The following is a 41,121-nucleotide window of genomic DNA, read 5'->3' on the forward strand; positions in this document are numbered from 1 at the left end:
GGAAAAAATGGGCTTTTCCAGCAATGCGGAAATCGTCCGCTACGCCGTGAGCGAGCAACTTATCCAATAACAGCGCCCGCTTATTTCCAATACTGTGCCACCAGGCGGGCGTCCAGCCTTACAACTTATTCCTTTGTACTCAGTTTGTCCGATGCTCAGGCTGGGGGCAAAACTCGCGACAGTTCATGCGAAGTACAAACTTACGAATATTTCATACGGTTGGAGCCAGTTAAATGGGGCCACGTATCGCCGTGTCCGACAGGACATGACGCTCAGTGGTCTCGGCCCGCCCATGAACATGATTGTTTTTGCGGTGAGTAAGGGGGGGGCTTACCCCGTTCACCTCAATGCCTACTTCAAAAGCAGGCTAACCCGATAGTTGAACATTGTACCGGGTCTGCATCATGGGTGATGTCATTTAGCCTCGTCTCTTTCGATTCGAGGCCAGCCGCATGCCAGAGTCAATAGTCCCACTGCATGATCTCAGCACTCAGCGTTGGAATGCATCATGTTGCCCACCCACGTGGGGCGACCGATCCATCATGCATATTGGTCTTGAAAGTAGTTAGTCGATCAAGAGAGTGATGCAATGAAAAGTTTAACCGTGGCGATGAAACTGGGTTTAGGTTTTGCGTCGGTCATAGTGATTACGCTTATTATCGCGTTGGTCGGGCTGTCAGGTAGCAACACCATCAATACCATGTTGAATGATATTTACACCAACAATCTGACGCCGATCAAGGATGTGGCGAACGCTAACATACAGGCCGTTTATCACAACCGTGGCGTTTACGATTACTTGACTTCTGATCAGGGCGAGCGGGCCAAGATCGCTGATGGCATGGAAATGAACAAGGTCAATCTCAAAGCGTTGCTCGACAAATACGGTAAAACCTCCCTGAGCGAGCGCGAAAAGGATTTGCTGAAGAAATTCGAGGCCGCATGGCCTCTCTATGAAGCATCCGCCAAAAAAGTCCTGGCCCTATCGGATGTCGATAATCGTCAGGCCACCGAGCTCTTCAACAGTGAAACTCCGCAACTGTTCCAGGTCGTCGACGACGTCTTATCGGATATCGTCGATGTCAATGATCAGCTGAGTAAGGATGCGTATGAGGAAAGTGATGTAGTCGCCAGCAAGGCGCAGCAGATCCTCATCGGTTTGTTGATTGTCGCGGTGTTGATTTCCGCATTGATCGGTTTTGTTATCACGCGTGGCTTGATCAGGCAGTTGGGTGGCGAGCCGGCGTATGCGGCTGAGATGCTGTCCAAAGTCGCGGGTGGGGATCTGGGGGTAGCGATATCATTACGCCCTAACGACAGCGCGAGTATGCTCGCCGCCATGAAGGGCATGGTCGAGAAGCTGGCGCAGATCATCGACGAAGTGCGCGGCTCGGCGAACGCCCTGTCCAGCGCCTCGGAGGAGGTCTCGGCGACAGCTCAGTCGATCAGCCAGGCCTCCAGCGAACAGGCCGCTAGTGTCGAAGAGACCTCCGCTTCGGTCGAACAGATGTCCGCTTCCATCGAGCAAAACACCGAGAACGCCCGGGCCACCGACGCCATGGCCGGCAGTGCCGCCAAACAGGCTCGCGAAGGCGGTGGGGCTGTCAAGGATACGGTTGCCGCGATGAAGAGCATTGCCGACAAGATCGGCATCATTGACGACATCGCCTACCAGACCAACCTGCTGGCCCTCAATGCCGCCATCGAGGCCGCCCGTGCCGGCGAGCATGGCAAGGGGTTCGCCGTGGTTGCGGCCGAGGTGCGTAAGTTGGCGGAACGCAGCCAGGTTGCCGCCCAGGAAATCGGTGAGGTGGCTAAGGGCTCGGTAGCCTTGGCTGAGCGCGCCGGGGGGCTGCTCGACGAGATCGTTCCCGGGATCGCCAAGACCAGCGACCTGGTCCAGGAGATTGCCGCCGCTTCCGAGGAGCAGTCCTCGGGTGTTGCTCAGATCAATACGGCAATGAACCAGCTCAACCAGATTACCCAGCAGAACGCCTCGGCCTCCGAGGAGCTGGCTGCTACCGCCGAGGAAATGAGCGGCCAGGCGGAGCAATTGCAACAACTGATGAGGTTCTTCACGCTCGCCAGCAATAGCGAAAACGAACACAACCCTTCCGGCCCCCGGACCCTGCGGACCGCGGGCCTGCCCGCAACCATCCCTGGCAAGACGGCCAGCCATTCTCGTGAATTGGCTGTACCGACTGGCTTCGTGCGTTTCCAGGAGTGAAGCCCATGCACGCGTCGACAAAAGAGGTCAATCACGGTCGTGCGACAGAGGCCCGGCAATACCTGACCTTCACGCTCGGTGGTGAACAGTTCGCGGTGGGTACGCTCACCGTCAAGGAGATCATTGAGTACGGCCAGCTCACAGGCGTGCCGATGATGCCGCCAAGCATCCGTGGTGTGATCAATTTGCGTGGAGCGGTCGTGCCGGTGATTGATCTCGGCGCGCGCTTTGGTAGCCGACACACAGAGGTTGGCCGACGGACCTGCATCGTCATCCTCGAGGTGGAGCATGCCGACGAGCAGCAGGTGATCGGCGTGCTGGTCGATGCGGTGAACGAGGTATTGGAAATCAGTCCGGCGGAAATCGAACCGTCGCCAACCTTCGGTGCCCACATCCGCACTGACTTCATCCTGGGCATGGGAAAGGTTGGTAACCGCGTTGTCATTCTCCTGGACATCGGCCGGGTGCTTTCGGTTGATGAACTCGCCGCGATGACGCAGGTCCTTGGGACCGACGAATAATACCTCTGACTGAAGTTCGCGGGCATCGGCCCGCGAGCGCTCTCGGCACCTTTGCGAGGGGCTCCAAGCCTATCGCCACGCGCGACAACCTGGCGCCCGTGCGCTCCAACTTCCCCATGAGCGCGAAGGTCTGGTTCGCTCCGCAGGTAAGGGAATGCCTACCTGTCCCATCCTGATGCCTACTCCAAAAGCAGCATAACCCGATGGCCGAGCGTTGCGCCTGACCTGCATCATCAGCTGATGTCATTTTGCTTCTATTTTTTCTGTACCGGGCGATTCGCAATGGCACCTGCCAGGCGGATCATCCGATGTCGGATGGAGAAACTATATTGAGCGTAACAATTACTCCTCCAAGTCCGCCTTCAGCGGGAGCACCCGTGGCGCTCCTGGTCCTGGCGGCGCTGGGTGCCATTTGCGTTCTGGTTGTAGGGGAGATGGGCCTTCAGCCCGCAGGGCTTGCGGTTGTTCTGCTGGCATCTGGCACGGCAACCGCGCTCTACTTTCATTCACGTAACCGTACCTTCAAGCGTATCGGACAATCAGCCGCCGAATCTCTGCGGATGCTCGATGAGCGGGATCGTCAGATGACGTGTAGCTGCGGGCTGGAGCCGGTGTGTCGCGGCGTATTACCGATCTGGGCGGGCCAGATCGAGGTCGCCCGCAGCCATACCGAAGAAGCCATAACGGCGCTTGCCATGCGATTTGCCGAGATATCCCAGCGGGTTGAGCGAGCCGTCTCGACCACCCCGGACGGTAATGCCGGGGATGACGGACTGGTTGCGTTGCTGGGCACCAGCCAGCATGAACTGGATGCCATTGTCGCCTCGTTGCGCGGAGCCCTGGCGACCAAAGAGCTGTTGCTGCACGAGGTGGTCAAGCTCGCCAACCTGACCGAGCAGTTGCAGGCGATGGCTCAGGATGTCGGCAATATTGCGAAACAGACCAACCTGGTTGCGCTCAACGCCGCCATCGAGGCTGCCCGCGCCGGCGAGATAGGTCGCGGCTTCGCCGTTGTCGCGGATGAAATTCGCAAACTGTCCAGCCTCTCTGGAGAAACCGGCAGGCGCATCGGTGAGACCGTGGACACGGTGAATGCGGCCATCGCCAGCACGCTGGCGATCTCTCGCGAATATGCCGAGCAGGATGAGGCCACGGTGACTCACTCCGGCCAAGTGATCGAGCAGGTCATCCGGCGCTTTCGAGGTGCCACCAACACGCTTCTCGATTCCTCCCATGAGTTGCGCAAGGAAAGCCAGTGCGTCGGCCAGGAAATCTCCGCGGTGCTGGTCGGCCTGCAATTCCAGGATCGGGTCAGCCAGGTACTGGGGCTGGTGCGCAATGACTTGGAGAAGCTGCATCAGAGTCTTGCCCAGGGGGCACAGGACAGCGTCGACGGTCGTACCGCGCCCATTCTCGATGCCGATGCCTGGCTTGAGCAACTGGCCCACACCTACACCATGCCCGAATTGCATGACATACATCGAGGCAGCGGCAAAGGCGCCTCCAGCAACGAATCCGAAATCACTTTCTTCTAGGAGCTTTCCCTATGGCCAAAACCATCATGATCGTCGACGACTCCGCCTCGCTGCGCCAGGTCGTCAGCATCGCCTTGAAAAGCGCTGGCTATGAGACTGTCGAAGCCTGTGATGGCAAGGATGCCTTGAACAAGCTCGATGGCCGCAAGCTCCATCTGATCATCAGCGACGTCAATATGCCGAACATGGATGGCCTTTCCTTTGTCCGCGCGGCCAAGCAATTGCCGGCCTACAAGTTCACCCCGGTGATCATGCTCACAACCGAGGTCAGCGATGCAAAGAAGCAGGAAGGCCAGGCGGCCGGGGCCAAGGCATGGGTGGTCAAACCCTTCCAGCCGGCACAAATGCTGACGGCGGTTTCCAAACTCGTCCTGCCATGAGCATTGGCCGACAGGCCGAATGCCGCAGCCCTACATATCGACTGGATAGAAGCCAATGAACACCGACGCTCATCAACGTATTGCCATCGAGGGCGAGTTGAGCATCTACACCGCAGCCGAATGGAAAAGTCGCTTGGTTGATTTGATAGGCCGTGACGGATGCCTTGAATTGGACCTGAGCGCGGTACAGGAATTGGATACGGCCGGATTGCAGCTGCTGATCATGGCCAAGAAAGAAGCGATTGCCCACGGCCAAGAGTTGCGGCTGAGCAACCACAGCCAGGCGGTGCTGGAGGTGTTCGAGTTGTGCGATATCGCCAGTTTTTTCGGCGACCCCACCGCGTTGCAACCGAACTATTCGTGAAAAGGCCATGACCATGAACCTGGATGATGCACAACAGACTTTCATCGTCGAAAGCCTAGAATTATTGCAGCAGATGGAAGATGCCCTGCTGCATATCGAGATGGCCCCGGACGACGACGAGACGATCAACGCGATTTTCCGTGCCGCCCACACCATCAAGGGTTCGGCGGGCCTGTTTGGCCTGGACGACATCGTTGCTTTCACCCATGTGGCCGAAAGCGTGCTGGACCGTGTCCGTGACAAGCATTTACGTTTTGACGAAGAACTGACCGCACTGTTCCTGCAAGTGTGTGACCACATTGGCGTGCTGGTGAATCTGGCGGCCGACCATCAGCAGGCGGACACATCCGTGCAGGGCAAAGGCGCTCATCTGCTCGACTTGCTGCGCCGATCATTGGGTGGAACGCCTGAGTCGATCCAGGAAGACGCCACCGCGCGGCAACAGGCGTTGCCTGTCGGGCATCAACCCGGCGGCAACACGTTGCAGACCGATCACTGGCACATCTCCTTGCGCCTGGGCCCTGATCTGTTGCGCAACGGCATGGACCCTCTGGCGTTTATTCGCTACTTGTCCACCCTGGGTCACATTTGCAATATCGTGACCCTCAGCGACAGCCTGCCACCAGGGGCCCAGATGGACCCTGAAAGTTGCTACCTGGGCTTCGAGATCGGTTTTCACAGCTGTGCCGACAAAGCCACCATCGAGGGCGTTTTCGAGTTCATACGTGAAGACAGCCAAGTGCATATTCTTGGGCCGCACAACAAGACCGATGAATATCAGGGCCTGGTTCAAGCGTTGCCACAAGAGAGCCAGCGCATGGGTGAAATATTCCTCATACGTTGCGGCATTCATGCACCGCAGGAACTGGACGACGCACCGCAGGGCTCCTGGCAGCAAACACCTGACGCGTTGGTGCCGGTCGAACAACAGATCGTCTCCGTACCGGAAAACACCGACGCCCAAAAAAAACAGCCGGTCAAAGACAACCGCAGTGTCGAGAACAGCCTGATCCGCGTCGACGCGGGCAAGCTTGACGAGCTGATCAATCTGATCGGCGAACTGATCATTGCCGGCGCGGGGGCCAATCTCGCTGCCCGGAACGCCGGAGCCAGTGAGCTGGTGGAGGCGACGGCGGTTCTCGCGCGCCTGGTCGAGGAGGTTCGTGATTCGGCCCTGACCCTGCGGATGGTGCAGATTGGCTCGACGTTCAGCCGCTTCCAACGGGTGGTTCGCGACGTCGCCAAGGAGTTGGGCAAGGACATCCGCCTGGAAATCAGCGGCGGTGAGACCGAGTTGGACAAAACCGTGGTGGAGCGCATTGGTGATCCGCTCACGCACCTTGTGCGCAACGCCATGGACCATGGCATCGAATCCGCCGACGTACGCCTGGCCCAGGGCAAGCCGGCCCAGGGGCTGCTGCGGCTCAACGCCTTTCACGACGCGGGCAACATTGTCATTGAAGTGGCCGACGACGGCGGCGGCTTGAACAAGGCGCGGATCCTGCGCAAGGCCACCGAGCGAGGCCTGGTCAGCGAAGGGCAAAGTCTCAGTGACCAGGACATCTTCCACCTGATTTTCGAACCGGGTTTCTCAACCGCCGAGCAGGTCAGCAATCTCTCCGGCCGTGGTGTCGGCATGGACGTGGTCAAGCGCAACATCACAGCGCTGCGCGGCAGCGTCGAATTGAACAGCGTCGAAGGGCAGGGGACCACCCTGCGCATTCGCCTGCCGCTGACGCTGGCGATCATTGACGGCTTCATGGTCGGTGTCGGCAACGCCAGCTACGTGATCCCGCAGGACGCGGTGGTGGAGTGCATCGAACTGCCCCCCAACGAAGATCGGGACTATCTCAATCTGCGCGGCGAGGTGCTGCCATTTATCCGTCTGCGCAAGCAGTTCGACATTGGAGGGACCCCACCACGCCGGGAAAACGTGGTGGTCGTGCAGTTCGCTGGGCAGCGCGCGGGCCTTGTGGTGGACCGCCTGCTCGGTGAATTCCAGACCGTGATCAAACCGATGGGCAAGGTTTTCGGCCAGATAGACGGAGTAGGAGGCTTCACCATCCTGGGCAGCGGCGAAGTGGCCTTGATTCTGGATGTCTCCGGGCTGATCAAGCAGGTCATCGGTGCCAGGCACCAAGCTGTTACCGACAATTGAATGCAGCCTTCGCTTTCAATTGAATTGGCTCATAACTATTTGATATTCACAGAAGATTATAAAAATGAATACGTTTTCCAACATGAAGGTCGGCACCAAGATAGGAGCAGGGTACGTGCTCGTGCTTCTGCTGATGCTTGCCCTGGTGATCATGAGCATGAATGGTCTTTCAAACGTGCACACGATCGTGAGCGATATCACCGATAACGCTTATCCGAAAGTTCAGGTCAGCAACGATCTCGGCGCTGGCCTGAGTGCTACCAATCTCCTGATTCGCGACCTGATCCTCAAGACCGACGAGCAGCAATTGAAACAAACTCAAAACCAGCTGACCGAGACTCGCCAAGCCCAGGCTTCGCGAATGGATGCCTTGGAAAAGCTGCTGAACGAGCCAGACGAAATTAGCCTGTTCAAACGCCTGAAGGAAGTGCGCGACAACTATGGCGTGGTGGTTGATCGCGCTGTCGATCTGGGCGCGGCGAACCAGACAGACCAGGCTATCCAACTGCTCTACGGTGAGGTGGAGCAACAGCAGCAGGAGTACGCCAAGCGGCTCAATGACATGATCGAAATGCAGGAAGCCTCCTTCGCGGAAAACGACCGACAGGAGCAGGCTGAGTACGATCGGATTCGTCTGCTGTCGTTCATCTTGCTGGGGGTTGCCGTCCTGTTGGGAGGGCTGTGTGGATTGCTCATTACCCGCTCGATTACCCGTCCATTGAACGAGTCGGTCCAGGTCGCCAATCGGCTGGCGGCAGGTGACCTGAGCGTGAGCATCGATGTCGACAGCCGTGACGAGATAGGCCAGTTGAAAGAAGCCCTCCAAAACATGGTGGCGAAGCTGGCGCAAATCATCGGCGAAGTGCGCGGTTCGGCCAATGCACTGAGCAGCGCCTCGGAGGAAGTGTCGTCCACGGCGCAATCGATGAGCCAGGCGGCCGGCGAACAGGCTGCCAGCGTTGAGCAAACCAGCGCCTCGATCGAGCAGATGTCTGCGTCTGTCGAACAAAATACCGAGAATGCCCGCGTGACCGAAGGCATGGCCGGCAACGCCGCAAAACAGGCGGTTGAAGGGGGAGAAGCGGTCAAGGACACGGTTTCGGCGATGAAGAGTATCGCCGATAAAATCGGCATCATCGACGATATTGCCTATCAGACCAACCTGCTGGCCCTCAACGCCGCCATCGAGGCCGCCCGTGCCGGTGAGCATGGCAAGGGCTTCGCCGTGGTCGCCGCCGAGGTGCGCAAATTGGCTGAACGCAGCCAGATTGCCGCCCAGGAGATCGGTGAAGTGGCCAAGGGTAGTGTGGCCCTGGCCGAGCGTGCCGGCGGCCTGCTCGACGAGATCGTCCCGGGTATCGCCAAGACCAGCGATCTGATCCAGGAAATTGCCGCCGCCTCCGAGGAGCAGTCTTCCGGCGTCGCTCAGATCAACACGGCAATGAATCAGCTCAACCAGATCACTCAGCAAAATGCGTCGGCCTCCGAAGAGCTGGCGGCTACGTCCGAGGAAATGAGCGGTCAGGCCGAACAACTGCAGCAACTGATGCAGTTCTTCGTCCTCTCCAGCAATGGCCCGAATGAACGCGGCACGACAGCCCCTCGTGTCGTGAAGACGGCCGGCCTCTCGACAGCCGTTTCCGGCAAGGTAACCAGCAGATCTCGCGAGCTCAGCCTACCGGCTGGCTTCGTGCGCTTCCAGGAGTGATGCCATGCAGTCTTCGCTCAAAGTGGAACATCCCGATAGCCTGTCTGAACCTCGGCAATACCTGACCTTCTCGCTCGCGGGTGAACAGTTCGCGGTGGGCACGCTCACCGTCAAGGAAATTATCGAGTACGGCCAGGTCACCAGTGTGCCGATGATGGGCCCCAGCATCCGTGGCGTGATCAACCTGCGTGGCGCGGTGGTGCCGGTGATCGATCTGAGCGCCCGCTTCGGCGGGCGGCAAACCGAGGTCGGTCGACGCACCTGCATTGTCATCCTGGAAGTGGACCACGTTGACGAACAACAGGTGATTGGCGTGCTGGTGGATGCGGTGAACGAGGTGTTGGAAATCGCACCGGCGGATATCGAACCGGCGCCGGCATTCGGCGCGCATATCCGCACCGACTTTATCCTGGGCATGGGCAAGGTCGAGGGCCGTTTCGTCATCCTCCTGGACATCGGCAAGGTGCTTTCGGTAGACGAACTCGCCGCATTGACCCAGATCACCGAGACAGCGCCCGGCGAGTAAGCCGAAACCACGCAATGCCGGCATCACGTTGTGGCCGAGCAGTGCCTTGCGAACGTTCCCTGTACCTCAAAAGTGGAAATACCATGTTCAAAAATATGCGTGTCGGGGTCCGCCTGACTTTCGGCTTTGCCACGGTGTTAGTTCTTACCGCCGCGATCGCCTATATGGGCATCGAACGTTTGCAGGGCATCAAGGCAGATCTCGACGAGGTCTCCAGCTTGCGCATGACCCGCGTGGTGCAGGTCGCCAACCTGCGTGACCAGATGAACATCATCGCGCGCACCAGCCGCAATATTCTGTTGACCAGCGATGCCCAGCGGACCCGGAACGAGCTCGAGCGCCTCCAGGTCGCTCGAGCAGCCTTCGACAAACTGCTTGGCGAGCTGCAGCGTGGTGTGACCAGGGATGAGGCGACGCAGATCGCCGCGGATATTCGCGCTCGCTTCCAGAGTGTTGTGCCGCTGGTGGACAAGGCCCTGATGCTGGCCGCCGAGCAACACAGCGCCGAAGCCGCCGAGGTATTGATGGGGGACGCGGCACGGGTTCAGGATGATCTGTTCGCCGGTCTCGACGCGATGATGGCTTATCAACTACGGCAAGTCGACGAAGCTGTCAGCCAGGCTGGCCATAACTACAGCGTCGGCATGCAAATGATGCTGGGGCTATTGGGTGTGGGCATAATGCTGGGTGCGCTGATCGCCTTGTGCATTACCCGATCGATCACCCGTCCCCTGCGCGACGTTATCAGCGTGACCCATCGCCTCGCCGCCGGGGATCTGAGCGCGACGATCACGACGGTGCGCGGTGATGAAACCGGCACGCTCAATACCGCGCTTCAAGGCGTGTCAACGGGCCTGCAGACGCTAATCAACGAAATGAACCGCATGTCTGTCGAACACGACAAGGGCGATATCGACGTGATGGTCGATACCACCAAGTTCCAGGGCGCCTACAAAACCATGGCTGAAGGTGTCAATGCGATGGTGCAGGGCCATATCGCGGCCAAGAAAAAAGCGATGCAGTGTATCAAGGCACTAGGCGACGGCGATCTGGACGTTCCGATGGAGCCGCTGCCCGGCAAGAAAGCCTTTATCAATGAGGTCATCGAAAAGACGCGCCAGCAGTTGAAGGACGCGACTGCGGCCGCCGCCATTGCCACCACGCTTAAAACCACGCTGGATAATGCTTCGGTCAACGTGATGATGGCGGATAACGACGGCATTATCCGTTACATGAACCGGGCTACCGAAGCGCTGATGCGTCGGTCCGAGGGCAACATGCGCAAGGTGTTGCCGCAGTTCAGCGCGGACAAAATCATCGGCGCGAACTTTGATGTTTTCCATAAGAACCCCAGCCACCAACGCAATCTGCTGAGCAGTTTGCGTGGCACCCATGTGGCTCAGGTGCCGGTCGGCGACATGATCTTCCGGCTCAGCGCCAGCCCTATCTACAATCCCGATGGCGAACGCCTTGGCACCGTGCTGGAATGGATCGATCGCACCCTGGAAGTGGTCGCCGAGGAGGGGATCGTCAAGGTGGTTGCGGCCGCGGCGGCGGGGGACTTCTCCGGGCGAATCGCGAGCGAAGGCAAGGAGGGTTTCTACAAACTGGTTGCCGATGGCATGAACCAAATCGTAGGCACCGCGGACAATGCCCTGGAAGATGTATTGCGTGTACTCAGCGGCTTGGAGCAGGGTGACCTGGCACAAAACCTGGACAAGCAATACCAGGGAACTTTTGAAGCGCTGAAGAACGCTATCAATAACACCATTGCCAGAATCTCCAGCATCATCGGCCAAGTCAACAACGCCACCGGCAACATCGCTTCCGCCAGTGAGGAGGTCAGTTCCACAGCGCTCTCCATGAGCCAGGCTGCCAGCGAACAGGCCGCCAGCGTCGAGCAGACCAGCGCCTCGGTCGAGCAGATGTCCGCCTCCATCGAACAGAACAGCGAAAACGCCCGGGTGACCGACGGCATGGCCGGCAGCGCGGCCAAGCAAGCCGTCGAAGGCGGCACGGCGGTGAGGGACACGGTTACCGCGATGAAGAGCATCGCCGACAAGATCGGCATCATCGACGACATCGCCTACCAGACCAACCTGCTTGCCCTGAATGCGGCCATCGAGGCGGCCCGTGCCGGCGAACATGGCAAAGGGTTTGCCGTGGTCGCGGCGGAAGTGCGCAAGCTGGCCGAACGCAGCCAGGTGGCCGCCCAGGAAATCAGCGAAGTAGCCAAGAACAGCGTGGCCCTGGCCGAGCGCGCTGGGGGGTTGCTCGACGAGATCGTTCCCGGTATCGCCAAGACCAGCGATCTGGTCCAGGAAATCGCCGCTGCCTCCGAGGAGCAGTCCTCCGGTGTGGGGCAGATCAACATGGCGATGAATCAGCTCAATCAGATCACCCAGCAGAACGCTTCATCGTCCGAGGAGCTGGCCGCCACCGCCGAGCAAATGAGCACCCAGGCTGAGCAGCTGCAACAGTTGATGAGATTCTTCACTCTCAACCCGCACTTGAACGAACACGCCAGCACTCCCTCCGAGCCTTTCCCTGCAACCAGCAGCCAGCCACCCGCGGCCCGCGGCGTACGCGGCAATCTCGCGGACAAGGCCACGCCGGTCGGTTTCGTGCGGTTCCAGGAGTGATTTTCATGGGCCAACTGATTGATATCTCGAATCTAGGCGGCTGGCTGTTATTGGCCCTGGCCCCCGGCACCGGCATGCTTGTCTGGTTATTGCTGGCTGGCTTGCGCCGAAACGCTGTCATGTCAGGCAAGGCTGTTGAACCATTGGACGAAATTGCCCCCGCCAGACTGGAGGCGTTCGCCCTTCAAATCGAGCAGCTCAACGGTGCTGTTTCTGCGCTTGGCCAGGCGCTTGGGAATCACCATGCGACATCCGCGGAACCCGTTGAGCCGGGCCTTTTACCGGTGCGTACAGGTGATACCTCGGATCGCGCGGGCTTCCTCCGACTGGCCGACAAACTGAGCGAGTTGGCCGAGCTGTCTTCGCGCATGGTTGAAGGACGTCACTTGCTCGCGAAAACCGCCAGTGAGCCGGGTTTACCTGATGACAACGCAAGGCCATACCGTCCCTACCTGTCGTTCAAGCTCGGCGACGATCGGTTCGCCATCAGCACATCGAACATCTACGCCATCGTCGAGGCCAGCCAACTGATCACCAAACCCGCATCGACGTCGAAGCTGCGCAGGGCCATCAGGTTGCGCAATACGCTGGTACCGGTCATCGACCTGGGTCATCAGCTCACAGGGCGAACCGTGGAGTTGGGATGGAGCACCTCTGTCGTCATCCTTGAAATGGGTACCGGGGAGCGGATGCAAAGGGTCGGCGTCGTGGTCGATGGGGTCGGCAGGATAGTGGATATCTGTGCAGAACAGATCGAACGACCGCTGAGTTGTGACAGCAGGATGGGCAACGATTTCATCCTCGGGACGACCTCTGTCAACGACATCACACTGACAGTGTTGGACATCGAACGAGGATTCTCGGCGAACGAATGTCTCCTGCCGCGCCCGGTTGGCCAGTCGCTGGCTCAAGCGAGCGTGCCGACATGAACAAGACCAACAGGCGGCTGCGCCATGAGCGCGCGCAAGGACGCTGCACACTTTGAATACTCCAGTGCTCTCCGACAAGGAGTTTCAGCAGTATCGCGCCATGATTTTCGAGATTGCCGGGATCAGCATGTCCGACGCAAAGAAACCGCTGGTCAGTGGTCGTCTGGCCAAGCGCGTCCGCCATCATGAGCTGTCCAGCTACGGCGAATACTTTCGTCTACTGGCTCGTGATCGCACGGAGCAGCAGGTGGCGGTGGATCTGTTGACCACCAACGAAACCTACTTTTTCCGCGAGCCCAAGCACTTTGGCTTCCTGCGCGAGCGGATTGTGCCCGAGCTGGCCAACCGTTCAACGCTTCGGGTCTGGAGCGGTGCCTGTTCGTCTGGTGAGGAACCCTACAGCATCGCCATGACCTTGGCCGAGGCCCGGGGCAATCGACCTTGGGAGCTGCTTGCGTCCGACCTCAGTACACGGGTGCTGGATAAGGCCCGAACCGGCTTGTACCCCATTGCCGATGCCCAAGATATTCCGCAGCCGCTGTTGATCAAGTATTGCCTCAAGGGCGTCGGCGAGCACACCGGGACGCTGTTGGTCGACCCGGCCCTGCGCAGTCGCATGAGTTTCCGGCAGATCAACCTGAACGCCGCACTACCGGGGTTGGGTGAATTTGATGTGATCTTCTTGCGGAACGTCATGATTTATTTCGATCTCGAGACCAAGCGTCAAGTGGTGCAGCGCATGCTGCCGCTGTTGAAACCAGGCGGCTATTTCATCGTCAGTCATTCGGAAAGCCTTAACGGCGTCTGCGATGAGCTCCAAGTCGTTGTTCCGTCCATTTACCGGAAGCCTCATGCGTAGACCCAACGGCACTATCGAGATTTTCCTGCAGCCGGGGGAGCTGTATTTCGGCGATCGCTATACGCGCATCCGAACCCTGCTGGGCTCTTGCGTGTCGCTGGTGGCGTGGCATCCGACATTGCTGATCGGCGGCATGTGCCACTTCATGCTGCCGACCCGCCCCCAGCGGTCTTCCCCTGGACTGGATGGACGTTATGGGGACGAAGCCATTGAACTGATGCTCCGCCAAACCCGTCTCCACGGGGTTTCGGCCGCGGAGTTTCGTATTCAACTGTTTGGTGGCGGCGACATGTTCCCGGCAATGGGCAAGCGAAAGACTCACTATGTGGGCAAGAAAAATGTCGATGCCGCCAGACAACTGCTCCAGGCCCATGGCCTGGCCTGCCAAGGCGCCCACGTCGAGGGAAATGGCCATCGCAACCTGATCTTCGACATCTGGAACGGACAGGTTTCGATCAAGCACATTCCATCTGCCGTGGGCGTGGACCAGGGGCGTGTTGCATGAGGCCAATCAAAGTCATGATCGTCGACGACTCGGCGGTGGTTCGCCAGGTCCTTTCGGCCTCGCTCGCCGGGCATCCAGGGATCGAAGTGATCGGGGTTGCCGTCGACCCGCTGTTCGCCCTGGAAAAAATGCAGCGCCAGTGGCCGGACGTGTTGGTACTGGATGTGGAAATGCCGCGCATGGACGGCATCACCTTCCTGAAAAAGCTGATGGCTGAACGACCCACTCCCGTGGTGATTTGCTCCACGCTTACCGCAACCGGTGCCCAAACCACCCTGCAGGCGCTGGCGGAAGGGGCGGTTTGCGTTATTGGCAAGCCCAAACTGGGGCTCAAGCAGTTCCTCCATGATGCCTCCGACGAACTGGTCCAGGCGATCCAGAGCGCCGCGCGGGCCAACCTGCGCCGCCTGGTGCCTGCAAAGACCACCAAGCTGTCCGCAGACGTTATCCTGCCGGCCCCCAGCCAGGCCATGACGCTCACCACCGAGACATTGGTCGCTATCGGCACTTCCACCGGCGGCACTCAGGCGCTGGAGGCGATTCTGACGCGCCTGCCACGGATTTGCCCCGGCCTGCTGATTGTCCAGCATATGCCGGAGCGCTTTACCGCAGCCTTCGCCGCACGGCTGAATCAGTTATGCCAGATCGAGGTGCTCGAAGCGCGCAACGGCGACCGGGTCATGCCTGGGCGGGCGCTCATTGCGCCGGGTGGGCGACACATGTTGCTTACGCGCAGTGGCGCCCAGTACCAGGTGGAAATCCGTGATGGCCCGCCGGTCAGCCGGCATCGTCCATCAGTCGATGTGTTATTCCGCTCTACCGCCCGGGTGGCCGGTGGCAATGCCTTGGGCATCATCATGACCGGCATGGGCGACGATGGTGCGCGGGGCCTGAAGGAAATGCGCGAGGCGGGTGCACGGACCCTGGCCCAGGACGAAGACAGCTGTGTGGTTTTCGGCATGCCCAAGGAAGCGTTCAAACTGGGTGGGGTGGAACGCGTATTACCTCTCTGTGAAATCCCTGCGGCGATCCTCGCCAGCACAACCGGAAGGGCTTGAGCCATGCCCCTTTCCGTATGCCCGTTATGCCCCCATGAGTCTTGGCGCACCCATCACGCGGCGCGCTGCGCAAAAAGGACGACACGCAATGACTCATTCACCGATTTGACAAGGTGACGAGTATGAATAAAAAAACACCTCCTCAAGGCTTGCTAGACCGGGCAACCTGCGCTGGGCGTGAGCCTGCGCATTGCGAAAGCAGTTCCGACAGCCTGGCGTTTCGTACGCTGGCAGAGAACACGCCGGATACCATTGCCCGTTATGATCGCCAGGGCCAGCGTACCTACGCCAACCCGGCCTTTGCCCGCATGGTCGGTCTCCCCGCGCAATTGCTGCTCGGCAAAAGACCGAGCGACAGTTGCGCTATCCCTCAGTTGCTTGCCTACGAGGCTGTCTTACAGGAAGTGGTGCGCAGCGGTCAGCCTGACGAACACGAATTATCCTGGACGGGGGGCAACGGCGATCTGATCACCAGTCATATTCGTCTTGTCCCAGAGCGAGGGAGCGATGGCGAGGTCATCAGCGTGCTGGCTGTGGGGCGCGATATTACTCAGCTGCGGCGCGCCGAGCAGGAGCTTCGGGTCAGGGAGCAAGAGTTCCGTACCCTCGTGGAAAACTCGCCGGATGTCATTATTCGCTATGACCGGGACGGTCGGCGTGCCTACATCAACCCCGCCTACGAGCGGCTCTATGATATTGCGATCAGTGAGGTGATCGGCACCCCGATCACCTACAAAAGCCCTCTGCCTGCCGAGGTCGCGACGCGCTATCACCAGGGCATCCTGGACATTTTGCAAAATGGTCGGCCCGACGCGGCGGAAGCCACGTGGATCAAGTCCTCGGGTGAGCAAATTGTCCAGCATGTTCAGGCAGTACCGGAGTTCGACCAGCACGGACAGGTCACCAGCGTGCTCACCATTGCCCGCGACATCTCGGCGCTCAAGGCAACAGAGCGGCGCCTGGAGCAGTCCGAGGCCATGGCTCGGCTCGGTCACTGGCAGTTGGATTATCGCCTTGGCACCTTACGACTGTCGGCGGAGCTGTGTCGCATGCTTGACCAACCACGCGGTTGGTCGCCGATCCTGAAGGAGGTGCTTGATCTTTTGGTGCCTGAGGATCGTGGGCAAGTTCTGGCAAGCATCCGCCAGGCCTTTTGCGAGCTCAGCACGTCCCTGACGCTGGAGTACTGCATCGCGGTAGGACATCAGCGCCTGCATCTGCACTCGTGCCTGAATATCGAATACTGCCCCGACGGCAAGCCGGTGCAAATGCTGGGTACTGCCCAGGACATCAGTGAGCTCAAGGCCTATCAACAGCGGCTGCATACACTGGCTTTCTATGACGCCCTGACTGGACTGCCCAACCGCGAGTTGTTCAAGGAGCATCTGCAGCACGCCTTGCATGAGAGCGAACGGGGCGGTCGACAAGTGGCCGTGGCGATATTGGACCTCGACAATTTCAAAGTGATTAACGACACGCTGGGTCACGGGGCGGGTGATGAACTATTACGCCAGGTCGCCCGCCGTTTACAGGATTTTGCGCGTGGCAAGGACACGGTGGCTCGCTTGGGTGGTGATGAGTTCGCCCTGTTCCTCAAGCGTCTTGCCCCACCCATTGACCTGGACAGCCTGGGTAGACAAATCCTGCAGAGCATAACGGGGATCTATCAGGTCGAGGGCAGGGAAGTCTTCGTCTCCGGAAATTTGGGTATTGCCCATGGCCCTATGGACGCCGATAACATTTACCAGCTCTTGCAGTACGCAGATTCGGCCATGTATCACGCCAAATCCAAGGGGCGGAACAACGTGCAGCGCTACTCGCCGCACCTGATCCAGCAGGCCTCGGAGCGTTTGGCCTTGGCGACCAGCTTGCGTCATGCGCAACACAACGGCGAACTGGCGCTGCACTATCAACCGCAGATTGATCTGGTCAGCGGACGCCTGATCGGCGCTGAGGCGTTGTTGCGCTGGAATCATCCGCAACACGGACAGGTGCCACCGGACAAATTCATCCCGATCGCCGAGGAAACCGGGCTGATCGTGGGCATCGGCGAATGGGTTCTGAAGCAGGCTTGTCGATTCGCCGCCGCCCGGAACCGTGGTAGGCGCGGTACGCCGCTGAAAATAGCGGTCAACCTGTCGCCGCGGCAATTCCAGATGAACGACCTGCTCGCGTCAATCAAGACCATCCTCCAGGACACCGGGTGCGAACCGGGTTGGCTGGAACTGGAAATCACCGAAGGGTTGCTGTTGGACAACAACACCGCCGTGCGCGAAACCCTTGAACGCCTGAGCGAGATGGGCCTTTCGATTGCCATTGACGATTTCGGCACCGGTTATTCGGCGCTTGGTTATCTGAGTCGCTTTCCCATCACAATCCTGAAGATAGACCGCTCCTTCATTCACAACATCGAGCATGACCGCGACAGCGCCGAGCTGGTCAAGGCGATCATCGCCATGGGCAACAGCCTGCGTTTGACATTGGTGGCCGAAGGCGTCGAAGAGCCCTCTCAGCAAGCGTTTTTGCAGCGTTATGGCTGCCATAGCGCTCAGGGCTGGCTGTATGGCAGGGCCATGGCGCCGCAAGATTTCGAAAAGTTGCCGGACCAATGGCCCGTGACGTGTCGCAGTGGTGAAGCGTTATGCGGCGGATAACCTGGCCCCGTGCGCGGGCCTATGACATGACCACCTTCCACAAGAGTCGCCCCAAATGAAAAGCCTTCGCAATATGCCCGTCAGTCGCCGACTGTGGATTGTCCTGTTTCTTGCCATGACGATGCTCGTTGCCCTCGCCCTGTTTTCCTGCGCCAGATCTATGTGGAGGAGTACCAGTCCAAGGCCAACGAGAGTCGCAGGGTTGTAGAGGTCGCCGAGGGCATCCTCAAGCATTACCACGCCTTGGAAACAACCGGCGCGCTGAGCCTTGAGGATGCTCAGAAACAAGCGCTGGCCCTGGTCGGCGAGATTCGGTACGACGGGGACAATTACCTGTGGATCAACGATCTGGGGCCGAAAATGGTCATTCATCCGACCAACCCCAAGCTCAATGGCCAGGACCTTTCCGCTGTCAGGGATCCGGATGGCAGGGCCTTGTTTCTTGAAATGGTGGCCATTGCAAAGAACCAGGGCAAGGGGGTGGTGGGCTACCGTTGGCCCAAGCCGGGCGCTAGCGAACCGGTGGATAAAGTGTCTTTTGTCCAGCTCTATCAGCCCTGGGGCTGGATACTCGGTTCGGGTGTCTATATCGACGATCTGCAGGCAGCATTCCAGACGCAGTTAATGAGAGCCGCGGGCGTGCTCCTGGGCATCTGTGCGCTGATGTGCCTTTTGGTTATCTTCATGGGCAGAAGTATTACTCAACCGCTGAACGAAGCGGTGCAAGCCATGGCTGATATAGCCAGTGGCGAAGGAGACCTCACTCGCAAGCTGGACGTTACGGGCCATGACGAAATGGCTGCGCTGGCGGGCCACTTCAATGGTTTTACCGAGAAGCTACGAGGTGTGATCAGTCAATCGCTGCGGGCGGCCAAGGCACTGGATCAGGCATCGGCTTCCCTTGACAGCGTCGCCAACGAAGGCCAGGGGTACAGTCAACAGCAGTCGCAGCAAATGGACCTGGTGGCTACAGCCATCAACGAGGTTACCTACGGTGTGCAAGATGTGGCGAGGAACGCCGAACAGGCCGCCAGCGAAGTGCGTGACGCCGATACGCGGGCCCAACAGGGACAAAGCAACATCGGCAGCTGTTCGCGGCAGGTCGAGCACCTGTCGGGCACCATCGAACAAGCGGTGGGCGTCATTCAGGCCCTGGCGCAGGAAAGCACACGCATCGGCAGTGTCATCGAAGTGATTCGCGCCATCGCCGAGCAGACCAATCTGCTAGCCCTCAATGCGGCCATTGAAGCGGCGCGGGCCGGAGAGCAGGGGCGCGGTTTTGCCGTGGTGGCGGATGAAGTGCGGATGTTGGCCCAGCGTACCCAACAGTCAACCACCGAAATCCAGGGCATGATCGAGACGTTGCAGCGCAACTCTGAAGCCGCCGTCAAGGTGATCGACGAAAGCAGCCAGGGCTCTCGGCTCACCATCGAACAGGCCAGGCTGGCCAGCGTGAGTCTGGATCAAATCAGCCAGTCGCTGCGCAACCTGACAACCCTCAATGCCTCCATCGCCAGCGCTACCTTGCAACAAACCCATGTCGTGGAGGACATCAATCGAAATGTCACCCAGGCCGCCGGTCTCGCACAGGACAACACCCAGGCTTGTGAGCGAACCAGTGCAGCCAATGAACATTTGCGCCAGTTGGCAGATCAGTTGAGTCGACTGTTAAGTCAATTCCGGGTTTAAGCCTTGGCGCTATCTTTCCCTTACCTTTGACAGCTTCATGTCGCTGATGCAGCAACTGACCTGATTCAAAGATCAAGTCGCTCCCGCGCTCATGAAGAAGCCGCACGCCTAGTCTCATAAACGGAGGACTTTGGGCGTGCGTCTTTTCTTTCGTCAGGCCAGATGCATTCAGAACCGCCTGCTCGGTTTTCCTCTGTCGATGCCATCGTCGCTGTAGGTATCCCCCTACACCGCCTCGAAACCCCTTACTCGAATATAAGCCGGTGCTGATGGTATTGCGCCTAGAGTGGTGGCATTTTGAAATCGTTCTTTCCGAAGCAACCACTTTCTTAGTGGCGGGGCTTGTAGGGAGAAAGTGCACCCAATCAAAACAAAAAAAGCAGGGTCAACTCACATCGAGCTCCCAAAAACAGATCGATTCATGTGCAGTGGCAATGCCGAGAGGGTTATACGCAGATCATGTCATGCTCCCCCATCGTGCCGCCGCCACGATACACCCTGAACATCTGTCGGTGCCTCTTCGCGTCGGGTTTGTGGTTGCTATCACGCGCGGTAGCCGCCCAGGATCTGACCAGCCTTCCTTTCGAGCAGTTACTCAAAACCGAGGTTGTCGGCGCGTCTCAGATTTCTCAGCAACTCACCGATGCGCCATCCGCGGTTTCAGTGGTCACCGCCGAGCAGATGCGTCGCTTCGGCTACAGGACCCTCGCTGAGATCCTCAATAGCATGCGAGGCCTGAACATCGGTTTCGACAGCGCCTATTACTTCCCTGGTGGGCGTGGTTACGGTTTGCCCGGTGACTACGCAGGACGAATCATGCTGCGTATTGACGGTCAGCCGGTCGCTGATAACGTCTTCAACCAGATATACCTCGGTGAAGAAGGGCTGCTCGACACCGAGTTGATCGAGCGTGTCGAGTATGCACCCGGCCCGGGAACCGCGTTGTACGGCAACAATGCCTTCCTCGGCGTGATCAACGTCGTCACCTTCCGGGGCCGCGATTTGAACGGTGGCCAGGTTGCCATGACCACCGGCTCGCACCAGGACCGCAAGGCGCGCGTCAGTTGGGGAACGCGCCTGGACAATGGTGCTGAATGGCTGGTCTCGGCTTCGGCATCCCAGGCTGATCTTCCCGACGTGCAGGTTTCCGATGACGTCATGCACGATAACTTTGATTCAAAGCGATTTTTCTTTAAGGGTTCGCAGGGCGCCTGGAGCATTGAGGGGGCTTTTGCCGAGCGTAAGCAACAAGAGTTGACGATTCCCCTCGGCGCCAGATGGGACTTCTCCGATCAAAACACCTTTCTAAAGCTCGGCAACGATATCGACCACGGTGACTACCGCACCTCCGTCCGGCTTTCCCATGGCAGCTATTTGTATCGCGACCGCTATTACGAACCGATCGATGATTTCATCGAAAACACCAGCGCCGACGGACGATGGTGGGATCTGGAGGGGACGATCAGCAGCGTGGCTTTTACAGGCCACCGTCTGGTGTTGGGTAGTGAGTACCGTAACGACTACCTGCAGGACTTGCAGACGAAAACGTACTTCCCTCAGACCGACGAACACGAACAGATTCACGGCTGGGACTCGGCCCAGACGCTCAGCGTTTTTGCTCAGGACGAGATCGCGCTTCCCCATGACCTGCACTTGAACCTGGGACTGCGGTTCGATCGACGCAGCAGCACTGACACGGCGCTGCGTAGCGCCCCCCGTGCGGCCTTGATCTATACAGGCCTGACGGACACCACTCTGTCTCTGTCCCACGGCGCCGCGAACCGTTTCACAAGCCTTGACGAGACGACCTCCTTCAAGCGTCCTTCCACCGAATCGGAACGTGTCAATACCACGGAGTTCGTCACCGATTATCGCCGAGGCGATTTTCGCCTACTGGGTAGCCTCTATCGCTACCGCATCACAGACCCGCTCCAGCGTTCCGCGAGTACTTCACTGGAGTGGATCGACACCCAAGGCGCGGAACTTGAAGCGCAATGGCAATGGCATGGGATTGAGCTACAAGGCAGCCATACCTGGCAGCGTTCGCAGAACAACCTGCACCAGAATCTGGTCAACTCACCGCGCAACCTGAGTAAGCTACGTGCCTCCGTGCCCCTGGCGGGCGAACGTCTGCGGGCGAGTCTCGCCGTTCGCTATGTGGGCGATCGTTTGATCGCACCTGGAGAGAACGCCCCCGGCTACGCTATCGCCGACCTGACCCTCACCAGCGAAGAAGTTCTGCCTGGGGTGAGCGTCACCGCGGCGGTGCGCAATCTTTTCGACCGCCACTACAAGGACGCGGCGCTCTTTAACCCCGATAGCGTGCGCGGAGAGCGTAGCCTGTGGCTGACCCTGGGGTACGCATTCGAATGAAGGCCATCGTCCTCCACTTGTGCATCCTCGCGACCCTGTACTTGCCCTGCCAGAGGGCGGCTGCCGACGCGGCGGTCGACGAACGTGCCATGAAAGCTGCTTATCTTTACAACTTCACGCTCTTTGCCCAGTGGCCATCGTTACCCGACACCGACTTTCAATTCTGTGTGCTTGGCAGCACGTCCCTGGACGAGGAACTGACTCGGCTGGAGGGTAAGCGTGCCCAGAACGGGAAACCGATCACCATACGGCGGATCGCCCCCAACGGCTCGCTCACGGGTTGCCTGGTGGTCTATATCGACGAACACAGCCATCGCACATTCGACGCCTTGCTCCAACAACTTGCCGCGACACCTGTCCTGACCATCACGGACTCCACCGGCCTGGCCGACCGGGGCATCATGATTGAAATGCGTCGACAGGGCCCTCGCATTGTTTTCGACGTCAATCTGGCTGCCGCGAGAAAGGCCAATATCGATTTCAGCGCACGCTTGCTCAAACTCGCCAGCTTTGTGGCCTACAGGTCTTGAACCCATGCAAACCGTGCCCTTCAAGGATCGGCCACTGCGCGACAAACTCACCCATACCGGGTTTTTATTGACCGCTGCGGTCATGGCAATCCTGCTTATCGCGCTGCTGGTCTATCAATTGATCGTGCAGCGCAACGCATTGGCTGAGGGTGTAAGGGCTCATGCGATGGTGATTGGTAGCAATGGTGCTGCGGCGATCATGTTTCGTGACATCCATGAGGCCCAGGAAACGCTTGCATCCCTGAAGCACATCCCGGACATCACTTGGGCCGCGTTCCTGCTGCCCGATGGCCAGGAACTGGCCAATTACCAACGCGAGGGCAGTGACGCCATGGAGGCTCGGGCAGTGGCCGAAGGTATCGGTCGGAGCGTGTTGCTCGTCCGCCAACCGGTCGTGCTCCATGGCGAGCGGATCGGCAGCGTTGTGGTGCAGGCAAGCCTCGCGTCCGTGTATTACCGCCTGGCGTGGCAGAGCGCATTTGGATTGCACGCCGCGGCCCTGGCATTGTTCTTTTCCCTGGTGCTCGCCCGTCGAATGGCGTCTAGCATCGTGCAACCGTTGATGAGCCTGGTAGACCTTACCGAGCAGGTCCGCGCCAAGCAGGATTTCAGCCTGAGGGCAACTCTGTATGGATCCGACGAAGTCGGGCGCCTTGCCAGGAGTTTCAATGACCTAATGGCACAGCTTGAATGGCACGACGCGCGCACCTGCGCCGAATTGCAACAGCGGCGGTTGGCTGAGCAGCAGCTCAACAAACTGGCCTACTACGATCCTGTGACTGGTCTGCACAATCGGCACTACTTCAAGGAAAAACTCGAGACCGCGGTGTCCGAGGTGATGCGCTACGGGACATCCTGCGCGGTTCTCTTCATCGATCTGGACGATTTCAAGATCGTCAATGACACCCTCGGCCATGAGGCCGGGGATAAGCTGCTGATCCTTGTCGCCGAACGATTGCGCGATACATTGCGCAGCAATGACGTGATTTGCAGAATCGGCGGTGATGAATTTGCAGTCATTCTGGAGCATGGTGTCTACGCCGATCAGGCCGCCCGTGTCGCTTTCAACATTGTCCGCGCGTTGTCCTGCTCTTTTTGCGTCGACGATCATCAGGTAAACATCGGCGCAAGCCTGGGTATCAGCTTGTGCCCCGACCATGCAACAGACACTGTAAGCCTTGTACGCAACGCTGATATGGCCATGTATCAGGCCAAGGGCAGCGGTAAGAACAACTATTATCTTTACGTGCCGGAAATGGATTGCGACCTGGCCAGCGAGGGCACGATCCATATACCTACCTGAAGGATGTGTTGACGCGCCAGCCTACGCAGCGGGTGAGTGAGATCGATCAGCTGCTGGCGCATAAATGGCATCAGGTTTGATCACGCAGGCATGATGGCCGGACGCATACGATTTGTTGAAACACGTAAATCAAGAAAATTCATAAATAAGGAGCGAGCATGACTACAAGTGAAATCACTAGAGTTCGCGGCGCTTATCAAGGTAGGAACCGATCTAGTGCATACAAAGATTTAGTCTGGACTGTAGCCACCGCCACGGACATCTCGCAAAATATTGCTGACCAGACTCGTCAGACGATCGAAATCATCGAAAAAAATCTCAAGGAACTCGGGTCAGACAAGCAAAGCATTGTCAGTGCGCAAGTTTACATCGCAAGAATGGCAGATAAGCCCGTGATGGACGAAGTGTGGTGTGACTGGCTCGGTGCTAACCCGCAAAACTGGCCTCAGCGTGCTTGCTTGGGTGTAGATTTGGAAGGGCGTGTTCTGATTGAGATCACAGTAACTGCTATACGAAAGCAGTGACGCAATTCTGCCCCCTGCCACCGCGCACTGGATCATGATTGCACCGTGCCAATCCTTTGACTTCACACCGTTGAGCGTCCGACCAGGTAATGCCCCGGACGCTTAGTGCGCCAGTTAAAGCTGGCGGAGGATAGTCGATGAAAGTTCGATAGCGGTAAGAAGTCCCCATCCATCGATCACTTGCGGTTGGTGTGGCCGGAACTGAGCACGCCGTTCATTCCAGGCTGGCTCGCGTTCTCACTGTTATGTGTCGCCATAGCGGCGCAATTCTAAGTCCCAGACCGCAGACCATTGGCAACAGCTTGCGGCGGGATGGCGTTAGCGGTTCATTTATGAAGTGTCTTTTGCTGACCAGCGATTGTTTCTACGCTCGGCTCGGAAATATTCGTTTCTTTAAGTGGGACTTCACCTACCGAAAGCGCACGCTCGATGAGTAACTCGCTGCCCTTGTTTTTCAATAAGGTCTGCAGCCGCTGGAATTCGCCGCACCAGATGGTTTCAATGTCGCGATCCCGAGCTTTGTCGCGATCGCTGCTGAGGGCTATGGCGCGAACCTGCATGCGGCCATTATCGGCTTTTCCACCCACTTCCACTCCGTAGCCGGGGGTAGCGGCCTTGCGCAGCACGACCTTGCCGGTTTCTGCCCAGGCAGTCGCCATGCCTTCGCGCACTTCGTAGCCGAGGCTGGCCAACCCGCCGAGCACGGCTTCGCGGCGGGCGAGGGCGGTCTGGTCCTGTAAGTGGGAAGCGATAAGCGTTTTACACTGCTCGATCAGTCCGGTCATTACCGAGAGCTCGGTGTCGGTTGTACAAGCGCCAATATGACCGAGCAACGTCGCGTGTTCGATGCCCGTGTAGGTTTCGATTTCACTGGCCAGGTCCTGCAATTGTTCGAGACATTCACGCTGTGTCTGGAAGTTTCGGGTGGACGCAGCGAGGTCGAGTACCAGGCTGTCGAGCAGCAGGTTGCGTCGCTTGGCATCGGTTTCCGTTTCAGCGCTTTCCAACGCCAGGAGGAACGGCGCGGCACGCTCAGCGCCTTGCAGCAGTTGCAGCTCGACGATGTGGCGGTCAATGCGTAGCAACCGTACATCGCGCGTTGCATCCGGTTCCCGGGCCGCAATCCATTCGCGCAGGGAAACCTCGGGTTCGTCGACCTTGAGTTGCTGCGCCAGGGCGCGTTGGGTATCGCTCAGGGTTGGCTCCTCGTTTGCCTTGCTCAAGTGGGCGAAACCCTCGGCCAGCAGGCGTTCGGCATCTTCCCGACTGGCACCGCTGGCCATTTGTGAGAGAGACTCCAGCAAGGCCTGATCGACGCTTTCGGGGTTGGCTTGCAAAGCGTCAAGCAGGTTTTTTGCGTTTTCCTGGACGCGTCGGTCGCGTTGGCGTCGCTCGGCAGCGCGAATGATCGCGCGTTCTTCGCGGTCCTCCAAGTCACGGCGCAGGTGCTCGATCTCCACTGGAACGGCCTTCTGCAGTTCTGCCAATCGGTCTTCTGCCAGCAGAGCGCGAAGGCGAGTGTGTCGCTCCAAGAAGGCGGAGCGCTCCTGTTCACTGAGCTCGCCAAGCCTTGTGGCCTGTGTCTGCCAGCGGTCCACGGCGCGTTCCAGGCGTTGCAGGTGGCCTTCACAAATGGCGATGATTTCTTCGCGGGTAACAATGCGAACGACCTTGGGACCACTCATTGGCAGATTTCCGTATCAACTGAAGTAGGGCTGGGTTGCAGCGGCTGCTCGGCTTGCATGGCGTGTTCGATTGCTTCACGCAGCCGTGAGCGTTCGCTGTCGCCGCTGTGATACCAGGCTTGCGACGACACACGATGGATGTGCGGGATGGCGCGGTGCAGCACGGATGGGCGCCAAATTTCCCGGGCGCGGGCACGTTCCAACAGATTATGGCAAGGCGCATCGCACTCGATGCCGATTGCGTACAGGCCCGTGCCTGGATTCTCGATGGCGAAGTCGAGACCGAAAGCGTCGCCTTCACTGGCGGGAGCGGCCTGCCATCCCAGGGAATGAATGAATTCACCGACCAGCCTGACAAAGCCATCACTTTGCTGACCTTGCTCACGATGCTGGCTGCTGCGGTCGGTCTGCAGGCGCTCCAGCAACTTGGTGCTGTTGCTGAACTCGCCCGAGGAGAGAGCGCGAGCATATTCCAGATAGCCTTGCAGATAGTCTCGCGGGCTGTTGGGGGCACGGTGCGTGTTGAGCATGTCGGAGATATCGGCGATCGGCATCGATGTGATCATCACTACCTTGCGTCGCGCGCGGGTCACTGCCACGTTCAGGCGTCGTTCGCCCCCCGTCTGCCCCAGTACGCCGAAGCTACGGCGGAATGTGCCTTGGCTGTTGCGACCGAAGGTGGAGGAGAAGACGATGATATCGCGTTCATCCCCCTGCACGTTCTCCACGTTCTTGACGAACACCGACATGTCCTCGCCGTCTTCGCTGCGCTCGCGCTCCTGGGCGTAGGCCGCGCGGAACAGTTCATCCTGCTCTGCACGCTGCTCCAAGTGCTCCTCGATGAGGTCGGCCTGCTTGCGGTTGAAGGTGACGACACCCACCGAGGGGCGCTGGTCGTAAGGCTCCTGCCACAATTCGTTCAGGTATTCGACGACCCGTTCGGCTTCCTGGACGTTGCTCTGGTTTTGATACAACCCACCGACCTGGATCAGCTCCAGCGGCTTGATGCGCTGGATGCTCGCTTGCGGGTGACGGACCGGAACGTTCAGGCGATTGCCATAGAACGAAGCGTTGGAAAAGCCGATCAGTTCACGGTAGGCCGAACGATAGTGTATCTGCAATGTGGTGCTGGGCAGGGCGTTGCGCGCCATCTGCAGCAGGTCGGGGCAATCCTTGATCTCACGACGGTTCCAAGTGTCTTCGAACGCTTCGCGCTGTTCCTCATCCGCGTCTTCATCAGGTTCGTCGCCGTCAAACACTTCGGCTTCGTCGCTTTCGATGCGACTGGAAAAGAATGCCGTCGGCGGCATTTGCTTCTCATCGCCGCTGACGACAGTGACCTGACCGCGGAACAGGGTCGGCAAGGCGAACTCAACCGGCATCTGCGAAGCTTCGTCGTAGATGACGGTATCGAACAGGCCTGCCTTGAGCGGCAGCACACGGCTGGCGACGTCCGGGTTCATCAACCACACCGGGCGTAGGCTCATCAGGCCTAAGTGACTGCCCAGTTCAATGAGTTCGCGCAGGCGTCGTGAGCGTTTGCCAGTCAGACGAGTGACATCCTCCCATTGTTTGCGATTACCCAGGTGATCAAGGTTGATGGCTTTGGCCAGCAGCTCGCGATTGAGCAGCCGCATCTGCGCATCGGCTTGCGCGAGGCTGGCGACTTTGGCACGGGCTTCGTCCTGGCTGAACAGCAGTTCGGGATTGGTTTGCTCGACGCGGTGTTTCCAACCCAGTCGAGCTTCGCGGTTGAGCAGGCGCCGCACCGCGGCTTCAAGCTGCTCGGGCGCAATGTTGTCCAACTGTTCCTGGCGTTGGCGCAGCAATGCGAGCAGCTCCTGGTCGGCTGCCGTCAACTGAGCGGCGCGCCCGCGGAATGCCTGGTAGGCGGCCAGGAAGGGCAGCGCTTCATGCAGCCGATCAAGAGACAGTTGATTGCTCAGATTGTGCTCGATGGCGTGCTGCAGCTGCTGCACCAGTTCTTCGCCCAGCCAGTCGCCGAGTATCTTGAGTTGCTCGAGGCTGGATTGGCGAACGCCATGGCGCATCAGCGAAGCATCGAGATCGCTGAGCAGCGCCTCGAGATGTTGTTTGTCGCCGGCGAGGGCGGCCTCGTCGGCCTGCCGAGCGCGAGGCGATTGCGCCAATGCCACGGCCAGCGCCTGGATTTCCAGGAGGTGGCGGATGTCGCTCTTCACGAAGCTGATTAATTCCAGGCAGGCTTGCCTACTTACAGCTTCCAGTTCTAACGCCTGGTGCAGGGTGCTCAGCTCGGCGCGCAATGGCCGCCACTGGTTTTCAAGGCGGATGGCTGCCTGCAGGGTTGGTAGTGCTTCAATAACACGGCTTTCCCCCTGGCCCTGAAGGAAGTTGCGCAGTCGCTTGCGCCGCAGCAGATGCAGCGGATTGATGTTTGCCAGCCAGGACCGGGTAGCCCTAACCTTGGTACAGTCTTGATCCAGATGCCTGAGGGCCTTGTTTTCGAGCAGACAGAGGGCCGGTGACAAGGTGGGGGCATAGTGGTCCTGATCCAGCTGGCCGAGTTGCTGATCCAGTTGCTGCAGTTCGCGGAGAATCGACTCTCCCCGTGGGGGTTGGCCCGCTTCGCGGCTGCGGAAAAGCGGTAGCCACCGCGCAAGGCGCAGACGTTGCTCTTGCTTCAGGCCGAGCAGGGCAGCGACATGGGCCGCTATCCAGTTACGGTACGGCGCCGGGTCGTCGATTTCGAAGCTGGCAGGGTGTGCTTGCAGCGTGGCCTGACGGTTGTGTTCGGCTTGGGTGAAACTGTGCAGATTGTCGGTGAAAGCCTGCAAAGTCGCCCGGTCGGCGGCGAACGACTGTAACTGGGCCAATGGACTGCCTTCGTAGCGTGCGGGCAACCACAGGCGAATCAGAGGGGCGCAGCTTTCCTCCAAACGGATCAGGCTAGCGAGGTCCAGGGAGGCGAGGCGTTGGCGCAGGGCCGGAAACTCGAGCGGGGCCGGGCCGGATTCCAATTCAATCAACTCGCCGAGCAGCCTGCGATAGCTGAGGCCGGTATTTTCATCCAGGCGATGCAGGCTCTGGTGGAAGCGGTCGAGCTCTCCCTCCAGGGCTTCGATGCGGGCCGCGACCTGTTCGCGCTGGCGCTGCCAACCCTGCGCCTGGCTGCCGTTCGTGAACAGGCTTTCCAGTTGTTCGCGAATACTGCGGATGACGGGCTCGCGGTCTCGGTTCACGTCATTGAGCATGACGATGCGTTGGCCGAGGCCTTCGGCGACCAGGCGTTTGTACACGACCTCCAGCGCCGCATGCTTCTGACAGACGATAAGCAAGCTGCGCTGGCGGCCGATGGCGTCGGCGACCATGTTGACGATGGTCTGGCTCTTGCCGGTTCCGGGTGGTCCCTCGACCAGCAGTCCCGGGCTTTGTCGGGCCTGGATCACGGCCGCTTCCTGGGAGGGATCGCTGGCCACGGTGAAGTAGCGTTGCAGCTCGCCTGGCGGTGCCTCGTGCGCGGTTTCGGCGGCGGTCTTGAGACGCAATGCCGTTTCCAGGCCGGTACCGGCGGGCGACAGGGTTTTCAGTTGGCGCAGGTCTTCACCGATGGCTTGTCCCATGAAGGTCACGTGAAACAGCACCGCCGCGCAGTCCAGTTCGTCTTGGTAGGGCGCAATCTCCACGCTGCTGGTGGGCAGGTTGCCAAGGGCGCGCGAGCGAATGGTGGCGAGCATGCCGAAGGCGTCCATCACATCCGTCGCACGAATTGACGAGCGGCCCAGCAATTCATCGACGGTCTTGCGCCAACGTTTGCAGGTTTCGGCGCCGAGCACGCTTTCCAACGCGGGGTTGAGCCGCACTTCCTCACGCTCACTGTCGAACGCCAAGGCGGCGTGACCACGAGAACCCAGCTCCAGCAGCAGTTTCACGGGCCACAGTAGGAGCGGGATGATCCGCGTACGCGTGGTGCCGCGAGGATCGCGATTGAGCAGGAACGGGAAGCCCAAGTACAGGCCGTCGATGCCGGTGTCGCGTTTGTACAGCGCGCTTTGCCGGTATAGGGCATGCAGGCGCGATTCCAACTGGCCGTTGAGCTGAAAACACTCTGGGTCGAGGTTCACTGCCCGGGCATTACGTTGCAGCAAGTGATCGAGCAAAGCCGCGGCCGGACTGCGCTCGCTGTTCAGTTCATTGATGTCGACCCGTGCGGTGGTCTTGCCGATGCTCATACGCACCAGTGGTCCGCGCATCACTGCGGTCACCACCTTCTTCTCGAAGAAGTCGAGGATCTGTGAGACGTACTGCTGTTTCTGTGGTTCCAGCCAATGACTGGACGGAATGGCGAGCAAGACCAGTGCCTGGGCCAACGGCATACGTCGCTCCAGGCGGAACTGCTCGGCCCACTCGTCCACTGCCGGCACGCCACACCGGGCAAAGCCTTGGATGCGCTCATCGACACTGCGGTACAGCTCAAGTCGTGAATGCAACAGCAGTTGGGCCGCTGCGTCCGCGTCGAACCAGCCGACATCGGCGGCCCTGGCCAGCTCGGCGGCGGTCTCTACAATCGAGGCCCCCGAACGAAACTGACTGAGCGCTGCGCTGAGCAGCACGATCAGATCTTCTTCGGCGATCACCCGGCGCTCCGACAGTGAGGTCAGTCCCGGATGGTCGGTGTCTGGAAACAGGCGTTGGCGCTCTTGCCATTGCGTGGACAGCTTCGCTCGCGAGGTCGATAGCAGGAATATCCGCAGTTGCTCTTCGACCAACTCGATGTGTTGGTGCAGGGCACGCTGACGTACGTTTTCGGCGCGGGATTTGAGACGCGACAACCAGTTGTCGGTCTGCAATTGCTCAAGCAGGTCCGGGACCGACCCACTGATCAGGCGATAGCCTTCCAGTGGGTGCTCCAGTAGCCATCCTGGCGTGACGATGTCGCCACGATGAATCAACGGGATTTCCGGATTGAGGATTCTCAGAGCCAGCATGAGACGGAAGTCGTCCTCAATCCCTTCGTGCTGAACGACCTGGCGCAAGCCGGCGACCAGAGAAGGGGCGAGACCGACCTGCTCGGCCCACGTCACGATCACACCGCGCAGCAAATGGTCCAGGGCCTGTTGCCAGTTATCCGCCTGGGCTGCCGCCAGGGCGAATACGCCGGGCTTGTGGAAGCGGCGCTCGCCCAGCAGCAGGGTCGCGCCTTCACCTTCGTCCGTTTGCTGGACGGAAGAGGCCGGAGCCTCGACCGTAATACCGTTGAGCCAGTCTTCGACCTGCGGCCATTGCCAGCGCTGATGACGGTCGCGTGCCAACAGACCTCGCAGCAGCAGGTGCAGGCGCGGGTCGAGGTCGTCGGGGATCGGTACTCCGTTGGCCAGCACGTGAATAAGAAATGCATTGGCATTGATGCCGTCGAAGCAGGCGCCCTGGGTCAGTTGCTCGAGCAGGATCATGCCCAGGCTCCACCAGTCCGAGGCAGCTGCAACGCCGCCTGCGATGGCTTCGGGCGCCATGTAGCGGCTGGTTTCCAGTGGCGACACGATGTCCAGGTCGAACTCGGACAGGCGTGCCGAGCCGAAGCCGCTGATGACCAGGTCCAGCGGTTCGCGGGAACGTACCAGCAGGCTGGCTGGGCGCAGGTCACGATGGCGCAGGCCAGCCTCGTTGAAAGCATGCAGCGCCAGGCCCAGTTCGTTGACCACATGGTGCACGCTGTCGCTGTCGCGGATCACGCTCCCAAGTTCTGCCAGGGTCCCACCGGTGAGTTCTTCAATGACCTCATAGGCACGGTCATCCCAGCGGCCGGTGGCAATGATTTCGGGGACGTGCTCGCGTGGCAGTCGACGGATCACATCATAGATCGCCGGGTCCGGTTCGGCGCCGGGTCGATACAGGGTCAGGACCGCTTGTTGCGCGGTTTCCTCGTGCTTGGCGAGGTATCGTTCTCGCACGCCGTCGGTACTGCTGATCTGACGAATCAGCCGCCAACCATCGATCAGGGTCTGGGCGATGCCTTCTGGTTCGCTGCTGTCTGGTTGGGCGTCGTAGGACGTTGCTTGCGCAAGTGAGCTGCCACATTCAAGGCAAATCAGGTCGCCATCGACCATCGGGTGACCGTTTTCGCAGAGCAGGTCAGGGACACTCCCCTGAGCCGGACTGACTGGCGGGAGGGTTTCCTCAGTGAAGACGGCTTGCGGCCGCCAGCCGGCGGTACGAATGGGTTCGCCAGCGAGGTCCCAGCCGCAGGGTTGTTCCTGAATGAGCCCTTCGCAGAACATTTCCTGGAGGGCGCGTTCGGTTTTGCAGTTGGGGCAGAAACGTATCATGGGGTGTGCTCCACTCAGCGGCGTCGCGACGCGTGTGCGCTGATCTGTAAATGATGGCCTTGTTCATGCAGCAGATCGCGTAAGCGCAATAGGTCGTCACGTCGTGGGATGCCGGCCATCCAGACGCTGCCATTTTCGTCAAACATCAAGTCGAGCGCCTTGTCGGTGGGTTCGAGCAGGCGTTCGTACTGACCCAGGCGTGCCCGGCCCAGTGGCGTGAGCAGGCTCAGGCGTTGGTTATCGCTGCCGCGCAAGGCCATGGTCTGACTGAGTGCTGCGATATAGGGATCGCTGATCAAGGCATCTATCAAGCCCTTGGTCTGTAGCAATGGCTCGTCGAGTTGCTCCAGGGAGTAGCCACTGTAGACCAGGATGTCGAGCTCGCTGAGTCGACGTAGGCCTTCGAGCAGCGATCGCAGGGCGTCGAGCTGGTCGAACGGTTCCCCTCCGGAAATGGTGATTCCTTCGGCCTCGTGCAGCCAGGGGGTTATCTGTTCAATCAGTTGCTCAAGCGACAATCGTCGGTGCCCGGGCCCCCAGGTATCGGCAGAAATGCAGCCTGGACAGCGGATGCTGCAACCCTGGAACCAGATACCAATACGCCGCCCCGGGCCGAGGGTTGTGACCGGAAAATGCATCCGCGACAGGCTAAGGTCCATGTTCAGCGACGTTCCATCTTCAGTCCGGTGATGTCCAACTCGGTGATCGTGAAGTGCTCGCCCGGTTGCGCGTCCTGATCGAACAGTGCCCGCGACAGGGGATTGAGCAGGCGTGCCTCTAACTGGTTGCGGATGCCCCGGCCACCGTTGGATAGGTCCTGCAGACAGAGGTTGTGCAGTGTCTGGCGTGCCTGGGGGGCCAATTCGATAAACAGGTTCTGTCCCTGCAGGTCGTCGAAGGTGGCGTTGACCATCTGTTCGAAGATCTGCACTGCAACGCCTTCGCGAATGAAGTCGAAGACGATGATGTTCTCGCCGATTCGATTGAGGATTTCCGGCCGGTTGAGCACGAGCTTGAAATACCGGTCGATCTCACTGTGTACCTTGTCCTGGACTTGCTCGAAGGCTTCGCCCGGCAAGACGTTGGCAACGCGTTCGCCATTGTCGCCCTGGCGATAGATCCCCAGGTTGGACGTGAACACGATCAGGGCCTCCGAAAAGTACACCCGATCACCGCGGCCTGAAGTCAACACTCCGTCGTCGAGGATTTGCAGGAACTTGTCGAGAATCCGTGGGTGGGCTTTTTCGATTTCATCGAATAACACCACACTGAACGGCTTCTCGCGGATAGCATTGGTCAGCTCACCGCCGACGTCATAGCCGACGTAGCCGGGCGGTGCGCCGATAAGGCGTTGATCGGCATGTTCGGCGCTGAATTCCGACATGTCGAAACGGATGTATGCACTTTCGTCGCCGAACAGCAGGCTGGTAATCGTTTTGGCAAGTTCGGTCTTGCCCACGCCGGTCGGCCCCGCGAGAAAGGCTACACCCCGAGGCCGGTTGCCCTTGCGACTGGCACCGACGCCTGTCATCGCACGCTTGACGATGTCGAGCATGTGCGTCACCGCATGCTCCTGGCCTTTGACCCGCTGGTGGACGAGCGCGTCCGCATGCCGGATACGCTGACGGTCGATCTTCAACCACGGATCCTCAGTGACACCGATCTTGTAGCGGCGCACCGCATCGGCAATCTGCTCCATGGCTACACCCTCGACCCGCGCCAGTTGCGCAATGGCGCTGAGATCGAGCAGCAGCAATCCCTCGGTGTTCTGAACGAAGGCTTCCACAGCCTGATGCATGACCACTTCGCTGGCGCCCTGGCTGCCACTGAGCCCTTTGAGCAACGCCGGTGCCAATGCACGGCGGGACAATTGATCGGGTTTGGACACGGGAATGTGGCGCAGGCGCGGGTTGTCGACCAGCAACCAGTCGGGCAAGTCGCCTTCTTTTTCCACCAGCCAGAGAAGGGTATTGAAGAACGGTTTGCGCAGCTCCGTGGCCGGACGGCTGCGAGCCTGATGGGATTGCACCAGGGCCTGGGTGAAGAGCTGGTGTTCAGCGGCGCTGAGGGAGTCGTTGCGAACCACCAGGCGTGAGGCAAAATCGATGATCAACGCGATAGGTTCGCCAGCACGACCCACCAGCCGTGACAGGGTGGCGCCCAGCAGATCGATACCTGCGGGTGCTGCGCCATTTACTGGAGTCAGGCCCAGTTCCTGAAGCAACGTCTGGCCGGCTTCAGGGGCGGAGCCGGGTTTGTCGATTGCTCGGAAACCGGACACGGGATCCCAGGCGATGACCTGGGTGTAGCCGGCATCGAGTAGGGCATTACAGAGGGTTTGGTTGAAGCTCTGCGCGGTCACCGTGCCGGGCGTCACTTCACTGGCCTGCAGGTCGCGGATGTTGCCGGACAGGACGAATTGGCTCTTCAGCGGCAAGAAGCGCAGAAGATCTCGTAGCCAACGTGGGCTTTCAAATATGGCAATCCCTGACATGTTTCAGCTCGTAACGTTGGGTCGGTACGGGCAGGGTATTGCTCAATGCGCGCATTTGCCAGTGCGCTGCTACGAAAAGTTGTTTTGAGAGCGTGCTTATTGTTAGGTCAGAGCTAGGGTTATCTAAGATATGCTAGAATTGGATAGTGCAGATAACTGACGAGGAGATTTCCATGAGCGTTACAGAGCAGTCGGGCGTCTCCACCTTGGTCGGTACGCCTAAGGAGGCTCGGGCGAGCTTAAGCCGCTCGCATGCGGACCGAGTACTGGTCGTGTCTTTTGATCAGGTCAACCTCAGCGTATTTGAGGCGTTGGCGGAAAACTTTGCCCATGTGGCCTCCTCGATGTATGAGGTGCTACAGGAGCGTCAGGACCCGAAGGCACTGGAGCGCCTGGCCGAGGCGTTTGTGACGCGTAAGCCGCCTTCGCCTCGCCTGCTCAAGGAAGCGGCGATGCTGGTACAAGCCCGCAAAGCAGTGCTGGAGAGCGGTGACTGGTTGACCTCCGCAGATATCGCGCAGGTGGCCCAGTTGAGTACCCGAAACCCGAGTGCCCAGCCCAACAAGTGGAAAAAGCAAGGTCAGATCTTCGCTATCAATCATGGAGGGGTCGACTATTTCCCGGGTTACGGCTTGGATCCGGACGCGGGCTATCGGCCGTTCAAGGCGTTAGCCAAAGTCATCGAGGCTTTCGGTGGCCACAAGGACGGCTGGGGCATGGCTTACTGGTTCCGCTCAGATAACAGCTTTCTGGGCGGCAAAAGGCCTCAGGATCTCTTGGCATCGGCGCCTGATCGGGTGATTGCTGCCGCACAGGATGAAATCCAGGGCGTTGTCCATGGCTAAGCAGCGTACCGAGTCCAGTGAGGGTAGGGCGACGCCTCCCGGGGATTTGGCGGCGTCCGTTACCCCAGTGTCTGGGGCCACGTTGCACGTCACTTTTACCGTGATCGCCAAAGGCGATGTGCTTCACCGTGTGCACCAGGATAAGTATCAGCCTGATCAATTCAATCCTGGAATGCACGGCAACGCACGCTTCAGCCCGATCCAGGATGATCAGGGGCGGGCGATTCCCACCTTGTATGGAGGCACGACAGTCGATTGCGCCTTGATGGAGACCGTCTTCCACGACGTTCCCCATACGGCTGGGTTTAAGAGCTTCGACAAAGGCAAGCTGACTGGACAGGTGCATTCTGCCGTCCAGGTTAGCCAACCGCTGCACCTGGTTGATCTGTCCAGCGTGCCACTGCGGAAACTAGGCATCACGCGCAAACAATTGATCGACACTGAGAAAGATCAATATCCTGCGACGCGCAAATGGGCCGAGGCAATCCACCGTCAGTGTCCAGATGCCCAAGGGCTGTCTTGGGTGTCGCGACAAGATGATTCGGCACGTGCGGTGGTGCTCTTCGGTGACCGGATTCCTGACGGCGCACTCCATCCGCAGGGGGCGTCATGCAGCTTGACCGGCGACCCGACTGTGTTCGACACGGTGCTCAATCTGGCAGAGCGGATTGGGGTCGTTATCATCGCGGGAAAAAGCTGAGTCAAAATGACCGAACAGTGGCCCCTGGAATCCGCTCTCTGGGGCTGGAATTGCCATTCCTCAGTCATTAGATCTTGCTGAAGACGGCGGGCTTTGATGGGGGCATTGATGGATTCTTCCGTACAGGCTTGCGTAGCATCGACGGTCAACAAATAGGTCTTCTGTGCGTTCTAGGAGCGGACGGTGCTTGTCCCGGAACACGCAGCAATAACATGATGGCTGGCTCCGTGCTGGCCTAAAATGCGGAGCTCGGTATGGACGTCAACCAGATGTTAAATGATGAACTGGTGAGCCGGCTGGAAGAGAAAATTCCAGCCATGGCGAAAGGCGCGATTAAGGCGGCCTATATCAATACGCTGGCGGCCGGACTCAATGTGATGGAAATCAGGAATGGCATGCTCGTTGAAACAACGGCCGATGGTCCGCACACGGTTATTCGGATGGCCAAGCCCAAGCATAAGGTAGCTTCGGGCAGGATTATCAAGGTGCGCCACCTTTCATAATGGGAGGTTGAGAGCGCCCGTATCTTCACGATTTCGCCGCGCAGCGCGCGGGAAATCTGCATATTCGTCATGCAGTCTTTGTGCTTTGCGCGAAAGATAGTCGCCAAGCTCGCCATCGCATGGGCCGTCAAATCAGTGACCCTGGGCTCTCAGCTTAGCCAAGCCCTGCTTGATGTGTCCGGCATTTTCTCCGATGGTGTGAAGTGCACCTCGGACGTTGGCACCAATCTCCGCTGCACCTTGGTCTTCTACCTTCAAGGTAAGCTCCATCACCGCGGCCTCCAAGGCGAGCTGATTTTGGTACAGCCGCTCGAGCACATCAGAAAGTGAATATTCGGTGGGCATTGTTTCGACTCCAATCGAGGACTCAAGAGCGTAGCAGCGGAAGGGACGGAAACCAAAGGGCGGTAGGCCGAGAAAGTACTTGCTGAGATTCAGTGGCAGCAATCGGCCGATTCTGTTGAAAAAGTCGCTCCGTTCAAACTGCCTGGAAAATTGACCGGGGAAAACGCCATTTTTGCACGCTGCTACGTGAAATCTGACCCAGAAGCTTTAGCCAAAAGTAAGGATTTCAATCTCAGATGCGTACTTTTCTGCCATGGATACCAAGGCCGACTTTTCCAACAGAATCGGCCAATAGCTGCCGGCCGTAGAGGGCCGTCTTACCACCAAAAGCAACAGCGCTAATCGGGTGCAATTGCCGGTCATCTCTGATGCTCCGCGCTGCTCACCCCATTGCGTTAGCTCCATGATTGCGGCTTCAAGCGCCATTTGGTTTTGATTGATTTTGAACAGTCGGGGAAGGAGCAGATTTCATACCACATCGTGGCTCCTCCATGAAAGAGAACAGCGTGGCAGGCAAGCGCTACTCCCGTTCAAGCTGCCTGGCGTCAGATGTCACCGCTTCCATGATAGACATCAGCTCCTCCAGCAGTTCAGAGTAATAACGAGTGACGTAGCCTGCGATGGCTTCGTTGCGCAAGAGGCGGACTAGATAACCTTTAGTCACAACCAAAACCAGCATTGTCTCGCCCAGGGTGTCCTCGACTTGCTTGTAATCATGCTGAAGATTCTCCATCTCCCGTTCCATGCGTGCAATGTCGACGGCACTGACTTCACTCGGCTTTTTTCTCGTCTCAATCAGCATCTCCGGACGAGATGCTGCCAAGACCATTCGCGCATAGTTTCGAGTAAAACAGTTCGCTGAAATCATCATTTCAACCGTTTCGATTTGGCGGATGGGTTTCATCTGCCGCAGCGAGCGAAATACGTCCTGCGATACCATGCGAACCTTCAGCATCTCCGCCACTTCAGGCGCTATTCCTTTGAGTAAGTTTTCTCTATCGTGAACTTGATCAACATTGATCCCGAGCACAGCTGCAATTCGAGATGCGCCGATGCCTTTCTTCAGAGCAGATAGGATCATCTTATGCTCTTGAATCGGTGTCAGTCGGTTGATCTGGCGGTTATAGGTGAAGGCTTCATCATCAGTGGAGATCAAGCACAGTGCCTCAATGGCCCCCAATGCCTTGAGCGCCTCTAAGCGAAAGTGCCCGTCCAGAAGCAAGTATGAAGCTACTCCCCCTGCGATGAGGGGTTTGGGATGAACCACCAACGGCTCAACGACTCCCAATTCCCTAATCGAGCTCAAGATGCTGGCGTACTTTTTACTGCCTGGTATCAGTTGATCGACCCTACGTGAGGGCAGTATGCGATCTAAAGGAACCGCAATGACTCGATGCTCGAATGCCTGCTTGACCTCTGTCATCACGGCGTCACCCCAAATATTCGGTCAGCGAGTGGTTTGGGCATATCCGGAATGTCTTCGTTGCGAAGTAGCGTCTTGAAGTAGTCATCGGCGAGCAATTTGCGCATTGCGGTGACGATAATCAGCAGCCGCTGTTCGTTGATGTCTGACTTTTTAATCATCACCTTCTGGCGTCGGACTTCGTTCTGATAAGCGCTGAGTAGCTTCTGAGGCGTAGGTTTTTCCGTGCGAGGCGCTTGTTGCCCGTATCGTTTGCCAAAAGTTTTACGTCTATCAACCAGGCGGCGCACCCTCATCAACTGTTCGCCTTTGAGTACGCCGCTCTCGTAGGCGTCGATCATTGCCTGCTGCAGATCGACATCCTTGGAGCGAGCAATCTCCACCGCCAATTTTATTGATAACCAACCTTTTTCCACCGCAGCGATTAGTCGTTCTTCTCCCTGCCGCAGTAGCACTAGAATTCCTTGGATGTAGCCTGAATCCAAGCAGGTTTTTTCGGCTATCTGCTGGCAGGTATACCCACGCTCTGACAGCATCTGGATTGACATCAAAAGCTCTCGGTTGGTGTGTTTTCGTCGTGCCAGGTTTTCAACCAACCCGATCAGGTACCGCTTCATTGGCGCTCACCACGATGCACGGAATTTTTCTCTCGCCCAGAGCTTGCAATGCTTCGAAGCGACCTTGGCCACAAACGATTTCATAGGGCTCGGTGCCGCTCGTGGTAGGTGCCACAGTAATCGGGCGTTTCAGACCTAACGCGGAGATGTTTTCAACAAGCCTGGCGAAGACCTGCTTGTTTCGCGCTCGTGGATTGAGCACCCGAATATCCTCAATTGGCACAAGCTGAATTGTCGTCTCTTCGGCAACGTGCATTAGGGCTCGGCGATGGGTCTCGATAGCAGTCATGCAACCCTCCTAGAATCACTGCGGCGTGAGAGCTCCGAAAGGATATCCAAGGTGTCGAACCGGTAAATTTCGAGGTTGGCCTGATTTCTTTCAGCAAGACGCAGCCGAGGGAAGCCAACATCGATTGTTGGCAGAATGTAGTAATCCAAGGCGGCTTCTTCTCCTTCCTTGATGCGAACCGCGATTGTTAAGTCGGGGCTCAAACCATGTTCGAAGCGGATGCTCCACCTCTTGCTGCCACTCGGTAACACTTGGCAGCGACTCAGCACCAGCGAGATTAATATTTCTTTGTTAACCCAGATGAGGTCAGTGCTCGGATCTACCGAAACGCTACCACCCACTTCGACAATTTTCTGAGTCGTTTTTTGAAGGAGCAGCGGGTGCATTTGCCTAAGACGTTTGTTGGCTTCGATGTATTTGTAGTCGCGTGCTGGTGAGTATCCGATTAGCGAATAGCACCGAAGCAAGCTCCCAAACCTTTGGAGATATGCGCTACTTGAGGGACATCCTTCTGACTCGTCTATAACTAGGCCTGACAGATATCCAATACGTTGATAGATTGCCTTCAGTGACTGCAGCATTTCCTCATCGGGCATGCGATAGGAGCGCGTTTGGATGATCGATTGAGCACCTTTGAATAGGATGAGGCTGACGATGGGACGAAACGCTTCATCCGCTCTGACCCACTCCTCAGGCGGGTTCTGCTTATGTGTTTCCTTCAATTTGAATGAGGTGTGATTCCACACGTTATTGCCAACATACTTTTCATTGATCAGAACCTGATGCACCGTGCCTCTCGACCATAATCTGCCTCGATCATTGAGAATACCTTGAGAGTTCAGCCAGTTTGCGATTTCGCGTTCGTTCCTTCCTTCCTCGACAAAAAGCCGATAAATGTGATGCACAATCTCAATTTCAGCTGGAGGGCCAGGCACTAACATGACACGGTCAGTTTGGATGCTTTTATGCTCCCCAATCGCTAGTTCGTTCTTGGCTGCGCCGTGCCCATCGACCAGCTGCCGCCTCAATCCGAAACCCGCCGCGCCGCCTTGGCGATACCCTAGCTCAATGAGCCGGGATTGGCCGGCAAAGACCTTAACCGACAATTCTCGGCTGTATTCGCCTGCCATCATGCGCTTCACGCTTTTGAGAATGTTAGATACAGGTGAACCGTCGTTAGTAAACTGCTCTGCGCAGTACTGGACGGATACTCCAGCCTGGCGGCAGCGCACCTCGTAACTGGCGCTCACATCGGGATCTTGAAAGCGACCCCAGCGGCTGACGTCATAGACAAGAACGGTCGAATAATCGGCTAACCCTTTCTCCACGTCATAGAAAAGTTGCTTGAGCGCGGTATGCGTCCGGACATCACATCTTGCGTGATTAAACCGGCTGCCACTTATGCGGAAGCAGCAGCTCGATTTCACTCG

The 41,121-nt window shown here is 58.5% G+C and carries 28 protein-coding genes and 6 pseudogenes (1 of these 34 cut by a window edge); 26 read left to right on the forward strand and 8 right to left on the reverse strand.

All coding sequences use genetic code 11. From position 1 onward, the window contains the following. The 23 genes and pseudogenes from ACWNZ1_RS04475 to ACWNZ1_RS04585 form a co-directional block, all read left to right on the forward strand. Positions 1 to 70, forward strand: partial view of a response regulator gene (locus tag ACWNZ1_RS04475; protein ID WP_288913973.1) — the 3' portion only. It extends 572 nt beyond the left edge of the window; only the last 70 of its 642 coding nucleotides appear in the window; its start codon lies beyond the left edge, outside the window; its stop codon occupies positions 68 to 70. A gap of 519 nt (positions 71 to 589) precedes the next feature. Beyond that, positions 590 to 1,117 (forward strand): annotated as a pseudogene (locus ACWNZ1_RS04480) (MCP four helix bundle domain-containing protein); the annotation flags it as partial. Beyond that, complete coding sequence (locus ACWNZ1_RS04485; protein WP_456027452.1) at positions 1,094 to 2,227, forward strand: methyl-accepting chemotaxis protein; 1,134 nt, start codon at positions 1,094 to 1,096, stop codon at positions 2,225 to 2,227. The pseudogene ACWNZ1_RS04480 and the gene ACWNZ1_RS04485, both read left to right, overlap by 24 nt. 5 nt (positions 2,228 to 2,232) lie before the next feature. Further along, positions 2,233 to 2,748, forward strand: a complete 516-nt coding sequence (locus ACWNZ1_RS04490; protein WP_288913978.1) for a chemotaxis protein CheW — start codon at positions 2,233 to 2,235, stop codon at positions 2,746 to 2,748. 860 nt (positions 2,749 to 3,608) lie between these two features. After that, a pseudogene (locus ACWNZ1_RS04495) lies at positions 3,609 to 4,283 on the forward strand (methyl-accepting chemotaxis protein); the annotation flags it as partial. Positions 4,284 to 4,294: 11 nt separating this feature from the next. After that, entirely contained in the window at positions 4,295 to 4,663 is a 369-nt protein-coding gene (locus ACWNZ1_RS04500; protein WP_288913984.1) for a response regulator, read from the forward strand. A gap of 55 nt (positions 4,664 to 4,718) precedes the next feature. Then, the gene (locus ACWNZ1_RS04505; protein ID WP_288913986.1) at positions 4,719 to 5,027 is read left to right on the forward strand and encodes an STAS domain-containing protein; all 309 of its coding nucleotides are present in this window, start codon (positions 4,719 to 4,721) and stop codon (positions 5,025 to 5,027) included. Between the two features lie 13 nt (positions 5,028 to 5,040). Then, positions 5,041 to 7,185 carry a chemotaxis protein CheA gene (locus tag ACWNZ1_RS04510; protein ID WP_288914047.1) on the forward strand — a complete coding sequence of 715 codons (2,145 nt, stop codon included), beginning with the start codon at positions 5,041 to 5,043 and terminating at the stop codon, positions 7,183 to 7,185. A 64-nt stretch (positions 7,186 to 7,249) separates the two neighbouring features. Next, positions 7,250 to 8,893: a methyl-accepting chemotaxis protein gene (locus ACWNZ1_RS04515; RefSeq protein WP_456027436.1), complete on the forward strand. Its 1,644-nt coding sequence runs from the start codon at positions 7,250 to 7,252 to the stop codon at positions 8,891 to 8,893. Between the two features lie 4 nt (positions 8,894 to 8,897). Then, positions 8,898 to 9,419, forward strand: a complete 522-nt coding sequence (locus ACWNZ1_RS04520) for a chemotaxis protein CheW (RefSeq protein WP_288913991.1) — start codon at positions 8,898 to 8,900, stop codon at positions 9,417 to 9,419. Between the two features lie 95 nt (positions 9,420 to 9,514). Then, a pseudogene (locus ACWNZ1_RS04525) lies at positions 9,515 to 11,140 on the forward strand (MCP four helix bundle domain-containing protein); the annotation flags it as partial. Between the two features lie 315 nt (positions 11,141 to 11,455). Beyond that, positions 11,456 to 12,061, forward strand: a pseudogene (locus ACWNZ1_RS04530) (methyl-accepting chemotaxis protein); the annotation flags it as partial. Between the two features lie 5 nt (positions 12,062 to 12,066). Continuing rightward, on the forward strand, positions 12,067 to 12,990 hold the full coding sequence (locus ACWNZ1_RS04535; protein WP_288913997.1) for a chemotaxis protein CheW: 924 nt from the start codon (positions 12,067 to 12,069) through the stop codon (positions 12,988 to 12,990). Positions 12,991 to 13,042: 52 nt separating this feature from the next. Then, positions 13,043 to 13,849: a CheR family methyltransferase gene (locus tag ACWNZ1_RS04540; RefSeq protein WP_288914000.1), complete on the forward strand. Its 807-nt coding sequence runs from the start codon at positions 13,043 to 13,045 to the stop codon at positions 13,847 to 13,849. Continuing rightward, a complete protein-coding gene (locus tag ACWNZ1_RS04545) occupies positions 13,842 to 14,354 on the forward strand; it encodes a chemotaxis protein CheD (protein WP_288914003.1) in 513 nt (170 codons plus the stop codon). The genes ACWNZ1_RS04540 and ACWNZ1_RS04545 overlap by 8 nt, the downstream gene beginning before the upstream one ends. Beyond that, positions 14,351 to 15,412 (forward strand): protein-glutamate methylesterase/protein-glutamine glutaminase, encoded by a 1,062-nt coding sequence (locus ACWNZ1_RS04550; RefSeq protein ID WP_288914005.1) that lies wholly within the window; start codon positions 14,351 to 14,353, stop codon positions 15,410 to 15,412. Before ACWNZ1_RS04545 ends, ACWNZ1_RS04550 begins: the two co-directional genes overlap by 4 nt. A gap of 122 nt (positions 15,413 to 15,534) precedes the next feature. Further along, positions 15,535 to 18,066 carry a sensor domain-containing protein gene (locus ACWNZ1_RS04555; RefSeq protein WP_288914007.1) on the forward strand — a complete coding sequence of 844 codons (2,532 nt, stop codon included), beginning with the start codon at positions 15,535 to 15,537 and terminating at the stop codon, positions 18,064 to 18,066. A 162-nt stretch (positions 18,067 to 18,228) separates the two neighbouring features. Beyond that, entirely contained in the window at positions 18,229 to 19,755 is a 1,527-nt protein-coding gene (locus ACWNZ1_RS04560) for a methyl-accepting chemotaxis protein (protein ID WP_456027437.1), read from the forward strand. 531 nt (positions 19,756 to 20,286) lie between these two features. Beyond that, positions 20,287 to 22,128: a TonB-dependent receptor plug domain-containing protein gene (locus tag ACWNZ1_RS04565; protein ID WP_456027438.1), complete on the forward strand. Its 1,842-nt coding sequence runs from the start codon at positions 20,287 to 20,289 to the stop codon at positions 22,126 to 22,128. Continuing rightward, positions 22,125 to 22,658 carry a YfiR family protein gene (locus ACWNZ1_RS04570; RefSeq protein ID WP_230151706.1) on the forward strand — a complete coding sequence of 178 codons (534 nt, stop codon included), beginning with the start codon at positions 22,125 to 22,127 and terminating at the stop codon, positions 22,656 to 22,658. The genes ACWNZ1_RS04565 and ACWNZ1_RS04570 overlap by 4 nt, the downstream gene beginning before the upstream one ends. Positions 22,659 to 22,740: 82 nt before the next feature. Next, positions 22,741 to 23,961, forward strand: a complete 1,221-nt coding sequence (locus tag ACWNZ1_RS04575; protein ID WP_456027453.1) for a diguanylate cyclase domain-containing protein — start codon at positions 22,741 to 22,743, stop codon at positions 23,959 to 23,961. Next, a pseudogene (locus tag ACWNZ1_RS04580) lies at positions 23,937 to 24,041 on the forward strand (transposase domain-containing protein); the annotation flags it as partial. The gene ACWNZ1_RS04575 and the pseudogene ACWNZ1_RS04580, both read left to right, overlap by 25 nt. A gap of 78 nt (positions 24,042 to 24,119) precedes the next feature. Next, positions 24,120 to 24,485 carry a RidA family protein gene (locus tag ACWNZ1_RS04585; protein ID WP_288914016.1) on the forward strand — a complete coding sequence of 122 codons (366 nt, stop codon included), beginning with the start codon at positions 24,120 to 24,122 and terminating at the stop codon, positions 24,483 to 24,485. Between the two features lie 326 nt (positions 24,486 to 24,811). Here ACWNZ1_RS04585 and ACWNZ1_RS04590 read toward each other — a convergent pair whose 3' ends face one another. The 4 genes from ACWNZ1_RS04590 to ACWNZ1_RS04605 are packed head-to-tail and all read right to left on the reverse strand — an operon-like array spanning position 24,812 to position 34,969. Then, positions 24,812 to 26,170, reverse strand: coding sequence for a hypothetical protein (locus ACWNZ1_RS04590; RefSeq protein WP_456027439.1), 1,359 nt, complete (start codon positions 26,168 to 26,170; stop codon positions 24,812 to 24,814). Then, the gene (locus ACWNZ1_RS04595; protein ID WP_456027440.1) at positions 26,167 to 32,475 is read right to left on the reverse strand and encodes an AAA domain-containing protein; all 6,309 of its coding nucleotides are present in this window, start codon (positions 32,473 to 32,475) and stop codon (positions 26,167 to 26,169) included. The genes ACWNZ1_RS04590 and ACWNZ1_RS04595 overlap by 4 nt, the downstream gene beginning before the upstream one ends. Positions 32,476 to 32,489: 14 nt before the next feature. Beyond that, positions 32,490 to 33,134, reverse strand: coding sequence for a 4Fe-4S single cluster domain-containing protein (locus tag ACWNZ1_RS04600; RefSeq protein WP_020304148.1), 645 nt, complete (start codon positions 33,132 to 33,134; stop codon positions 32,490 to 32,492). A 2-nt stretch (positions 33,135 to 33,136) separates the two neighbouring features. Further along, the gene (locus tag ACWNZ1_RS04605) at positions 33,137 to 34,969 is read right to left on the reverse strand and encodes an AAA family ATPase (RefSeq protein ID WP_288914027.1); all 1,833 of its coding nucleotides are present in this window, start codon (positions 34,967 to 34,969) and stop codon (positions 33,137 to 33,139) included. A gap of 173 nt (positions 34,970 to 35,142) precedes the next feature. On the opposite strand from ACWNZ1_RS04605, the gene ACWNZ1_RS04610 reads away from it, so the two are divergent. The 3 genes from ACWNZ1_RS04610 (at position 35,143) to ACWNZ1_RS04620 (ending at position 37,017) form a co-directional block, all read left to right on the forward strand. After that, entirely contained in the window at positions 35,143 to 35,814 is a 672-nt protein-coding gene (locus tag ACWNZ1_RS04610) for a hypothetical protein (RefSeq protein WP_288914029.1), read from the forward strand. 82 nt (positions 35,815 to 35,896) lie between these two features. Then, positions 35,897 to 36,514 (forward strand): RES family NAD+ phosphorylase, encoded by a 618-nt coding sequence (locus ACWNZ1_RS04615; protein ID WP_408003298.1) that lies wholly within the window; start codon positions 35,897 to 35,899, stop codon positions 36,512 to 36,514. 254 nt (positions 36,515 to 36,768) lie between these two features. Next, positions 36,769 to 37,017, forward strand: coding sequence for a hypothetical protein (locus ACWNZ1_RS04620; protein ID WP_053121558.1), 249 nt, complete (start codon positions 36,769 to 36,771; stop codon positions 37,015 to 37,017). A gap of 132 nt (positions 37,018 to 37,149) precedes the next feature. On the opposite strand, the gene ACWNZ1_RS04625 is transcribed toward ACWNZ1_RS04620, so the two are convergent. The 4 genes and pseudogenes from ACWNZ1_RS04625 to ACWNZ1_RS04640 form a co-directional block, all read right to left on the reverse strand. Beyond that, complete coding sequence (locus ACWNZ1_RS04625) at positions 37,150 to 37,362, reverse strand: hypothetical protein (RefSeq protein ID WP_043042088.1); 213 nt, start codon at positions 37,360 to 37,362, stop codon at positions 37,150 to 37,152. Between the two features lie 520 nt (positions 37,363 to 37,882). Further along, positions 37,883 to 38,785: a ParB/RepB/Spo0J family partition protein gene (locus ACWNZ1_RS04630; RefSeq protein WP_043042089.1), complete on the reverse strand. Its 903-nt coding sequence runs from the start codon at positions 38,783 to 38,785 to the stop codon at positions 37,883 to 37,885. Continuing rightward, positions 38,785 to 39,691: pseudogene (locus ACWNZ1_RS04635) on the reverse strand (ParB/RepB/Spo0J family partition protein). Before ACWNZ1_RS04635 ends, ACWNZ1_RS04630 begins: the two are co-directional and overlap by 1 nt. Next, on the reverse strand, positions 39,688 to 41,121 hold a 1,434-nt coding region (locus ACWNZ1_RS04640; RefSeq protein WP_456027441.1), incomplete at its 5' end, for a recombinase family protein. The pseudogene ACWNZ1_RS04635 and the gene ACWNZ1_RS04640, both read right to left, overlap by 4 nt.

Source organism: Pseudomonas sp. CFBP 5748 (genome assembly GCF_053850495.1).

Bases quoted from the DNA above. Each gene is read 5' to 3' on its own strand.
- ACWNZ1_RS04490 (WP_288913978.1), top strand. From the start codon at position 2,233: ATGCACGCGTCGACAAAAGAGGTCAATCACGGTCGTGCGACAGAGGCC.
- ACWNZ1_RS04500 (WP_288913984.1), top strand. From the start codon at position 4,295: ATGGCCAAAACCATCATGATCGTCGACGACTCCGCCTCGCTGCGCCAG.
- ACWNZ1_RS04505 (WP_288913986.1), top strand. From the start codon at position 4,719: ATGAACACCGACGCTCATCAACGTATTGCCATCGAGGGCGAGTTGAGC.
- ACWNZ1_RS04510 (WP_288914047.1), top strand. From the start codon at position 5,041: ATGAACCTGGATGATGCACAACAGACTTTCATCGTCGAAAGCCTAGAA.
- ACWNZ1_RS04515 (WP_456027436.1), top strand. From the start codon at position 7,250: ATGAATACGTTTTCCAACATGAAGGTCGGCACCAAGATAGGAGCAGGG.
- ACWNZ1_RS04520 (WP_288913991.1), top strand. From the start codon at position 8,898: ATGCAGTCTTCGCTCAAAGTGGAACATCCCGATAGCCTGTCTGAACCT.
- ACWNZ1_RS04535 (WP_288913997.1), top strand. From the start codon at position 12,067: ATGGGCCAACTGATTGATATCTCGAATCTAGGCGGCTGGCTGTTATTG.
- ACWNZ1_RS04545 (WP_288914003.1), top strand. From the start codon at position 13,842: ATGCGTAGACCCAACGGCACTATCGAGATTTTCCTGCAGCCGGGGGAG.
- ACWNZ1_RS04550 (WP_288914005.1), top strand. From the start codon at position 14,351: ATGAGGCCAATCAAAGTCATGATCGTCGACGACTCGGCGGTGGTTCGC.
- ACWNZ1_RS04555 (WP_288914007.1), top strand. From the start codon at position 15,535: ATGAATAAAAAAACACCTCCTCAAGGCTTGCTAGACCGGGCAACCTGC.
- ACWNZ1_RS04570 (WP_230151706.1), top strand. From the start codon at position 22,125: ATGAAGGCCATCGTCCTCCACTTGTGCATCCTCGCGACCCTGTACTTG.
- ACWNZ1_RS04575 (WP_456027453.1), top strand. From the start codon at position 22,741: ATGGCAATCCTGCTTATCGCGCTGCTGGTCTATCAATTGATCGTGCAG.
- ACWNZ1_RS04585 (WP_288914016.1), top strand. From the start codon at position 24,120: ATGACTACAAGTGAAATCACTAGAGTTCGCGGCGCTTATCAAGGTAGG.
- ACWNZ1_RS04590 (WP_456027439.1), bottom strand. From the start codon at position 26,170: ATGAGTGGTCCCAAGGTCGTTCGCATTGTTACCCGCGAAGAAATCATC.
- ACWNZ1_RS04595 (WP_456027440.1), bottom strand. From the start codon at position 32,475: ATGATACGTTTCTGCCCCAACTGCAAAACCGAACGCGCCCTCCAGGAA.
- ACWNZ1_RS04600 (WP_020304148.1), bottom strand. From the start codon at position 33,134: ATGGACCTTAGCCTGTCGCGGATGCATTTTCCGGTCACAACCCTCGGC.
- ACWNZ1_RS04605 (WP_288914027.1), bottom strand. From the start codon at position 34,969: ATGTCAGGGATTGCCATATTTGAAAGCCCACGTTGGCTACGAGATCTT.
- ACWNZ1_RS04610 (WP_288914029.1), top strand. From the start codon at position 35,143: ATGAGCGTTACAGAGCAGTCGGGCGTCTCCACCTTGGTCGGTACGCCT.
- ACWNZ1_RS04620 (WP_053121558.1), top strand. From the start codon at position 36,769: ATGGACGTCAACCAGATGTTAAATGATGAACTGGTGAGCCGGCTGGAA.
- ACWNZ1_RS04625 (WP_043042088.1), bottom strand. From the start codon at position 37,362: ATGCCCACCGAATATTCACTTTCTGATGTGCTCGAGCGGCTGTACCAA.
- ACWNZ1_RS04630 (WP_043042089.1), bottom strand. From the start codon at position 38,785: ATGACAGAGGTCAAGCAGGCATTCGAGCATCGAGTCATTGCGGTTCCT.